The organism is Paracoccus sp. TOH (assembly GCF_030388245.1).
In the GTDB taxonomy this organism is placed as follows: Bacteria; Pseudomonadota; Alphaproteobacteria; order Rhodobacterales; family Rhodobacteraceae; genus Paracoccus; species Paracoccus simplex.
The window spans coordinates 57,672-112,512 of record NZ_CP098364.1 but is presented as its reverse complement, the minus strand read 5'-3'; the positions used below and the strand labels follow the sequence as shown (position 1 = coordinate 112,512).

At 68.0% G+C, this 54,841-nt stretch carries 55 protein-coding genes and 1 pseudogene (2 of these 56 only partly in view); 36 read left to right on the top strand and 20 right to left on the bottom strand.

Features of this window, described 5'->3' with window-relative positions:
- Both NBE95_RS22100 and NBE95_RS22095 read right to left on the bottom strand, forming a co-directional pair.
- Positions 1-34, bottom strand: partial view of a CobW family GTP-binding protein gene (locus NBE95_RS22100; protein ID WP_289896798.1) — the start only. It extends 887 nt beyond the left edge of the window; only the first 34 of its 921 coding nucleotides appear in the window; the start codon lies at positions 32-34; its stop codon lies beyond the left edge, outside the window.
- A 2-nt stretch (positions 35-36) separates the two neighbouring features.
- The gene (locus NBE95_RS22095) at positions 37-1,671 is read right to left on the bottom strand and encodes an amidohydrolase (RefSeq protein ID WP_289896797.1); all 1,635 of its coding nucleotides are present in this window, start codon (positions 1,669-1,671) and stop codon (positions 37-39) included.
- 105 nt (positions 1,672-1,776) lie between these two features.
- Between NBE95_RS22095 and NBE95_RS22090 the strand changes: the two genes are divergently transcribed.
- The 6 genes from NBE95_RS22090 (at position 1,777) to NBE95_RS22065 (ending at position 8,236) form a co-directional block, all read left to right on the top strand.
- Positions 1,777-2,721 carry a LysR family transcriptional regulator gene (locus NBE95_RS22090; RefSeq protein WP_289896796.1) on the top strand — a complete coding sequence of 315 codons (945 nt, stop codon included), beginning with the start codon at positions 1,777-1,779 and terminating at the stop codon, positions 2,719-2,721.
- 107 nt (positions 2,722-2,828) lie between these two features.
- A complete protein-coding gene (locus NBE95_RS22085; RefSeq protein ID WP_289896795.1) occupies positions 2,829-4,421 on the top strand; it encodes an ABC transporter substrate-binding protein in 1,593 nt (530 codons plus the stop codon).
- 18 nt (positions 4,422-4,439) lie between these two features.
- Complete coding sequence (locus tag NBE95_RS22080; RefSeq protein ID WP_289896794.1) at positions 4,440-5,411, top strand: ABC transporter permease; 972 nt, start codon at positions 4,440-4,442, stop codon at positions 5,409-5,411.
- Between the two features lie 48 nt (positions 5,412-5,459).
- Complete coding sequence (locus NBE95_RS22075; protein ID WP_289896921.1) at positions 5,460-6,293, top strand: ABC transporter permease; 834 nt, start codon at positions 5,460-5,462, stop codon at positions 6,291-6,293.
- Positions 6,294-6,296: 3 nt separating this feature from the next.
- Positions 6,297-7,289: an ABC transporter ATP-binding protein gene (locus tag NBE95_RS22070; RefSeq protein WP_289896793.1), complete on the top strand. Its 993-nt coding sequence runs from the start codon at positions 6,297-6,299 to the stop codon at positions 7,287-7,289.
- Positions 7,286-8,236 (top strand): oligopeptide/dipeptide ABC transporter ATP-binding protein, encoded by a 951-nt coding sequence (locus NBE95_RS22065; protein WP_289896792.1) that lies wholly within the window; start codon positions 7,286-7,288, stop codon positions 8,234-8,236. The genes NBE95_RS22070 and NBE95_RS22065 overlap by 4 nt, the downstream gene beginning before the upstream one ends.
- 75 nt (positions 8,237-8,311) lie before the next feature.
- Here NBE95_RS22065 and NBE95_RS22060 read toward each other — a convergent pair whose 3' ends face one another.
- Positions 8,312-9,196 (bottom strand): MurR/RpiR family transcriptional regulator, encoded by an 885-nt coding sequence (locus NBE95_RS22060; protein WP_289896791.1) that lies wholly within the window; start codon positions 9,194-9,196, stop codon positions 8,312-8,314.
- Between the two features lie 119 nt (positions 9,197-9,315).
- Between NBE95_RS22060 and NBE95_RS22055 the strand changes: the two genes are divergently transcribed.
- Genes NBE95_RS22055 through NBE95_RS22025 form a run of 7 tightly spaced genes read left to right on the top strand, consistent with a single transcriptional unit; the run spans position 9,316 to position 16,961 of the window.
- On the top strand, positions 9,316-10,056 hold the full coding sequence (locus NBE95_RS22055) for an N-formylglutamate amidohydrolase (protein WP_289896790.1): 741 nt from the start codon (positions 9,316-9,318) through the stop codon (positions 10,054-10,056).
- Positions 10,056-10,592 carry a TRAP transporter small permease subunit gene (locus tag NBE95_RS22050; RefSeq protein ID WP_019352634.1) on the top strand — a complete coding sequence of 179 codons (537 nt, stop codon included), beginning with the start codon at positions 10,056-10,058 and terminating at the stop codon, positions 10,590-10,592. Before NBE95_RS22055 ends, NBE95_RS22050 begins: the two co-directional genes overlap by 1 nt.
- Positions 10,589-11,914 (top strand): TRAP transporter large permease subunit, encoded by a 1,326-nt coding sequence (locus tag NBE95_RS22045; RefSeq protein ID WP_289896789.1) that lies wholly within the window; start codon positions 10,589-10,591, stop codon positions 11,912-11,914. Before NBE95_RS22050 ends, NBE95_RS22045 begins: the two co-directional genes overlap by 4 nt.
- An 18-nt stretch (positions 11,915-11,932) precedes the next feature.
- On the top strand, positions 11,933-12,970 hold the full coding sequence (locus NBE95_RS22040; protein WP_289896788.1) for a TRAP transporter substrate-binding protein: 1,038 nt from the start codon (positions 11,933-11,935) through the stop codon (positions 12,968-12,970).
- A gap of 59 nt (positions 12,971-13,029) precedes the next feature.
- Complete coding sequence (locus NBE95_RS22035) at positions 13,030-14,391, top strand: glutamine synthetase family protein (protein ID WP_289896787.1); 1,362 nt, start codon at positions 13,030-13,032, stop codon at positions 14,389-14,391.
- Between the two features lie 39 nt (positions 14,392-14,430).
- On the top strand, positions 14,431-15,819 hold the full coding sequence (locus NBE95_RS22030; RefSeq protein ID WP_289896786.1) for an aldehyde dehydrogenase family protein: 1,389 nt from the start codon (positions 14,431-14,433) through the stop codon (positions 15,817-15,819).
- The gene (locus NBE95_RS22025) at positions 15,816-16,961 is read left to right on the top strand and encodes an iron-containing alcohol dehydrogenase (protein WP_289896785.1); all 1,146 of its coding nucleotides are present in this window, start codon (positions 15,816-15,818) and stop codon (positions 16,959-16,961) included. Before NBE95_RS22030 ends, NBE95_RS22025 begins: the two co-directional genes overlap by 4 nt.
- Before the next feature lie 114 nt (positions 16,962-17,075).
- On the opposite strand, the gene NBE95_RS22020 is transcribed toward NBE95_RS22025, so the two are convergent.
- From NBE95_RS22020 to NBE95_RS22010, 3 genes are all read right to left on the bottom strand, one after another.
- Complete coding sequence (locus NBE95_RS22020; RefSeq protein WP_289896784.1) at positions 17,076-18,746, bottom strand: cytochrome c oxidase subunit 1; 1,671 nt, start codon at positions 18,744-18,746, stop codon at positions 17,076-17,078.
- A 204-nt stretch (positions 18,747-18,950) separates the two neighbouring features.
- Positions 18,951-19,289, bottom strand: a complete 339-nt coding sequence (locus tag NBE95_RS22015) for a carboxymuconolactone decarboxylase family protein (RefSeq protein WP_289896783.1) — start codon at positions 19,287-19,289, stop codon at positions 18,951-18,953.
- A gap of 31 nt (positions 19,290-19,320) precedes the next feature.
- Positions 19,321-19,632, bottom strand: a complete 312-nt coding sequence (locus NBE95_RS22010) for a hexameric tyrosine-coordinated heme protein (RefSeq protein WP_354670386.1) — start codon at positions 19,630-19,632, stop codon at positions 19,321-19,323.
- A gap of 368 nt (positions 19,633-20,000) precedes the next feature.
- Between NBE95_RS22010 and NBE95_RS22005 the strand changes: the two genes are divergently transcribed.
- From NBE95_RS22005 to NBE95_RS21995, 3 genes are all read left to right on the top strand, one after another.
- Positions 20,001-20,438, top strand: coding sequence for an Rrf2 family transcriptional regulator (locus NBE95_RS22005; protein ID WP_289896782.1), 438 nt, complete (start codon positions 20,001-20,003; stop codon positions 20,436-20,438).
- A gap of 20 nt (positions 20,439-20,458) precedes the next feature.
- Complete coding sequence (locus NBE95_RS22000) at positions 20,459-20,902, top strand: DUF6522 family protein (RefSeq protein ID WP_289896781.1); 444 nt, start codon at positions 20,459-20,461, stop codon at positions 20,900-20,902.
- An 81-nt stretch (positions 20,903-20,983) separates the two neighbouring features.
- The gene (locus NBE95_RS21995; protein ID WP_289896780.1) at positions 20,984-21,424 is read left to right on the top strand and encodes a CBS domain-containing protein; all 441 of its coding nucleotides are present in this window, start codon (positions 20,984-20,986) and stop codon (positions 21,422-21,424) included.
- Between the two features lie 49 nt (positions 21,425-21,473).
- On the opposite strand, the gene NBE95_RS21990 is transcribed toward NBE95_RS21995, so the two are convergent.
- Entirely contained in the window at positions 21,474-22,376 is a 903-nt protein-coding gene (locus tag NBE95_RS21990; RefSeq protein WP_289896779.1) for a LysR family transcriptional regulator, read from the bottom strand.
- Positions 22,377-22,486: 110 nt separating this feature from the next.
- Here NBE95_RS21990 and NBE95_RS21985 point away from each other — a divergent pair, with 110 nt between their 5' ends.
- The 7 genes from NBE95_RS21985 (at position 22,487) to NBE95_RS21955 (ending at position 28,489) form a co-directional block, all read left to right on the top strand.
- A complete protein-coding gene (locus NBE95_RS21985) occupies positions 22,487-23,482 on the top strand; it encodes a hydroxyacid dehydrogenase (RefSeq protein ID WP_289896778.1) in 996 nt (331 codons plus the stop codon).
- Positions 23,483-23,491: 9 nt separating this feature from the next.
- The gene (locus tag NBE95_RS21980; RefSeq protein ID WP_289896777.1) at positions 23,492-24,169 is read left to right on the top strand and encodes an RraA family protein; all 678 of its coding nucleotides are present in this window, start codon (positions 23,492-23,494) and stop codon (positions 24,167-24,169) included.
- A 60-nt stretch (positions 24,170-24,229) separates the two neighbouring features.
- Positions 24,230-25,186: a tripartite tricarboxylate transporter substrate binding protein gene (locus NBE95_RS21975; protein ID WP_289896776.1), complete on the top strand. Its 957-nt coding sequence runs from the start codon at positions 24,230-24,232 to the stop codon at positions 25,184-25,186.
- Positions 25,186-25,647, top strand: a complete 462-nt coding sequence (locus NBE95_RS21970) for a tripartite tricarboxylate transporter TctB family protein (RefSeq protein WP_289896775.1) — start codon at positions 25,186-25,188, stop codon at positions 25,645-25,647. Before NBE95_RS21975 ends, NBE95_RS21970 begins: the two co-directional genes overlap by 1 nt.
- Before the next feature lie 22 nt (positions 25,648-25,669).
- Entirely contained in the window at positions 25,670-27,178 is a 1,509-nt protein-coding gene (locus NBE95_RS21965) for a tripartite tricarboxylate transporter permease (RefSeq protein ID WP_289896774.1), read from the top strand.
- 144 nt (positions 27,179-27,322) lie between these two features.
- On the top strand, positions 27,323-28,054 hold the full coding sequence (locus NBE95_RS21960; RefSeq protein WP_289896773.1) for a hypothetical protein: 732 nt from the start codon (positions 27,323-27,325) through the stop codon (positions 28,052-28,054).
- A 141-nt stretch (positions 28,055-28,195) separates the two neighbouring features.
- The gene (locus NBE95_RS21955) at positions 28,196-28,489 is read left to right on the top strand and encodes a hypothetical protein (RefSeq protein WP_289896919.1); all 294 of its coding nucleotides are present in this window, start codon (positions 28,196-28,198) and stop codon (positions 28,487-28,489) included.
- Positions 28,490-28,768: 279 nt separating this feature from the next.
- Here the strand turns inward: NBE95_RS21955 and NBE95_RS21950 are convergent, their stop codons facing one another.
- Positions 28,769-28,987: a hypothetical protein gene (locus NBE95_RS21950; RefSeq protein WP_289896772.1), complete on the bottom strand. Its 219-nt coding sequence runs from the start codon at positions 28,985-28,987 to the stop codon at positions 28,769-28,771.
- 399 nt (positions 28,988-29,386) lie between these two features.
- The gene (locus tag NBE95_RS21945; protein WP_289896771.1) at positions 29,387-30,262 is read right to left on the bottom strand and encodes a LysR substrate-binding domain-containing protein; all 876 of its coding nucleotides are present in this window, start codon (positions 30,260-30,262) and stop codon (positions 29,387-29,389) included.
- 124 nt (positions 30,263-30,386) lie between these two features.
- Here NBE95_RS21945 and NBE95_RS21940 point away from each other — a divergent pair, with 124 nt between their 5' ends.
- The 3 genes and pseudogenes from NBE95_RS21940 to hpbD all read left to right on the top strand — a co-directional run bounded on the left by NBE95_RS21940 (position 30,387) and on the right by hpbD (position 33,011).
- Positions 30,387-31,625: an aromatic ring-hydroxylating dioxygenase subunit alpha gene (locus NBE95_RS21940; protein WP_289896917.1), complete on the top strand. Its 1,239-nt coding sequence runs from the start codon at positions 30,387-30,389 to the stop codon at positions 31,623-31,625.
- Positions 31,626-31,627: 2 nt separating this feature from the next.
- Positions 31,628-31,870 (top strand): annotated as a pseudogene (locus NBE95_RS21935) (hybrid-cluster NAD(P)-dependent oxidoreductase); the annotation flags it as partial.
- 31 nt (positions 31,871-31,901) lie between these two features.
- On the top strand, positions 31,902-33,011 hold the full coding sequence (gene hpbD / locus NBE95_RS21930) for a 4-hydroxyproline betaine 2-epimerase (RefSeq protein ID WP_289896916.1): 1,110 nt from the start codon (positions 31,902-31,904) through the stop codon (positions 33,009-33,011).
- A gap of 34 nt (positions 33,012-33,045) precedes the next feature.
- Here the strand turns inward: hpbD and NBE95_RS21925 are convergent, their stop codons facing one another.
- On the bottom strand, positions 33,046-34,032 hold the full coding sequence (locus NBE95_RS21925) for a 3-oxoacyl-[acyl-carrier-protein] synthase III C-terminal domain-containing protein (protein WP_289896915.1): 987 nt from the start codon (positions 34,030-34,032) through the stop codon (positions 33,046-33,048).
- A gap of 91 nt (positions 34,033-34,123) precedes the next feature.
- Between NBE95_RS21925 and NBE95_RS21920 the strand changes: the two genes are divergently transcribed.
- Entirely contained in the window at positions 34,124-34,714 is a 591-nt protein-coding gene (locus NBE95_RS21920; protein WP_289896914.1) for a TetR/AcrR family transcriptional regulator, read from the top strand.
- 244 nt (positions 34,715-34,958) lie between these two features.
- On the opposite strand, the gene oiaX is transcribed toward NBE95_RS21920, so the two are convergent.
- Positions 34,959-36,212, bottom strand: a complete 1,254-nt coding sequence (gene oiaX / locus NBE95_RS21915; protein ID WP_289896913.1) for a 3-oxo-isoapionate-4-phosphate decarboxylase OiaX — start codon at positions 36,210-36,212, stop codon at positions 34,959-34,961.
- Between the two features lie 5 nt (positions 36,213-36,217).
- A complete protein-coding gene (locus NBE95_RS21910) occupies positions 36,218-37,567 on the bottom strand; it encodes a four-carbon acid sugar kinase family protein (protein ID WP_289896912.1) in 1,350 nt (449 codons plus the stop codon).
- 86 nt (positions 37,568-37,653) lie between these two features.
- Here NBE95_RS21910 and NBE95_RS21905 point away from each other — a divergent pair, with 86 nt between their 5' ends.
- The 8 genes from NBE95_RS21905 (at position 37,654) to NBE95_RS21870 (ending at position 46,335) form a co-directional block, all read left to right on the top strand.
- Entirely contained in the window at positions 37,654-38,484 is an 831-nt protein-coding gene (locus NBE95_RS21905; RefSeq protein WP_289896911.1) for a phosphogluconate dehydrogenase C-terminal domain-containing protein, read from the top strand.
- A gap of 106 nt (positions 38,485-38,590) precedes the next feature.
- Entirely contained in the window at positions 38,591-39,532 is a 942-nt protein-coding gene (locus NBE95_RS21900) for a D-ribose ABC transporter substrate-binding protein (protein ID WP_289896910.1), read from the top strand.
- A 60-nt stretch (positions 39,533-39,592) separates the two neighbouring features.
- Complete coding sequence (locus tag NBE95_RS21895) at positions 39,593-40,234, top strand: DUF2291 domain-containing protein (protein ID WP_289896909.1); 642 nt, start codon at positions 39,593-39,595, stop codon at positions 40,232-40,234.
- On the top strand, positions 40,231-41,769 hold the full coding sequence (locus tag NBE95_RS21890) for a sugar ABC transporter ATP-binding protein (RefSeq protein WP_289896908.1): 1,539 nt from the start codon (positions 40,231-40,233) through the stop codon (positions 41,767-41,769). Before NBE95_RS21895 ends, NBE95_RS21890 begins: the two co-directional genes overlap by 4 nt.
- Positions 41,766-42,824 carry an ABC transporter permease gene (locus tag NBE95_RS21885; RefSeq protein ID WP_289896907.1) on the top strand — a complete coding sequence of 353 codons (1,059 nt, stop codon included), beginning with the start codon at positions 41,766-41,768 and terminating at the stop codon, positions 42,822-42,824. Before NBE95_RS21890 ends, NBE95_RS21885 begins: the two co-directional genes overlap by 4 nt.
- 1 nt (position 42,825) lies before the next feature.
- On the top strand, positions 42,826-43,848 hold the full coding sequence (locus NBE95_RS21880) for a Gfo/Idh/MocA family oxidoreductase (RefSeq protein WP_289896906.1): 1,023 nt from the start codon (positions 42,826-42,828) through the stop codon (positions 43,846-43,848).
- A complete protein-coding gene (locus NBE95_RS21875) occupies positions 43,839-45,575 on the top strand; it encodes a hypothetical protein (protein WP_289896905.1) in 1,737 nt (578 codons plus the stop codon). Before NBE95_RS21880 ends, NBE95_RS21875 begins: the two co-directional genes overlap by 10 nt.
- 28 nt (positions 45,576-45,603) lie before the next feature.
- On the top strand, positions 45,604-46,335 hold the full coding sequence (locus NBE95_RS21870; RefSeq protein WP_289896904.1) for a transcriptional regulator NanR: 732 nt from the start codon (positions 45,604-45,606) through the stop codon (positions 46,333-46,335).
- A gap of 21 nt (positions 46,336-46,356) precedes the next feature.
- Here the strand turns inward: NBE95_RS21870 and NBE95_RS21865 are convergent, their stop codons facing one another.
- Positions 46,357-47,505, bottom strand: coding sequence for an MFS transporter (locus NBE95_RS21865; RefSeq protein WP_289896903.1), 1,149 nt, complete (start codon positions 47,503-47,505; stop codon positions 46,357-46,359).
- A gap of 303 nt (positions 47,506-47,808) precedes the next feature.
- On the opposite strand from NBE95_RS21865, the gene NBE95_RS21860 reads away from it, so the two are divergent.
- Positions 47,809-48,504, top strand: coding sequence for a B12-binding domain-containing protein (locus NBE95_RS21860; protein WP_289894424.1), 696 nt, complete (start codon positions 47,809-47,811; stop codon positions 48,502-48,504).
- 113 nt (positions 48,505-48,617) lie between these two features.
- On the opposite strand, the gene NBE95_RS21855 is transcribed toward NBE95_RS21860, so the two are convergent.
- The 7 genes in view from NBE95_RS21855 to NBE95_RS21825 are tightly spaced (at most 60 nt apart) and all read right to left on the bottom strand, a layout consistent with a single transcriptional unit that may run on beyond the window.
- Complete coding sequence (locus NBE95_RS21855) at positions 48,618-49,532, bottom strand: hypothetical protein (protein ID WP_289896902.1); 915 nt, start codon at positions 49,530-49,532, stop codon at positions 48,618-48,620.
- A 28-nt stretch (positions 49,533-49,560) separates the two neighbouring features.
- Entirely contained in the window at positions 49,561-50,310 is a 750-nt protein-coding gene (locus NBE95_RS21850; protein WP_289896901.1) for an aldolase/citrate lyase family protein, read from the bottom strand.
- Complete coding sequence (locus NBE95_RS21845) at positions 50,307-51,206, bottom strand: DUF6282 family protein (RefSeq protein WP_289896900.1); 900 nt, start codon at positions 51,204-51,206, stop codon at positions 50,307-50,309. The genes NBE95_RS21850 and NBE95_RS21845 overlap by 4 nt, the downstream gene beginning before the upstream one ends.
- Positions 51,203-52,282, bottom strand: coding sequence for a dihydroorotate dehydrogenase (locus tag NBE95_RS21840; RefSeq protein ID WP_289896899.1), 1,080 nt, complete (start codon positions 52,280-52,282; stop codon positions 51,203-51,205). Before NBE95_RS21840 ends, NBE95_RS21845 begins: the two co-directional genes overlap by 4 nt.
- Positions 52,279-53,562 (bottom strand): TRAP transporter large permease, encoded by a 1,284-nt coding sequence (locus tag NBE95_RS21835; protein ID WP_289896898.1) that lies wholly within the window; start codon positions 53,560-53,562, stop codon positions 52,279-52,281. The genes NBE95_RS21840 and NBE95_RS21835 overlap by 4 nt, the downstream gene beginning before the upstream one ends.
- Positions 53,559-54,065 carry a TRAP transporter small permease gene (locus NBE95_RS21830; protein ID WP_289896897.1) on the bottom strand — a complete coding sequence of 169 codons (507 nt, stop codon included), beginning with the start codon at positions 54,063-54,065 and terminating at the stop codon, positions 53,559-53,561. The genes NBE95_RS21835 and NBE95_RS21830 overlap by 4 nt, the downstream gene beginning before the upstream one ends.
- 60 nt (positions 54,066-54,125) lie before the next feature.
- On the bottom strand, positions 54,126-54,841 hold the 3' portion of the coding sequence (locus NBE95_RS21825; RefSeq protein WP_289896896.1) for a TRAP transporter substrate-binding protein. 277 nt of this gene lie beyond the right edge of the window; 716 of the gene's 993 nt are visible here — the last part of the coding sequence; its start codon lies beyond the right edge, outside the window; the stop codon is at positions 54,126-54,128.

Genomic DNA, 54,841 nt, shown 5'->3' with positions numbered 1-54,841 from the left:
CGCAAAGCAGGTTGACCGGCAGCGGCGCGGCCATGGTCAGAACGATCCGGCCGCGACCGGGGTGCCGCCGAAGACGGTGCCCCAGACCCGGACCTCGCGCAGCCGCTCGGGGCCAAGGGCGTGCGGATCGTCCTCGAGCACGGCGAAATCCGCGCGCTTGCCGACCTCGACCGAGCCCAGCTCGGCGTCGAGCTTCAGCGTATGGGCCGCGCCCAGGGTGATGGCGTAAAGCGCCGCGTCCAGCGGGATGCGTTCCGAGGTGCCCAGCTGCCGGCCGCTGTCGGTCCGGCGATTGACCGCGCACCAGGCGGTGACCAGCGGCGCCAGCGGCGTGATCGGCGCGTCGGAGTGGATGGCCAGCGGAATGCCCATCTCCAGCGCGCTGGCGCAGGGGTTCATGCGGCAGGCGCGCTCGGGGCCGATGGTGACCTCGTAATGCTTGTCGCCGAAGTAATACAGATGGTTGGCGAACAGGTTCACGCAGCATTGCAGCGCGGCGATGCGGCGCAGTTGCGCCCGGTCGGCCATCTGGCAATGTTGCAGGACATGGCGATGGTCGGGGCGGAAATGCCCGGCAAGCGCCGCTTCCAGCGCCTCGATGGCGGCAAGGCTGGCGCCGTCGCCGTTGACATGGATATGCATCTGGATGCCCTGCCGGTTCAGGTCGTCCACCAGCAGGTTCAGCGCCTCGGGGGCGATGTTCCAGATGCCGTTGTCGATGCCGCGATGATAGCCCGGCGCGCTTAGCTGCGCGGTGAAGCCCTGGATCGAGCCGTCGGTGACGATCTTCACCCCGCCCAGCCGCACCCGGTCGGTGGACTGCGCCCGCAGCTCCTTGGCGCGCGCGCCCACCGCCTCGGGCGGCAGCGCCATGGCCGAGAGCATCGGCACCAGCCGCAGCGGATAGCCGGCCTCGGCCGTGGTGGCGAACAGGTCGGCCAGCACCTCGTCGCCCAGCTCGTTCAGCAGGTCGGTCGAGGTCGTCACCCCCGCCCGGCAGGCCGAGCGCGCGAAGTTCCAGATCGCCTCGGGGTCGCCGCCCATGGCGCGGAAGCTGGCCCCGACCCGGCGCGTGACCGGGAACATGGCGCCCATCTCGTGCAGCTCGCCATGCAGCCCGCCGTCCTCGGTGTGGATGACGCCGGGGACGTCGGTGTGCTCGTCATAGCCGGCCAGGTCCAGCGCCACGCTGTTGGCGGTCAGCAGGTGCATGTTGGAATGCAGCACCACCACCGGCCGGGTGGTCGAGACCCGGTCGAGATCCAGCCGCGACAGCCGGTCGCCCGGCACGAACAGCGGATCGAAACCCCAGCCGACGACAGGCCCGTCGCCCAGTTCCGCGGCGCGGTCGCGCAGGCGCTCGACCAGCGCATGGGTGCTGGTGACACCCTGCCACAGCCGGCCGTCCGGGGCTACGCGGTCGTAATGGCCCAGATAGGTGAAGCGCCAGACCGAACCCTCCATCATATGGGCGTGGCCCTCGACGAAGCCGGGCATCAGCACTTTGCCCGCGAAACGGTCGTCATGGTGCAGATCGCCCCGGCCCTGCATCTCCTCGGGGCCGCCGACGGCAAGGATGCGCCCATCGTGGGACACCATCACATGCGTCGCCTCGGGCCGCGACGGGTCCATGGTGATGATGCGGCGTGCTGAAAAAACGGTCGGGATCATGCAATTTCTCCGTCGGATGCGGCGTCGCGGGCAGATTAGCTGTGACAAACATCCTGCGTGAAATGCATAGTTGCGCGGGATTTCCGCTATTTTCCTGAGGGACGGATGCATTACACCCTGAAGCACCTGCGCTATATCGAGGCGGCCGAGCGCCACCAGTCGATCACCGCCGCGGCCGAGGGGTTGGCGGTCTCGCCCTCGTCCATCGCCGCGGCCATCGACCATATCGAGGCGCAGTTGGGCCAGCCGCTTTTTGCCCGCGTGCCGTCGCGCGGCATCGCGGCCACCAGCTTCGGGCGCAAGATCATCGACGAGATCCGGCTGCTGCTGGCGGCGCAGGCGCGCTTCGACGGCAAGATCGCCGATCTTGAGCAGCGCATCGACGGCACCGCCCGCATCGCCTGCTTCACGCCGCTGGCGCCGATCCTGCTGCCCACGATCCTGTGCGAGGTGCGCGAGCGCTATCCGAACCTGATGATCGAGGTGATGGAGGGCAACTGGGAGGAGGTGGTCCGCGCCGTCGATACGGGCGATGCCGATTTCGCCTTCTGCTACGGGCTGATCAATGAGCTGGTCTATCGCTTCCTTCCGCTTTTCGTCGGCCATCCCCATGCCGCGCTGCCGGCGACGCATCCGCTGGCCAGCGGCCGCTTCGTCACGCTGGAACAGCTGGCGCCCGAGCCGCTGGTGGTGCTGGATCTGGAACTGTCGCGGCGCTACCTGATGGACCTGTTCGCGACGCGCGGGCTCAAGCCGAACGTGGTCTATTCGGCGCGCTCGACCGACATGATGCGGGCGCTGATCGCCGCCGGCATGTGCTATGGCATCTTCAACATCCGCCCGATGAGCAAGCAGACCTATGCCCGCGGCGATCTGGTGCGACTGCCGCTGGCCGGCGAGCACGACGCGCCGCGCGCCGGGGTGCTGACCCGGCGCGACGTGAAGCTGACCCCGGTTTGCGAAGCGATCATCGCCACCTGCGAGATGCAGGCGATGCGCGGCGAATTCGACCGCGCCTTCGTGCGGCCCTATCTTCCACAGGATTTCTGAGGAATTCTGGCGCAAAAATGCATTTGCCGAAAAGCCCCCCCATGCCCGATCTCTAGGACGCAGCGTCAACGCCCAGAATTTGTCGCGCATCCAACACGGAGAACCAGATGACCCTTCCCCCCGCCTTCTCGCGTCGTTTCCTGCTGGCCGGTGCAGTCGCGCTGACCGCCTTGGCCACCGCTCCCGCGCTTTCCGCCCAAGAGGCGCAAAAGGGCGGGACACTGGTGCTGGCGTCCGTGCACAAGCCGCGCCACCTGAACTCGGCCGTGCAGTCGGGGGTCGCGACCGCCGTGCCGGCGGCGCAGATCTTCGCCACGCTGCTGCGCTATGGCGAGGATTTCACCCCGCAGCCCTACCTGGCCGAAAGCTGGGCGTTCAGCGACGACAGCAAGGTGCTGACCCTGAAGCTGCGCCAGGGCGCGACCTTCCACGACGGCTCGCCCATCACCGCCGAGGACGTGATCTGGTCGCTGGGCGTGGTCAAGGACAACCACCCGTTCTCCAGCATGCTCGCGCCGGTCGAGGCCTTCGAGGCGCCCGATCCGCAGACCGTGGTCATCCGCATGACGCAGCCGCATCCGGCGATCCTGCTGGTGCTGTCCGCCTCGTTGACGCCGATCCTGCCCAAGCACGTCTTCGACGACGGCCAGGACATCAAGTCGAACCCCAAGAACAACCTGCCCATCGGCTCGGGCCCGTTCAAGGTGACCGCCTTCGAACTGGGCCAGCACATCATCCTGGAACGCTATGACGGCTTCTTCCTGGAAGGAAAGCCCTATCTGGACCGCATCGTGATCCGGCAGTACCAGGACGCCAATTCGGGCGTGCTGGCGCTGGAATCGGGCGAGGCGCAGATGTTCCCGCTGCTCGACGGCACCCGCCTGATCCGGCGGCTGGAGAAATCCGGCAACCTGACCGTGACCGACAAGGGCTATGCCGGCATCGGCCCGCTGAACTGGCTGGCCTTCAACACCAAGCATCCGGCGCTGTCGGACCTGCGGGTCCGCCAGGCCATCGCCTATGCCATCGACCGCGATTTCGTCACCAAGGCGCTGCATTCCGGCCTGTCCAAGCCCGCGATCGAGCCGGTGGTGCAGGGCAGCCCCTTCTATACCGAGGATGTCGAGCGCTACGACTTCGATCTTGACAAGTCCAAGGCGCTGCTGGCCGAGGCGGGCTATGGCGAGGGCGGGAAAAAGCTGGAACTGCGCATCGACTACATGCCCGACATCGAGGAACAGCAGCGCGCCGTCGCCGAATATGTCAAGGCGGCGCTGGCCAAGGTCGGGATCGCGGTCACCGTGCGTTCCGCGCCCGACTTCCCGACCTGGTCGCAGCGCGTGTCGTCCTATGACTTCGACATGACCATGGACCAGGTCTTCAACTGGGGCGACCCGGTGATCGGGGTGAACCGGACCTATCTGTGCTCGAACATCCGTCAGGGGATCATCTGGTCCAACACCCAGCAATATTGCAACGAAGAGGTGGACAAGCTGATGAACGCCGCCGGGGTCGAGCCGGACCTGGCCAAGCGCCAGCAGCTTTACGCCCAGGCCTTCAAGCAGATCACCACCGACATCCCGATCCATTTCATCAACGAAGTGCCCTATCACACGGTCTATTCGCAGGCCGTGCAGAACCCGCCCGTCTCGATCTGGGGCACGATGGGGCCGATGGATGAGGTCTGGCTGAAGCAGTAACCGGCGGAGGCAATCCCGATGTTTCGACGTATCCTGCGGCAGCTGCTTTATGCGGCTGCCCTGATCCTCGCTGTCCTTGTCCTGAACTTCCTGCTGATCCAGCTTGCCCCCGGCGACCCGGCCGAGGTCATCGCCGGCGAGATGGGCGGCGCCAGCGCCGAGGTCATGGCCGCGATCCGCCAGCAATACGGCCTCGACAAGCCGCTGCTGACCCAGCTGGGGCTGTATCTGGGCCGCGCGCTGCAGGGCGACCTGGGCATGTCCTATTTCTACAACCGCCCGGTGGTCGATCTGATCCTGTCGCGGCTGGGGCCGACCATGCTGCTGGTGGCGACCGCGTTGGGTTTCGCGCTGGTCGTCGGCACGCGGCTGGGGATGCTCGCCTCGCGCAATCCGCGCGGCATCGCCTCGGCGGTGGTCACGGTGCTGTCGCTGGTCGGCTATTCGGCGCCGGTGTTCTGGACCGGGCTGATGCTGGTGATCCTGTTCGGCGCTACCATCCCGTTGTTCCCCATCGCCGGCATGATCGACGTGGTGAAACAGGGCGGCTTCCTGAGCCGGATCCTGGACATCGCCCACCATCTGGTGCTGCCGGCGCTGACGCTGGGGCTGGTCTATCTGGCGCAATACAGCCGGCTGACCCGCGCCTCGATGCTCGAGGTGCTGGGCGCCGACTACATCCGCACCGCCCGCGCCAAGGGCGTCAGCGAGCGGCAGGTTTTCGGCCGCCACGCCTTCCGCAACGCGCTCTTGCCGGTGGTGACCGTCGCGGGCATGCAGTTCGGCGCCATCATCTCGGGCGCGGTGCTGGTCGAGACGGTGTTCAGCTGGCCGGGCCTTGGCACGCTGGCCTTCCAGTCGATCCTGGCGCGCGACTATCCGACCGTGCTGGGCATCCTGTTCTTCTCCACCCTGATCGTCATCATCGCGAACCTGCTGACCGACTTCGTGTCGCGCCTGCTGGACCCGCGCCTTGCCGGAGGACGCTGAGACATGACCGCGCCCGCCAGAACCACGGTTCCAGCCGCCCGCGGTCCCATGGCCGAAGCCTGGGACATCTTCCGCCGCAGCCCCTCGGCCATGCTGGGCCTGGCGCTGCTGATCCTGGTCATGGCAATGACCTTCGCCGGACCCCATCTCTACCCGGTCGATCCGTTCGAGATCGTCTGGGCGCCGCTGACGCCGCCGGGCGAGGAGGCGACCATTCCGCTGGGCACCGACAACCTGGGCCGCGACATCCTGGCCGGGCTGATCGCGGGCGGCAGCGCCACGCTGGCCGTGGGCTTCGCCGCAGCGCTGATCACCATGCTGATCGGGGTGGTGATCGGCGCCTATGCCGGCTTCTACGGCGGCATCGTCGACGACATGCTGATGCGCGTCACCGAATTCTTCCAGGTGCTGCCGCCGCTGCTGTTCGCCATGGTCGTGGTGACGCTGTTCCAGCCGACGCTGGTCAACGTGGCGCTGGCCATCGGCATCGTCAGCTGGCCGCAGACCGCGCGCCTGACCCGGTCCGAGTTCCGCCGCATCCGCACGCTGGAATATGTCAGCGCCATGCGCGCCATCGGCGCCGGCGACGGCAACATCATCTGGCGCGTCATCCTGCCCAATGCCCTGCCGCCGCTGATCGTCTCGGCCACGCTGACCATCGGCATGGCCATCCTGTTCGAGGCCGGGCTCAGCTTCCTGGGCCTGTCGGACCCGAACGTCATGTCCTGGGGGCTGATGATCGGCTCGGGCCGGGAATACCTGCTGGATGCCTGGTGGGTGGTGACGCTGCCCGGGGCGATGATCTTCCTGACCGTGCTGGGCGTCAGCCTGGTCGGCGACGGGCTGAACGACGCCTTCAACCCCCGGATGAGGGAGCGCTGAGCCATGGTGACCGAACCCGTTCTGGACATCCGCAACCTCAAGGTCGATTTCACGACCCGGCGCGGCGTGGCCCATGTGCTGGACGACGTGTCCTTCAGCGTCGCCCCGGGCGAGCTTCTGGCCATCGTCGGCGAATCAGGCTGCGGCAAAAGCATGACGGCGCTGTCGGTGCTGGGCCTGATCCCCTCGCCCCCGGGCAAGGTGGTCGGCGGCAGCATCCTGTTCCAGGGCCGCGACCTGACCAAGCTGCGCCAATCCGAGATGCGCAAAATCCGCGGCGGCGACATCGCCATGATCTTCCAAGAGCCGATGACCTCGCTGAACCCGGTCTTTACCTGCGGCGAGCAGATCGCCGAGGCGGTGCGCCTGCACCAGAAGGTCAGCCCGAAGGCCGCCTTCGCCCGCGCCGTCGACATGCTGCGCGCCGTCGGCATCCCCGAGACGGAACTGCGCGCCCGCGCCTATCCGCACCAGCTTTCCGGCGGGATGCGCCAGCGGGTGATGATCGCCATGGCGCTGTCCTGCGAGCCGAAGCTGTTGATCGCGGACGAGCCGACGACGGCGCTGGACGTGACCGTGCAGGCGCAGATCTTCGGCCTGCTGGACGAGTTGCGGCAAAAGACCGGCACCGCCATCATCCTGATCACCCATGACATGGGCGCGGTGGCGGAAATGGCCGACAAGGTGGCGGTCATGTATGCCGGCCGCATCATCGAACGCGGCCCGGCCGATGCGGTGCTGGACAATCCCGGCCATCCCTATACCCGCGGCCTGCTGGCCAGCATCCCGCGCGTCGATGCCGACCCGGATGCCGATCTGCCGGAAATCCCCGGCATCGTGCCGGCGCTGACCGATTTGGGCCGCGGTTGCGCCTTCGCGCCGCGCTGCCCGCTGGCCGTCGAGGCCTGCCGCGCCGCCCAGCCCCGCCACGTCGCCCTGTCCGGCGCGCATTCGGCCGCCTGCATCCAGCTTGAACCCCGCGAGGTCCCGGCATGACCCAGCTTCTTTCCGTCCGCGACCTCAAGGTGCATTTCCCCACCGCGAACGGCGGCACCGTCCATGCGGTCGATGGCGTCGATTTCGGCATCCAGCGCGGCCAGACGCTGGGCATCGTCGGCGAATCCGGTTCGGGCAAGACCACCACGGCGCTGGCGGTGATGCGCCTTGCCCCGATCACCGGCGGCACGATCGACCTGGACGGCACGCCCATCAGCCGCATCGAGGGCGAGGAGCTGCGCCGCGCCCGGCCGCGCTTCCAGATGGTGTTCCAGGACCCGTTCTCGTCGCTGAACCCGCGTGAACGGGTGGGGCGGATCATCCGCCAGCCCATGGACCTGCTGGGCCTGGGCGAGCCCGGGGGCCGCGACGCGCGGGTCGAGGAATTGCTGACCCAGGTCGGCTTGCGCCCCGAGCTGAAGTCGCTTTACCCGCACCAGTTTTCCGGCGGGCAGCGGCAGCGCATCGGCTTGGCGCGGGCCTTGGCGACCAAGCCCGACCTGATCGTCTTCGACGAGCCGGTCTCGGCGCTGGACGTGGCGGTGCAGGCGCAGGTCCTGAACCTGATCCGCCGCCTGCAGCGCGAGACCGGGCTGACCTATCTGTTCATCAGCCACGACCTGGGCGTCGTGCGCCACATCTGCGACGAGATCGCGGTGATGTATCTGGGGCAGATCGTGGAAAAGGCGCCGGCGGCGCAGATCTTCGCCGCGCCGCGCCATCCCTATACCCAGGCGCTGATCGCCGCGGCGCCTTCGCTGGCGCCCGAACATCGGCGGCGCGGCGGCGGCGCGCGGCTGCAGGGCGACCCGCCCAGCCCGGTCAACCTGCCGAAAGGCTGCCGCTTCGCCTCGCGCTGCCCGATCGCGGTCGAGGATTGCCGCCAGCGGATGCCGGCCCTGCGCCAGCTTGGCCCCGGACAGGCGGTCGCCTGCCACCTGGCCTAGGCCGCAGGCAAAGCCGGCAGCGGCAACGCCCGGCGCGGCTGGCCGATCCCGGCTGCGCCGGCCGGGCGCGGCGCTTCACCCCTTTCCGCGCCGGAACAGGCTGGCGCGTTCATACAGCGCCTCAAGCCGCGTCATGCGCTCTTGCGCCTGCGGCCAGTTCAGTTCCTGCACCGCCGCCAGCAGGGTTTCGATCAGCACCAGCAGCGCCGTGGTGCTGTCCCAGGCCGAGGGCACCTCGATCTGCGCGGCGAAGCGGAACCGGGCATGGGCGGAAATCGGGCTGATCCAGGGATCGGTGATCAGCACCACCTCGGCGCCCTGTTCGGCGGCCATCTCGGCCAGTTGCAGCGTCGTGCTTTCATAGCGGCGGATGTCGAACGCCACCAGCACGTCGCCGGGCCGCAGCTCGAGCAGCGCCGAGGGCCAGGCCCGGGACTGGCTGGGCAGCGCAACCACCCCGGGCCGCACGATGCCCAGCTGCGTCACCAGGTAATCCGCCAGCGCCTGGGTGATCCGCCCGCCGGTCACCAGCACCCGGCGCTGCGGATCGGCCAGCATTGCCGCGCAGGCGTCGAAATCGGCATGGTCGATGCGGCCAAGCGTCCTTGTCAGATTGTCCAGCACCGCATCGGCGAACCGGTTCAGGATATGGGTCTGGGGCACGCCGCCGGCCCAGCGGGCATGTTTGGACAGCGGCGATTCCAGCCGCGCCTCCAGCTCGCCGCGCAGCTGGGTCTGAAAATCGGGATAGCCGCGGAAGCCCAGCTTCTGCACCAGGCGCAGCACCGTGGGGGTGGAGACCCCGGCCTCCTTGGCCAGATGCGTCATCGAGGCCAGCCCCGCCACCGGGAAATTCCGCATCAGGTGACCGGCCAGCAGGCGCTCGGCCGGGGTCAGGGCGTCAAATCGCTGCGTCAGGCGGTCCTCGATGGTGCCCGCGGCTTCCGGTTCCTGTGACATCGGCCCTTCCTTTCGGTGACGCCGCGTTCGTAACGATCTTAACAGCAAAAACATATCCTGAAAAATAATTGACAGACTTGGCCTTGCCGTTCCAACCTGATCGCGACGGGAGTGAGCGTATGTCTGGTTCAGCATCTTTCTTCCAGATCGAGAACGCGGAAGGCGGCGGCGCAGCGGTCATCGTCTGCGAACACGCCTCGAACGACCTGGGGACGATGCCCGGGGCGCTGGGGCTGAGCGCCGAACAATGCCTGGCCCATATCGCCTGGGATCCCGGCGCGCTGGGGGTGGCAAAGGGGCTGTCGGCGCTGCTGGACGCCACGCTGATCCACGCCACGGCGTCGCGGCTGATCTATGACCTGAACCGGCCCCCCGATGCCGCCGGCGCCATGGCGGCGCGCAGCGAGCTGCATGACATCCCCGGCAACTGCGACCTGCCGGTCGCGCAGCGGCTGGCCCGGACCGAGACGCATTACATCCCGTTCCACGCGGCGCTGTTCGCGCTGCTGTCGCGCCGGCTGGCCAGGGGCAGGCCGACGGCGCTCATCACCGTCCACAGCTTCAGCCCGCTTTATTTCGGCGTCCGGCGCGAGGTCGAGTTCGGCATCATCCACGATGCCGACGACCGGCTGGCGCGGGCGATCCTGGCGCGCAGGACCGGGCTGGTCACCCGGCTGAACGATCCCTACAGCGCCGCCGACGGCGTGGCCCATACCCTGGCGCTGCATGCGACGCCGCTGGGCCTGGCCCATGCCATGCTGGAGATCCGCAACGACCTGATCGCGACGCCGCGGGCGCAGCAGGCGATGGCCGACCGGCTGGCGCCGACGATCCGCGACGCCCTGAGGGAGGCCCTGTGATGCCGAACTGGACCATCGCCTATGTCCGCCGGGTCGAGGCGCTGAACTACCGCATCGGCCGGGCCAGCATGTATCTGCTGTTCGTCATCATGGGCATCCTGCTGTGGTCCTCGGTCACGAAGGTGCTGAAGGTGCCCTCGCTCTGGACGCTGGAAATGGCGCAGTTCACCCTGGTCGCCTATTACCTTCTGGGGGCGCCCTATTCGATCCAGCTTGGCGCGAATGTGCGCATGGACCTGATCTATGCGCGGCTGCCGATCCGCCAGCAGGCGGGCTGGGACATCTTCACCGTGTTCTGCCTGCTGTTCTATCTGGGGGTGATGCTGTGGGGCGCGGTGGATTCCACCCTCTACAGCTTCCAGATCGGGGAACGCGCGCCAAGCGCCTGGCGCCCGGTGCTGTGGCCGATCAAGGTGATCATCACCCTGGCCTTCCTGCTGATGATCCTGCAGGCGCTGGCGCATCTGATCCGCGACATCGCCATCCTGCGCGGGGTCGAGATCGCGCGGCCCTTCGCCGGAGAGGCCGACCGATGAGCTACGAATGGATCGCGGCCCTGATGTTCTCGACCATGCTGCTGATGATGATCACCGGGCAGCGGGTCTTCGGCGCCATCGGCTTCGTCGCCGTGGTGGCGGCGCTGGCGCTGTGGGGTCCGGGCGGCACCGACATGGGCTTTTCATCGGTGATGAAGCTGATGAAGTGGAACGCGCTGCTGACCCTGCCGATGTTCGTCTTCATGGGCTATGTCATGTCGGAATCCCGGCTGGCCGAGGATCTCTACCGCATGTTCCATGTCTGGTTCGGGCCGATGCCGGGCGGGCTGGCGATCGGCACGGTGCTGCTGATGGTGCTGATCTCGGCGATGAACGGGCTGTCGGTCGCCGGCATGGCCATCGGCGCCACCATCGCGCTGCCGGAACTGGTCAAGCACCGCTATGACAAGCGGATGATCTCGGGGGTGATCCAGGCCGGGTCCAGCCTGGGCATCCTGATCCCGCCCTCGGTGGTGCTGGTGCTGTATTCGCTGATCGCGCGCCAGCCGGTCAGCCAGCTTTGGCTGGCCGGGATCGGGCCGGGCCTGCTGATGGCGGCGCTGTTCATCGCCTATATCCTGATCCGCACCTGGCTGAACCCGGCGCTGGCCCCGCCCATGCCGGCCGAGGAGCGCGCCCGGATCACCTGGGCCGAGCGGCTGCGGCTGCTGCGGGCGGGCATCCTGCCGCTGGTGATCTTCGCGGCGATGATGATCCCCTTCGTCCGGGGCTGGACCTCGCTGACGGAAAGCAGCGTGATCGGGGCCTTGGCCTCGGTCGCGGCGGCGGTGGTCAAGGGGCGCTTCACCCGGCAGGTGTTCGAGGTGGCGACCCGCCAGACCCTGGCCATCACCTGCATGTTCATGCTGATCATCATGGCGGCGCTGAGCTTCGGCGCGGTTTTCGACGGGCTGGGCGCCGGCCGCGCCATCGAGGATCTGTTTCTGGGCCAGCTGCATCTGACGCCCCTGCAGGTGCTGCTGATGATGCAGGCCAGCTTCATCCTCATGGGCATGTTCCTGGACGACACCGCGATGCTGGTCATCGTGGCGCCGATCTATGTCGGGCTGGCCCGCAGCCTGGGCTTCGATCTGGTCTGGTACGGCATCCTTTACACGATCACCTGCCAGATCGCCTATCTGACGCCGCCCTTCGGCTACAACCTGTTCCTGATGCGCGCCATGGCGCCGCGGGATTTCACGCTGGGCCTGATCTACCGCTCGGCCCTGCCTTTCGTGCTGATCATGATTCTGACGCTGTCGCTGGTGATCGCCTTTCCCCAGATCGCCATGTGGCTGCCGCATTCGATCTATGGACAATAACCAACAGGGAGAATGAAGATGACCACCAGACGCAAGTTCCTGACCCAGGGCGCCCTTGCCGCCGGCGCCTCGGCGCTGGCCGCGCCGGCCATCGCCCAGGGCGCGGCGCTGAAATGGCGCATGCAGACCTATGCCGGCGCCGCCCTTGGCGAGCATGTCTGCAAGCCCGCCGTCGAGGCCTTCAACAAGATCGCCAACGGCCAGATGGAGATCGAGCTGTTCTTCGCCGACCAGCTGGTGCCCACGGCGGAACTGTTCCGCGCCATGCAGAACGGCACCATCGACGCGGTGCAATCCGACGACGACAGCATGGCCAGCCCGACCGAGGTCACCGTCTTCGGCGGCTATTTCCCCTTCGCGCTGCGCTATTCGCTGGATGTGCCGGCGCTGTTCAACCACTACGGCCTGGATGAGATCTGGAAGGAGGAATACGCCAAGCAGGGCATCCAGCACATCTCGGCCGGGTCCTGGGATCCCTGCAACTTCGCCACCAAGCAACCGATCAACAGCCTTGCGGATCTGAAGGGCAAGCGCGTCTTCACCTTCCCCACGGCCGGCCGGTTCCTGGCGAAATTCGGCGTCGTCCCCGTCACCCTGCCCTGGGAGGATATCGAGGTCGCCCTGCAGACCGGCGAGCTGGACGGGGTCGCCTGGTCGGGCATCACCGAGGATTACACCGTCGGTTGGGCCGGGGCGACCGGGCATTTCCTGACCAACAGCATCTCGGGCGCCTGGATCGGGCATTTCTTCGCCAACCAGAAACGCTGGGACGAGGTGCCCGAGCACCTGAAGGAATTGATGAAGGCGGTCTTCGACCAGTCGCATTACTATCGCCAGCACTGGTATTGGTCGGGCGAAGCCAAGCTGCGCGTCACCGGCGACAAGATGAAGCTGACCACCATCCCGGCCGAGGAATGGGCGACCGTCGAGACCGCCGCCAAGGAATTCTGGGACGAGATCGCCGCCGAATCCGAGGTCAAGGCCAAGGTCGTCGCCAAGATCAAGGAATATAACGAGGCGATGGAAAAGGCCGGCCCGCCCTATCGCTATTCCTGATCCGCCGCGCCCCCGGGGCGCGCCAGTCCCGGCGCGTCCCCTTTCATCCGGAGTCCGCGATGCCCGCCAACCTGAGTTTCGAGGCCCTGCCAGCCGCCGTGGATGCCGGCGAGATCGACACCGTCATGGTCGCCCTTGTCGACATGCAGGGCCGCCTGATGGGCAAGCGCTTCCACGCCGCGCATTTCCTGGACAACCCCGACGAGACGCATTGCTGCAATTACCTTCTGGCCACGGATATCGAGATGGTGACCGTGCCCGGCTATCAGGCGACGGGCTGGGCGGCCGGCTATGGCGATTACGTGATGAAGCCCGACCTGACCACGCTGCGCCGGCTGCCCTGGGCGCCGGGCACCGCCTTCTGCATGGTCGATCTTTACGACCACCACACGCATGAGCTTGTCCCCCATGCCCCGCGCAGCGTGCTGCGCCGCCAGATCGAGCGCGCCCGCGCCCTGGGCCATGAGCCGATGATGGCGACCGAGCTGGAATTCTACCTGTTCGCACAGGGCTACAAAGAGCTTTTCGATGCCGGCTATCGCGGCCTGACGCCCACGGCGCGGCACAATGTCGATTACGCCCTGACCGGCACCTTCGCCGACGAGCCGGTGATGCGCGCCCTGCGCAACGGGCTTTACGGCGCCGGCATCCCGGTCGAGAACTCCAAGGGCGAGGCCGAGGCCGGCCAGCACGAGATCAACGTGAGATATTCCGACGCGCTGGACACCGCCGACATGCATGTGCTGGTCAAGGCGGCGACCAAGGAGATCGCCCAGGCGCATGGCCAGTCCGCGACCTTCATGGCGAAATACCGCCATGGCCGCGCGGGATCGTCCAGCCATGTCCACCAGTCGCTGTTCCGGGACGGCGCGAACGCGTTCCACGACCCGAATGCCGAACATGGCATGTCGGACCTGATGCGGCATTATCTGGCCGGGCAGCTGGCCCATGCCGAGGCGCTGACCTATTTCCTTGCGCCCTATGTCAACAGCTACAAGCGTTTCGTGACCGGGCTTTTCGCACCGACCAAGTCGATCTGGTCGATCGACAACCGCACTGCCGGCTTTCGCGTCTGTGGCGACGGCACGCGGGGCGTGCGTGTCGAATGCCGCATCGGCGGCGCCGACCTGAACCCCTATCTGGCCTGCGCGGCGCTTCTGGCCGCCGGCCTCGACGGGGTGGAACGCAAGCTGGAGCTTGAGCCGCAATTCTCGGGCGATGCCTATGCAGCCGAGGCCGCGCGCCAGATCCCGAAAACGCTGGGCGATGCGGCGCGGGCGCTGGACGCATCCGCCATGCTGCGCGCCGCTTTCGGGGATGCGGTGATCGACCACTATGTCCGCGCCGCCGAATGGGAACTCGAGGAACAGAACCGCGTCGTCACCGACTGGGAACTTGCCCGCGGCTATGAACGCGCCTGAACGGATTTCGCCGGCTAGGCCCGGCCAGATGAGGATGAAATGACCAAGACGATCAAGCTGATTTCCCCGGTCGATGGCTCGGTCTACGCCGAGCGCACCCCCCTGACCGGTACTGAGGCGCGCGCCGCCGTCGCCCGCGCCCGCGCGGCGCAAGGTGCATGGGCCGCGCTGCCGCTTGCGGAACGCATCGCCCGGGTTCGGGCCGGCATCGCGGCGTTGAACGCGATGAAGGACGAGGTGGTGCAGGAACTTGCCGGCCAGATGGGCCGCCCGACCCGCTATGGCGGCGAATTCGGCGGCGTGAACGAGCGCACGGCCTATATGTCCGACATCGCCGCCGAGGCTTTGGCCCCCATGGTGGCCGAGGACAGCGACCGTTTCCGCCGCGAGATCCGGCGCGAGCCGGTCGGCGTGGTCTTTGTCATCGCGCCCTGGAACTATCCGTTCCTGACCGCCGTCAACACCATCGTGCCGGCGCTGATCGCCGGCAATGCCGTGGTGTTGAAACATGCAAGTCAGACGCTTGTGGCTGGCGAACGCCTGGCCCAGGCCATGGCGCAGGGTGGCGTGCCGGCGGATGTGTTCCAGAACGTCGTTCTTGACCATCAGACCACCGAGGACCTGATCGCCGAGCGCAGTTTCGGCTTCGTGAACTTCACCGGCTCGGTCCGGGGCGGACAGGCGATCGAGCGCGCGGCGGCGGGCACCTTCACCGCAACCGGGCTGGAACTGGGCGGCAAGGACCCGGGCTATGTGCGCGCGGATGCCGATCTGGATGCCGCCGTCGACGGGCTGATGGATGGGGCGATGTTCAATTCCGGCCAGTGCTGCTGTGGGATCGAACGGATCTATGTCCATGAAAGCCTGTATGACGCCTTTGTCGAAAAGGCGGTGGCATGGGTGATGGGCCAGCGTCTGGGCAATCCCTATGACCCCGAGACCACCATGGGGCCGATGGCCAATACCCGCTTTGCCGAGGTGGTGCGCGGCCAGATCGCGGATGCGGTGGCCCAGGGCGCACGCGCGCTGATCGACCCGGCCGCCTTCCCGGCCGATGACGGCGGTGCCTATCTGGCGCCGCAGATTCTTGTCGATGTCAATCACGACATGCGGGTGATGCGCGAGGAAAGCTTTGGCCCGGTCGTCGGCATCATGCCGGTCAAGGACGACGACGAGGCCGTCGCGCTGATGAATGATTGCGATTACGGGCTGACGGTTTCGGTCTGGACGGCGGATGCGGATGCGGCGGCGGAACTGGGTGCGCGGCTGGAAACCGGCACGGTGTTTCTGAACCGCTGCGACTATCTGGACCCGGCTTTGTGCTGGACCGGCTGCAAGGATACCGGGCGGGGGGCGGCGCTTTCCAGCCTTGGCTATATGGCCGTGACCCGGCCCAAATCCTACCATCTCAAGAAGGTGACGAAATGAACCTGCGCGCAAACTGGTCCTATCCGACCGCGATCAAGTTTGGGGCCGGCCGCATCGCCGAACTGGCCGAGCATTGCCGCGCCGTGGGCATCGACCGCCCGCTTCTGGTGACCGACAAGGCGCTTGCCGCCTTGCCGATCACCGCGCAGGCGCTGGATATTCTGGAGGCCGCGGGCCTTGGTCGCGCGGTGTTTTCCGATGTCGATCCGAACCCGAACGAACACAATATGGCGACCGGCATCGCCGTCTATAAGGCCGGCGGCCATGACGGGGTGGTGTGTTTCGGCGGCGGCTCGGCGCTGGATCTGGGCAAGATGATCGCGCTGATGGCGGATCAGACCGTCTCGGTCTGGGATCTTGAGGATATCGGCGACTGGTGGACCCGCGCCGATGCAAGCCGGATCGCCCCGATCATCGCCGTGCCCACCACCGCCGGCACCGGGTCCGAGGTCGGGCGCGCCGGCGTTCTGACCAATTCCGAAACCCACAAGAAGAAGATCATCTTCCACCCCCGGCTGATGCCGGCCGTGACCATCTGCGACCCCGAGCTGACGGTGGGAATGCCGAAATTCATCACCGCCGGCACCGGCATGGACGCCTTTGCCCATTGCCTGGAGGCCTATTGCAGCCCGTTCTTTCACCCGATGAGCCAGGGCATCGCGCTGGAGGGGCTGCGGCTGGTCAACGAATACCTGCCGCGCGCCTATGCCAGCCCCGACGACATCGAGGCGCGGGCGCAGATGATGGCCGCCGCCGCCATGGGCGCGGTGGCGTTTCAGAAAGGGCTGGGCGCGATCCATTCGCTGTCCCACCCGGTCGGCGCGGTCTACGGCACCCATCACGGCACCACCAATGCGGTGGTGATGCCGATGGTGCTGGACTTCAACCGCTCCGCCATCCAGGACCACCTGGCCCGCGCCGCCGATTATCTGGGCATCGCCGGCGGCTTCGACGGCTTCCGCGCCCGGGTGATGGAGCTGCGCAGCATCTTCGCCATCCCCGAGACCCTGACCCGGCTTGGCGTTCAGCCCGAGCGCCTGGACGAGCTGACCGAGATGGCGCTGGAAGACCCGAGCTGCGGCGGCAATCCCGTCCAGATGACCCGCGAAAACACCCGCGCCCTGTTCGAAAGCTGCATGTAAGGGCTGGCCCGACCGGCGCGGCGCCGCGGATCGCCGCCGCTGCCGGCGCGGCGCGCAAGACCATCGGCGCGCGCCGCCGCAATCCATCGCTGGTCCTGCGCCGGAGGCTGACCGCTAGCGATGCGCGTGGCTGCGGTCCCAGTCCTCGCGCTTGGGCAGCTGCTCGAACGTGTGCTCGGGCGGGGGCGAGGGCAGGGTCCATTCCAGGGTGTCGGCGTGCTCGTTCCAGTAGTTCGGCACGTTGACGCGCTTGCCGGCGAAAAGCGTGTAGAACACGATGCCGATGAACAGCAGGAAGGACGCGAAGCTGATATAGGCGCCGATCGACGAGATGTTGTTCCAATAGGCGAACTCGACCGGATAGTCGATATAGCGGCGCGGCATGCCCTGGCGGCCCAGGAAGTTCTGCGGGAAGAAGATCATGTTCGAGCCGAGGAACATCATCCAGAAATGCAGCTTGCCGGCCCATTCCGGATATTGCCGGCCCGACATCTTGCCGATCCAGTAATAACTGCCCGCAAAGATCGCGAAGACGGCGCCCAGGCTCATGACATAGTGGAAATGCGCCACGATGTAATAGGTGTCGTGATAGACCCGGTCCAGCGGCGCCTGCGCGATGACCACCCCGGTCACGCCGCCGATGGTGAACAGGAACAGGAAGCCGAAGGCCCAGAGCATCGGCGTCTTGAACTCGATCGAGCCGCCCCACATGGTCGCGATCCACGAGAACACCTTGATGCCGGTCGGCACGGCGATGGTCATGGTCGCCATCTGGAAATAGGTCTGCTGGGTCAGCGACATGCCGGCCGTGTACATGTGATGCGCCCAGACGATGAAGCCCAGGAAAGCGATGGCCGCCATGGCCAGGACCATTGGCAGATAGCCGAAGATCGGCTTCTTGGCGAAAGTGGCGATGACATGGCTGATGATGCCGAATCCCGGCAGGATCAGCATATAGACCTCGGGATGGCCGAAGAACCACAGGATGTGCTGGTAAAGCACCGGGTCGCCGCCGCCGGCCGGGTCGAAGAAATGCGTGCCGAAATTGCGGTCCATCAGCAGCATGGTGATGCCGCCCGCCAGCACCGGCAGCGACAGCAGGATCATCCAGGCGGTGATGAAGACCGCCCAGGCGAACAGCGGCACCCTGAACAGCGTCATGCCGGGGGCGCGCATGTTCAGGAAGGTGGTGATGATGTTGATCGCGCCCAGGATCGAGCTGGCGCCCGAGACGTGGACGGAAAAGATCGCCAGGTCCATCGCGTAACCGCCCTCGGTCGTGGACAAGGGCGGGTAAAGCACCCAGCCCACGCCGGCCCCGCGCTGATCCGCCCCGCCCGGCGACAAGAGCGAGGCGATGGCCAGCGAAACCCCGCAGACATAAAGCCAATAGCTCAGGTTGTTCAGCCGCGGAAAGGCCATGTCCGGGGCGCCGATATGCAGCGGCATGAAATAGTTGCCGAAACCGCCGAACAGCGCCGGAATCACCACGAAGAACATCATCAGCACGCCATGATAGGTCACCACCACGTTCCACAGATGGCCGTTCGGCGTGCATTCGGCCGCGGCGTCGGCGATGAGGCGCATCCCTTCCAGGCACATGTATTGCACGCCGGGATGCTGCAGCTCCATCCGCATGTAGACGGTGAAGCAGACCGAGATCAGCCCGGCCAAACCCGCCGTGAACAGGTAGAGAATGCCGATATCCTTGTGGTTCGTCGACATGAACCAGCGGGTGAAGACGCCCCGCCGCGCTTCGATGCTGTCGCTGATCTGGGCTGCCATGGTCCTATCCTTTATCCGCGCTGGCTTGGGTCTCGGGTCGGGCCGCCGGTTCGGCGCGGCGGCACGGCGATGCGGCGGGCCCCGCGGCGATCGGCAAGGCGAAGCGGGGCGCCGGGCGCCGCCGCGATGCGCCGGACCGCCGCCGCAAGGGCCCGGGCCCGCCGCCATGGTTTCCGGGGAACGGCGGCAAGGCGCGGGCCGGTCTCACGCGCCATCAATTTCGTCCAGCACCGCCAGCGCCTTGTTCGCATGGCCATAGGCCGCGCCGGCGCGCATCTCGGCCGCGACCCAGATCGCCTCCATGATCTGCTCGTTGCTGGCGCCGGCGCGCTTCGCGCCCCGCACATGGCCCTCGATGCACCAGGGGCATTGCGTCACATGCGCCACCGCGACCGCGATCAACTGCTTGGTGCGCTTGTCCAGCGCCCCCTCGGCGAAGACCGCCTTCGACAGCGCCAGAAAGGCATCGTCGATGGCGGGGGCCAGCGCGTGGCGTTTCGCGCCCAGTTCGGGGCTGGCCTTGGGCATGGTGATATCGGTCATGGGCTTCCCCTTCCCCTTTCCCCGGGCGCGGTCAGTCGCGCCAATAGCCGTTCGCCGCGGCGATGGTGGCGAACCAGGCCGCCGCCACGCCCGAGACGTCGATCAGGCGGGCCGCATCCCCGGCATAGTGCGGCCGCTGCGCCTTCAGCACCGCCACATCGGGCTGGGTCGTCTTGACCGCCCGCCGGGCCATGACGATGGCCAGGTCGAAGCCCTGCTGCGGCGTATCGACCTGCAGGGTCGGCAGCCAGGTCTCTGCCGGCGCCGGCGTGGCGGCGGTCTGGGCAAGACCCCCGGTCGGCGGCAGCGCCAGCGCGGCCAGAATGCAGATCTGTCTAAGCATCGGATCACCCTCTTGAACTGGTCACGAAAGGGGTTGCAGCCCCTTGGTCAGACGCGCGCCCCCGCCGCAAAGCGCGGAGACAGCAGGTTATTTTCCAGATGGATGCCCCATCGGGTCCGCGCCCGCGGCGCATCCCCGCGACGGCAGGAACCGATGCCGAGCCGCCGGGCAGACCTGCCGCGATCTCGCCAGCCGTGCGGTCGGGCAAGGGATGCGTCCTTGGGACATGGCCGTCTCCGTAAGCGGTTGTCTTTGACGGTGGGTCGGGCCGCGGGGCAGGAGAATGCGCGAAGCCCTTTTATTCGGTACTTGCAATGCCGAATATCCTCACACATAATCGGCATTGTCAATACCAATTAGGAGGGTCGATGCGGCTTGCCACCTTCACGGATTACGGGTTGCGGGTGCTGATGCGCCTGGCGGGGGCGCAGGGAGAGGCGGTCTCGACCGGGCGGATCGCCCGGGAATTCGGGATCTCGCAACATCATCTGGCCAAGGTGGTCAGCGATCTTGGAACGGGCGGCTTCGTGCGGTCCGAGCGCGGCAGGTCCGGCGGGCTGCGGCTGATGCGGCCGGCGGACGAGATCACGCTGGGACAGGTGGTGCGCCATCTGGAACGCAAATTCGCCATCGTCGAATGTTTCCGCGCCGATGGCGGCGAATGCGTCCTGCGGCCGGGTTGTCGCCTGCGGCCCCAGCTTTCCGCGGCGCGCGAGGCGTTCATGACCGAGCTTGACCGCACGACGATCAAGGATTGCGCCTGGCCCGGGGCAGGCCCGGGCGGGCGGATGGTGGCGGCCGAATAGGCCGGGAAAGAGAGGCAGCGATGGGTGCGGTCGAATTCGGCAAGGACGGCGTCAGGGTCGAGGCGGCGCTGCTGGCCCGCGCCTTCGGGATCAGCGCCGACGATCTGAAACGGGACATGCGCGACGGCACGATCACCAGCCGGTTCGAGCGCGGCGAGGGCAAGGACGCCGGAACCGTGCGGCTGATCTTCTTCTCCGCCAGCCGGCGCGTCAGGATAACGGCCGATGCCGGCGGCCATGTGCTGAGCTGCGGCGCGGCGGATTTCGCCGGCCCGCCCGGTTCCGCAAGCCGGCCGGCGGCGACCGGCACCGGCCGGGGCTTCGCGGACCCGGATGGTCAACAGGCGCATATCGAAACGCTTCTCGACCTGGCGCTGCAGGGAACCTTCCCCGCCAGCGATCCCGTCGCCATCGGCATCGACGCCCCTGCCCCGCCCGTCTTGCCGCGGGAAACGAGACCATGACCGCCGCACGTCCGGGCCGGGATTGCGGGGGCCTGGCCGGGACATCGGCGCGCATTCCCTGATCGCACAAAGGGGGGTCACATGCTGATCCGCAAACTTCTGCCCGTCGCGCGCCGCCGCCTGCAGACCATCGACCTGGGCGCCGCGCTGCTGCAGGCCGCCCGGCGGCTTGGCACGGATTGCGACATGCTGGTGGTCTGCGACGCCGCCGGCCGGCTGGAGGGCGTGCTGACCAAGACCGACGTGGTGCGCCAGACCGGCCGTTGCGCCGGCGCCGGTTGCACCGCACCCGTGGTCGAGGCGATGACGCGCGACGTCACCACCGTGACCGCCGACGGCTGGCTGCAGGATGTCTGGGACATCATGAAGGCGCGCGGCTTCAGGAACATCCCGCTGGTCGATGCGGCCGGCCTGCCGCTGGGGGTGCTGAACGCCCGCGACGTCCTGCAGATGCTGCTGCAGGAGGTCCGGGAGGAGGAGAACCTGCTGCACGATTATGTCATGAACATCGGCTATCGCTGAGAAAGACTGCCGACCGCCCGGCCCGCCCGGCGCCAGAGAGGGGCGGCCGTCAGGGCGCCGCGGCCTGGGCGTCCCGCGCGATGCCGTATTCGCCGCTGACCTCGGCCAGTTTCCCGTGCAGTTTGGCGATCAGGCTGGCGCGCGGGCTGTTCTGGATCTGGATCAGTCCGATGGACCGATGGATCACCGGCTCGCCGAAGGGGATCGCCACCACCGCCTCGCGCGTGTCCAGAAGCGCCACCCGCGGCACCACCGACACCCCCAGGCCATGCGCCACGCAGGCGGTGATCGAGGAGATGGCATCCATCTCGGCGATATCGACCAGCGGCAGGTTCAGCCGGCCCAGCTCGGCCTCGATCAGCCGGGCCAGCGGCACGGCAGAGCGGAAGCGGACATAGGGATGCGACACCAGCATCGTCCGCAGGTCGCTGACCGGCGTGCCGGGCGGGGCGATCAGGAACAGCGGCTCGCGGATGAACGGGCTCCAGCGCAATTCCCGCGCGATGACGCTGTGTTCGGCGATCATCGCCGTGTCCAGCCGCCCGGCGCTGACGTCCTGCATCAGGGAGTCCGAGCTGCCGACATGCAGCTTGATCCGCAGCCCCGGGTGATTCGCCACCAGCCGCGAGATCGCCTGCGGCAACAGCCCGATGGCGCTGGTTCGGACCGATCCGATCGAGAAGGTGCCGATGATCCGCCGCCCCGACACCGCGTCTATGGCGTTTTCGGCCGCCCGGACCAGATCGGCGGCGGCCCTGACCATCTGCTGCCCGGCCGAGGTCAGCATCGGCGGGCGGCTTTGCCGGTTGAACAGGCTGACGCCGATTTCCGATTCAAGGGCTTGAATCTGCTGGCTGACCGCCGAGGGCGTCAGCGCAACCTGCTGCGCCGCCCGCGCGAAGCTGCCGGTTTCGGCGATGGCCAGCAGGGTCTTGAGCTGTCGCGTATCCATATGATTAAGTTTTTCTGAATTTATAAGACAGAATTATCCGCTTTCATTTAGCAAAACAATCCTTATTCGGAAGATCAGTCATCTGACCCATGTCGGATCCGAGGGGGGATATGTCGAAAAACGTTCTGATCACCGGCCCGAGCCTGGCCCCGGCCGCCGAAGCCGTCCTGACCGGCGCCGGCTACCGGCCCGTCTATGTGCCGCCCTATACCGAGGGCGAGGCGCTGCGGCGCTTCTCGGCCGAGAACGACCCGGTCGGGGTGCTGGTGCGGATGGGCCGGCTGGACGAGGCGTTTCTTGCCGCCTCGCCGCGGGTGCGGGTGCTGTCCAAGCACGGGGCCGGCGTCGACAATATCGACATCGCCGCCGCCAGCGCGCGCCGCATCCCGGTCCTGGTCGCCGCGGGCGCCAACGCCGTCTCGGTCGCGGAACATGCCATGGCGCTGTTGTTCGCGGTGGCCAAGAAGATCGTGCCGCTGGACCGCGGCCTGCGCGAGGGGCGCTGGGAAAAGCCGGGTTTCCAGGGCCGGGAACTGGCCGGTTCGACCATGGGGCTGGTGGCCTTCGGCGCCATCGCCCGGCAGACGGCACGCTTCGCCCGCGCCTTCGGCATCGCGGTCTCGGCCTATGATCCCTTCTGCCCGGCCGAGGTCTTCGAGGCCGAGGGCGTCACCCTCATCGACGACCTGGACAGGCTGGTCGCCGGCAGCGACATCGTCAGCCTGCACAGCCCGCTGACGCCCCGGACGCGCCACCTGATCAATGCCGAGCGGCTGGCGCTGATGCGCCCGGACGCGATCATCGTCAACACCGCGCGCGGCGGGCTGATCGACGAGACCGCGCTGCTGGCCGCGCTGCGGGAAAACCGCATCGGCGGCGCCGGCCTGGACACCTTCGCCACCGAGCCGCCGGCGGCGGACCATCCGTTCTGGGCCGACATGCGGCTGGTCCTGACCCCGCATATCGGCGGCGTGACCGCGGCCGCCAACACCCGCGTCGGCATCGAGGCCGCGCAGGGCATCGTCGATTGCCTGGCCGGCCGCGACATCCCGCCCGGCCGCATCGTCAATCATCAGGAACTCGTCCCGGCCGGGGCGAAAGTCTAAGGAGCGCCCATGAGCGTTGGTTTCCGCATTCTCAACCGCGACCGTGCCGTTCCGGCGGATCTGGTCGCCCGCTTCGCCCGGCTTCCGGTCGCCAATGTCAGCGACAGCATGCACCGCATGACCGCGGGCGGCGACCGGCTGCGCAAGATGCACCGCGACGGCGTGCTGGCGGGCGTGGCGGTGACGGTCAAGACCCGGCCCGGCGACAACCTGATGCTGCACAAGGCCATCGACCTGGCGCAGCCGGGCGACGTGATCGTGGTCGATGCCGGGGGCGAGCTGACCAATGCGCTGATGGGCGAGCTGATGCTGGCCTATGCGATCCGGCGCGGCGTGGCGGGCTTCGTGCTGAACGGCGCGATCCGCGACGCGGACCAGTTCCTTGCCATGAACCTGCCGGTCTTTGCCGCCGGCATCACCCATCGCGGCCCCTACAAGGACGGCCCGGGCGAGATCAACGTGCCCATCGCCATCGACGGCATGGTGATCCATCCGGGCGATCTGGTGCTGGGCGACAGCGACGGCGTGCTGGCGGTGCCCCGCGCGGTGGCGCAGGAGGTCTATGAGAAGACCGTCGCCAAGCAGGATGCCGAGGTGAAGCAGATGGCCGCCATCGAGGCGGGCACGAACGATCGCTCCTGGGTCGATGCGGCCCTGAAGCGGCTTGGATGCGAGTTTCCGGCCTGAGTCCGGCATGACTTGGGCCACGGATGGGACCGTGGCCCGCTTTCTGGGAGGATAGATCAGATGAAAGCCCTTATTTCGCTGCCCCTGGCGGCGGCCCTGACCGCAGGCATGGCCAGCGCCGCGCTGGCGGACTGGCCGACCGACCGCCCGATCGAGATGATCGTGGCCTTCGCCCCCGGCGGCGGCACCGACATCATGCTGCGCACCCTGGCGCCCTTTCTCGAGACCGAGCTGGACACCCAGTTCCCGGTGCTGAACCGCCCCGGCGCCTCGGGCGAGATCGCCTATACCGCGCTGTCGCAGGCCCGGCCGGACGGCCATACCGTGTCGTCGCTGAACACGCCGGGCTTCCTGACCATGCGCATCGACCGCAAGCTGCGTTTCGACCCGGCCGAGATCTGCCCGATCGCCCGCATCGTCGAGGATCCGGGCACCTTCATCGTCCAGCCGGATTCGAAATTCCAGTCGCTGGAGGATGTCGTGGCCTTCGCCAAGGAACATCCCGGCGCCGTCTCGGTGGCGACCACCGGCATGGGCACGGACGAGCATCTGGCGATGCTGCAACTGGAACAGGCGGCCGGCATCGACCTGACCGCGGTGCCCTTCGGCGGCGCGAACGAGGCCAAGACCGCGCTGCTGGGCGGCCATGTCACCATGATCGGCCTGAATGTCGGCGAATATGCCACCAGCGACCAGGATTCCTTCCGGGCGCTGGCGCAGTTCTCGGAAGAACGCTCGACCCTGGCGCCCGACCTGCCGACGGCGAAAGAGCTGGGCTATGACGTGATCATGTCCTCGGAACGCGGCCTTGCCGCCCGCTGCGATGTCCCCGAGGAGATCCGCGCCCGCCTGTCCGAAGCCGTCGATGCCGCCATCGCCGATCCCGCATTCCAGGAAAAGGCCAAGCAGCAGGGCATCCCGCTGTCCTATCAGTCGGGCGCCGACTGGTCCGCGGCCATGCCGGCGCGGCTGGAGCGCTACACCCAGATCTTCCAACTGATCAAGCAGGAGCAGTGATGGCTGGCCCGAGCGTGCCCGACAAGGGCGACAAGCCCGACCTGCTGACGGCGGCGATCTTCGTCGGTCTCGGCGCGCTCGGGCTGGTCATGGGCTGGGGGCTCGACCCCGGCTCGCTGGCGCAGATGGGGCCGGGCTTCCTGCCCCGCGTCGTCTGTATCCTGCTGATCGCCGTGGGGCTTGGGGTGGGCATCCCGGCGCTGCGCCGCCCGGCCCAGGCCATCGAATCCGTCAGGCTGCGCCCGGTGCTGGTCATCACCTTGGCCATCGTCGTCTTCGCCTATGCGGCGACGCATCTGGGCTTCGTGCTGGCCTCGCTGTGGCTGATCGTCGCCGGCTCGCTGGCCGATCCGGGCGGCAAGTGGACCCACACGCTGCTGCTTGCGGTGGGGCTGACCGTTTTCGGCGCGCTGGTCTTCGTCTATGGCCTGGGCGTCCAGGTGCCGCTGTGGCCCGTCTGACGGGCGTCCTGGGGAGGATCCAATGAGCTTTATCGACCTGCTTATGCTGGGCTTCAGCGAGGCGATGACCCTGCAGAACCTCAGCTTCTGCCTGCTGGGGGCGCTGCTGGGCACGCTGATCGGCGTGCTGCCGGGCATCGGCCCGACCGCGACCATCGCCGTCTTGCTGCCCATCACCTTCTTCCTGCCGCCGCTGGCCGGGATCATCATGCTGGCCGGCATCTATTACGGCGCGCAATATGGCGGCACGACCACCGCGGTGCTGGTGAACCTGCCGGGCGAGGCGTCAAGCGTCGTCACCACGCTGGACGGCTATCAGATGGCCCAGCAGGGCCGCGCCGGGGCGGCGCTGGCGGTCGCGGCGCTGGGGTCGTTCTTCGCCGGCACGGTGGCGACCTTTGCCATCGCCGTGGCCGGGCCGACGCTCTCCAGCTTCGCGCTGTCCTTCGGGCCGGCGGAATATGTCTCGCTGATGGTCTTCGGCCTGCTGGCGGCGACGATCCTGGCCAGCGGCCCGGTCCTGAAGGCGATCGGCATGATCCTGATCGGGCTGCTCTTGGGCATGGTCGGCACCGACCAGTCCACCGGCCAGGACCGGCTGACCTTCGGCGCCATCGAACTGTTCGACGGCATCGACTTCATCGTCATCGCCATCGGCCTGTTCGGCTTTTCCGAGATCATCGCCAACCTCGAACGCTCGGGGTCCGAGGGCGTGACCCTGGCGCCGATCAGCCGGCTGTGGCCCACGCGCGAGGATTTCCGCCGATCCTGGGCCGCGGTGCTGCGCGGCACCGGCGTCGGCACCTTCCTGGGCCTGCTGCCGGGCGGCGGCGCGACGCTGGCGTCCTTCAGCGCCTATTCCTTCGAAAAGAAGATGTCGAAGCGCCCGCAGGATTTCGGCACCGGCGTGGTCGAGGGCGTGGCCGCCCCCGAGGCCGCCAACAACGCCGCCGCGCAAAGCTCGTTCATTCCGCTGCTGACGCTGGGCATCCCGTCGAACAACATGATGGCGATGATGCTGTCGGCCTTCATGATCCACGGCATCACCCCGGGGCCCACCGTGCTGGCCAACCAGCCCGAGATCTTCTGGGGCCTGGTCGCCAGCATGTGGATCGGCAATGCGCTGCTGGTCATCATCAACCTGCCGATGATCGGGCTGTGGGTGAAGCTGCTGACCGTGCCCTATCGGCTGCTCTATCCGGCGATCCTGCTGTTTTGCTGCATCGGCGTCTATTCGATTAACAACCGCATCTTCGACGTGATGCTGGCGGGGGGCTTCGGTCTGGTGGGCTACATCTTCCGCAAGGCGAAATGCGAACCGGGGCCGCTGCTGCTGGGCTTCGTGCTGGGTCCGCTGCTGGAATCGAACCTGCGCCGGACGCTGCTGATCGAGCAGGGCGACCCGTCGATCTTCGTCGAACGCCCGATCAGCCTGACCATGCTGATCGCCACGGTGGTGCTGCTGGCGCTGATGATCTTCCCCGCCTTCCGCAAGTCCCGCGAAGAGGCGTTCCAGGAAGAGGAGGGCTGAGCGACGCCGTGACCAAGTGCCCCGGCACATCGTCCGGCCGCGCGTCATGGCCGACCTGACCCGTCATTGACGTTCCCGTGACAGTCCAGAACCAGTGTTCCGACCGGAGCGTTAGCCTGTCAGACAGTTGATGGAGATGACGAGATGTTTGCGAAACGGATGATGACCGCGGCGCTTCTGACCGCGGGGATAAGCGGCCATGTTCTGGCCCAGACCACGGAAATGGTGACCGGCAACGGTCAGACCGCCGTGGTGCCCGAGGCGGCGACGGAATCGAAAGGCGTCTCCCCGGTCGCCACGCAGGTGGAGTCGGCATATCCGGCCTTCAACCAGCAAATGAACAACGACACCATCGCGAGCACGCTGCTGGCGCAGGGCTTCAAGGATATCCACATCCTACGCGAGGGTTCGTTGATGACGATCACCGCGACCCGGGACAACAACGACGTCAATCTGGTCTACAATCTTGTCGAAGGCCGGCTGATCGAGCTTAACGGCGAGCGTGTGCTGAGCGAGGCGGAACGGGCGCTGGACAGCTCCAACGGCGGGGCTTCGCCCGCCGCGACCGAGGACGGGACGGGCGACGACGGGGCCACCGGCGGTGATACCGGCAGCGGTGATACCGGCAGCGGCGATACGGGCGGCGATACCGGCAGCGACCCCGGCTCGGACAGCGGCGATGACGGAAGCACGGATGGCGGAACGACCGGCGGCGATACCGATGGGGGAACGACCGGCGGCGATACCGGCAGCGGCGATACGGGAAGCGGCGACGCTGGCAGCGATTCCGGCAGCTCGGGTTCCGATAGCGGTTCTGATTCCGGCAGCGGTTCTGATTCCGGCGGCGGTTCGGAGAGCGACGGCAGCAACGGCTGATTGCGCTGTTCGGACCGCGACGACAGGCCAAGGCAGGCCGGCGCGGGGCCAAGCGGCGCTCGGCCCTGCGCCGGCCCCGGGGTTGATTTTGTTCTCGTTATGTTCTAGATTCGAGGCATGGACAGCTACCGGAGGCCCGATATGGAATCCACCAGCTTCGCGCTGCCTGCCACGCCGCGCCAGATCGCCTATGCCCGTTCCCTGGCAGTCAGGAACCACGCGCTTCTGCCATGGGAAGCGTTGCAGGACAGGCGGGCGCTCAGCGCCTGGATCGACGCCCAGGCCAGGATGACGCCGTCGATGTCGGACAGCCTGCCGACCTCGAAACAGGTGGCTTTCGCCGAGCGGTTGGCCCGCATCAAGCGCCGCGCGGTTCCGGACGAGTGTTTCCGGGACCGGCAATTGCTCTCGCGCTGGATCGACTGCAACCGGTAAGGCCGCGCGGGATGCGCCCCGCCGCGCAGCGGTTCGGCCAGCAGAGCGAAACACGGAATGCCTGACACGGGTTTGCGACGGCGCTGGGGCCGCTCGCCGGCGGCGGGAACGCCGTTCCTGCGGCCGGCGCCAGGCTTGACCGGGGCGGCCGCCGACCATTTTCAGAATCCCAGGCGGTCTGTCGGGGTCGCGCGGACTGCGGCCAGGGGAAGAAACAAGGCCCCGGCAAGCGCCGGGGCCTTGGAATGCGGCGTCGGAAGATCCGGCGGGCCGCTCAGTTCAGCGGCAGTTGCCGGTGACCGCGCAAGAGCCGCCGCCTGCCAGGGCGCCGATCAGCGCACCCTTGGTTTTCGAGCCGCCGGTCGCGTCGGCGACGACAGCACCCGCCGCCGCACCGCCCACGGTCCGAACCGCGGCGCTGTTCATCGATTGCTCATAGCCGGCGCAACCGGCCAGGGTGACGGTCGCAAAGAGGAGTGCTGCAGTGAACTTGCGCATGATCTGTGCCTCATGTTCGTTTCGATTGTGCCGGTGCTCTTACACGCGAGACCCGGAAAGGGCCATGCGCAAAGCGCCATGGTCCGGAGCGGGTCGCCCCATCGACGCAGTCGTGGAAAGAAACCGCCGACATGACGCAGCCTGCGGCGACGGACCCCACCGTGGCGGGGCCCACCGGGACGGCCCCACCGTGGCGGGTCCGGCGCCGGATGAGCGCGCGACCGGCTTCCAGAAACGCCGCGGCACGCGCCGCCGCCGGACCCCTTCCGGCGCCAGAAAGCCGCGGCGCAGGCATTGGCGGCGCCGGACCATGCTGCGCCTTGCGGAGCTGATCGCCGGCGCCTGCCGACGGGGCCGGGAAGCCGTCGCGCTGCCCCGGCCCCGGCTGGCCCGGCCGGCTCAGCCGCCCACCAGCCAGTCCGCGAACAGCCGGGCCTTTGCAGAGGCGCGGGGATGGGTGGTCAGATAGAAGCCGGCGGGGGAAGGGATGCTTTCCGGCACCAGCCGGACCAGCCCGCCCTGGTCCAGCAGATGGCCAAGAAGCCCGCCCCAACCCAGCACCGCGCCGACATCGTCCTGGGCCGCCTGCAGCGCGATCATGTGGTTGTTCACATGCAGGCTGCGCCCCCTGGGCACCGGAAGCTCCAGCGCGGCGAACCATTCCGTCCAGCCGGTCCAGTCGTTGTCCTCGCTGCGCATATGGATCAGCGGCGCCGACAGCAGATCGGCGGCGCTGCGAATGCCATGCTCCTGCCGGAAACGTTCGGTCCCCAAGGCCAGGATGCGGTCGTGAAACAGCGGCCGCCATTCCTCGCCATTGTCCTGGGGAATGGCATAGCGGATGCACAGATCGTGCCGTCCGGCCGAGCCCGGCACATCGCTGACGATCTGCGAGACGGTGACGCCGGGATGGTGTCTCCAGAACGCGCCGATCTTGGGGGTCAGCCACAGCGCGCTGACCGCGGTCGAGGCGCGGATGGTGACATCGACCGTCTCGGGGCGTTCGCGCAGCTGGCCGACCGTGTCCGAGATCGTCTCGAAGCCGCGCTGCAGGGCGACCAGCAGGAAGGCGCCCTTCTCGGTCAGCTCCACCCCGCGATGCCGGCGGATGAACAGCGCGCAGCCCAGATCCCGCTCCAGCGCCTTGATCTGGTGGCTGATCGCGGCGGGGGTCACGTTCATCTCGCGCGCGGCCGTCTTGAAGCCGCCGGTGCGGGCCGCGGCCTCGAAGCAGATCAGCGCGGTCATCGACGAGAAATCATAGCGATTGCGCATCAGATGCCCCAGCCGTTCTTCAGATTAGCTGATCTAAGCCAGGGTGAATTTTTATGCCGTTGTCAAGATGCCGCATGCTGCCGATTGTCGCAGACAGGATTCACCCCATCGCATGGAAGCCCGCATGTCCGCCACCCACCCGAATCTGCATGACCTGCTTGCGCGCCGCGTCCCCGGACAGGCGCTGGAGCAGCCCTTCTACACCGCGCCCGAGATCTACCAGCAAGACCTGGAGCAGATCTTTTACCGGGAATGGCTCTATGCCATCCCGGCCTGCCAGCTGGCGAAGGCCGGCAGCTATGCGACGCTGCGGGTCGGCGCCTACAACATCGTCATCGTCAAGGGCCGCGACGGCGAGATCCGCGCCTTTCACAATTCCTGCCGGCATCGCGGCTCGATCGTCTGCAAGGCGCGCGAGGGCCAGGTGGCCAAGCTGGTCTGTCCCTATCACCAATGGACCTACGACCTGGACGGCAAGCTGATCTGGGCCAACAGCATGGGCCCGGATTTCGACCCGACGCAGCACGGGCTGCGCGGCGTGGCGCTGCGCAATCTCAACGGGTTGATCTATGTCTGCCTGGCCGACAACCCGCCGGATTTCGAGGATTTCGCCCGCCAGGCCGAGCCCTATCTGGCGGTCCATGACCTGAGCGACGCCAAGGTCGCCCATACCTCCTCGATCATCGAGAAGGGCAATTGGAAGCTGGTCTGGGAAAACAACCGCGAATGCTATCATTGCAGCGGCAACCACCCGGCGCTGTGCCGCTCGTTCCCGCTGGACCCCGAGGTGGCGGGCGTGTCGGCCGACGGCTCGATCTCGGCCCGGCTGCAGGCGCATTTCGACGCCTGCGCGGCGGCCGGCGCCCCGGCGCAGTTCCGGCTGGGCGGCGATGGCCAGTTCCGGCTGGCGCGGATGCCGCTGCAGGAAACCGCGGTCAGCTATACGATGGACGGCAAGGCGGCGGTGGCGCGGCCCCTGGGTCGCGTCGCCAAGCCCGATGCCGGCTCGCTGCTGGTGTTCCATTATCCCTCGACCTGGAACCATTTCCTGCCCGACCATGCGCTGACCTTCCGCGTCACCCCGATCAGCCCGACCGAGACCGAGGTGACGACCACCTGGCTGGTGCACAAGGATGCGGTCGAGGGCGTGGATTACGACCTGAAGCGGCTGACCGAGGTCTGGATCGCCACCAATGACGAGGATCGCGAGATCGTCGAGACCAACCAGGAAGGCATCTTCTCGCCCGCCTATGTGCCCGGCCCCTATTCGCCGGACTGGGAAAGCGGCGTGATCCAGTTCATCGACTGGTATGCCGCATGGATGGAGCGCGCCACCGCCCCCGCCCGCATGGCGGCCGAGTGACGATGAACCCGCCTGCCAGGCCCCGGCTGGCCTTCCGGACCGATGCCGAGGCGCTGGAATGCGCCTCGTGCCTGCCGGAGGCGCCGGATGTGAAGACCTTCTGCTTCCGCAGCCGGTCCGGCGCGCTGTTCAGCCATGAGCCGGGGCAGATCCTGACGCTGGAGCTGCCCCGGCCCGGCGGGACGGCGCATCGCACCTCTGCGATCTCGTCCTCGCCGTCGCGGCCGACCGCGCTGACGGTGACGCCGATCGCCAATCACAAGACAGGGACAGCCCATGAAGATCGCCGAAATCCACATCCACGCCCAAGACCTGCCGGTCAAAGACGGTCCCTATACCATCGCCAGCTCGACGGTCTGGTCGCTGTCGAGCACGCTGGTCAAGATCGTCGCCGATAACGGTCTGGTCGGCTGGGGCGAGACCTGCCCGGTCGGCCCGACCTATGCGCCCAGCCACGCGGCCGGCGCCCGCGCCGCGCTGGCCGAGATGGCGCCGGGCCTGATCGGCGCGAACCCGCTGCAACCGCTGCTGCTGCGCCGCCGGATGGACGGGCTGCTTTGCGGCCACAACTACGCCAAGGCGGCCGTCGACATCGCCGCCCATGACCTGATGGGCAAGCATTACGGCATCCGCGTCGCCGAGCTGCTGGGCGGCGTCGCGGCCGAGCGCGTGCCCTCCTATTACGCCACCGGCATCGGCGAGCCGGACGAGATCGCCCGCATCGCCGCCGAGAAGGTGGCCGAGGGCTTTCCGCGCCTGCAGATCAAGATCGGCGGCCGCCCGGTCGAACGCGACATCGAAACCGTGCGCAAGGTCTGGGAGCGCATCCGCGGCACCGGCACCCGGCTGGCGGTGGACGGCAACCGCAGCCTGCCCACCCGCGATGTGCTGCGGCTCAGCCGCGAATGTCCCGAGATCCCCTTCGTGCTGGAACAGCCCTGCAACACGCTGGAGGAGATCGCCGCCATCCGGGGCCGGGTGCAGCACGGCATCTATCTGGACGAGAACGGCGAGGACCTGTCCACGGTGATCCGCGCCGCCGGCCAGGGGCTTTGCGAGGGGTTCGGCATGAAGCTGACCCGCATCGGCGGCTTGCCGGCCATGGCGACGTTCCGCGACATCTGCGAGGCGCGCGCCCTGCCCCATACCTGCGACGATGCCTGGGGCGGCGACATCATCGCCGCCGCCTGCACCCATATCGGCGCCACCATCCAGCCGCGGCTGAACGAGGGCGTCTGGGTGGCCCAGCCCTATATCGCGCAGAATTACGACGAGGAGAACGGCATCCGCATCACGGGCGGCCATATCGACCTGCCCAAGGGCCCGGGCCTTGGCATCGTCCCCGACGAAAGCCGCATCGGCCCGGCCGTGGCCTCGTATTCCTAGCGGGTTCGCTTCAGAAAGACGCTGCAGCCCCGCATCAGAACCGCACCAGCGTGCCGCCAAGCGAGATCCCGGCGGAAGTCCCCATCAGCAGCGCGGTGTCCCCGCGCCCCAGCCGCCGGGTGCGCACCGCATGATCCAGCGCCGTGGGGATCGAGGCGGCAAGCTGGTTGCCGGCACGAGAAAAGATGTCCACCACCCGCTCGGGTGGCAGCCACAGGTTGCGGGTCGCGTGCTGCAGGGCCTGCGCGCTGGCCTGATGCGGAATGACGCAGCCGATGCCGTTCAGCCCGACATCGGCCTTTTTCAGCAGCCTTTGCAGAAAGCGCGGCAGGTAGCGCGAGGCGAGCTTGAAGGCCTTGCATCCTTCCATGTGGAAACGGCCCTCGCCCGGCGCGATGCCGCGGATCGGATCGTTCCGCGCGTCTCCGGCCGCCCGCATGCCGGTTTCATGGCCATGGGCATAGGTCTGGAAATCATGCGCCAGCACCGCGCCCCGTCCCCCCGCCTCGACCACCACCGCCGCGGCGCCGTCGCCGTAGATCGCCGCCGCCTCGGGCCGGTTCCAGTCCAGCCCGACCGAGGCCGTGTCCGAGGAAAACACCAGAACCCGCCGCACCCGGCCGCATTGGACATGCGTCGCCGCAAGGTCCAGCGCCTGCAGGAAGCCCAGGCAGGTGGCATTCACGTCGAAGGCCGGAATGCCGGACCCGGCCAGCCCCAGCCGTTCCTGCACCAGCGCCGCGGTCGGGGGCCCCGGCTGGCCCGACACCCCGCAGGCGCCCAGGATCATGTCCAGATCCGCCGGCTTGCAGCCCGCCATCTCCATCGCCCGCCGCGCCGCCTCGGCGCCCATGAACGCGGTCGTCTCGTCCGGCATGGCGACATGGCGGGCGGCGATGCCGCAACGGGCTTCGCATTCGCCCCGCTCCCAGCCCATGCGGTCGTCGATATCGGTCGAAAGCAGGACCGTCGCGGGCAGGTAACTGCCGGTCCCGGTAATCGTGAGGTTGATCTGAGGCATCTTCGGGCACCATTAATGAACAATGTTCACTAACGTTGACAACCGCGCCGATTTCTGTCAAGTCTATTTTTGAACACAGTTCAGGAACATCATGGCCAGACCCAGGCAATACGATCATGACGCCCTGCGCAGCCGTACGATCGAAGCGGCCAAGCTGCTTCTGGAGGAGGGCGGGCCGACGGCGCTGACCGCCCGCGCCCTGGCAAGCGCGGTCAAGACCACCCCCGGCACCATCTACAACCTGTTCGACAGCATGAGCGCCGTGCTGCAGGAGGTGAACCGGCAGGCGCTGGTCGATCTGGCCATTGCCGTGGATGCGGTGCACGAGACCGATCCGCGCGCGCGGCTGCTGGCGCTGGCCGAGGTCTATGTGACCTTCATGCTGGATCGCCGCGCGGTCTGGCGCGCGCTGTTCGAGGGGCCGCGCCTGTCGAACAGTTTTCCCGACTGGTATCTGGCGCAGATCGACGGGCTGATCGGCCGCATCACCCAGCCGGTGGCGGCGCTGCGGCCCAAGGGCGACCCGCGCCTGCTGGCCGAACAACTGCTGCTTTCGGTGCATGGCATCGTGGCGCTGGCGGCCATCGACCGGCTGGACCTGATCACCCGGCAAAAGCCCATGGTCCTGGCGCATGCGGCGGTCGAGCGCATGATCGCCGCCATCCGCGCCGGGGCCGAGTGACGCCCCGGGGCCGCGGCACCGGCGATGCCGGGCTCGGCCCGCTGCGGACGGGCATTGGCGGTCTGGCAGGCCGGCCTTTGGCCGGCGGTCCCGCCTCAGCCCAACCCGGCCGAAGCGGGCCGGGCGGCGGCGGCGGCGGCGGCGGCGGCGGCGGTGAAAATCCCGCGCGGCTTCCCGCGCCTGCAACGGCTCCAAGCCGGGCAGCGACGCGCCAGCGGCGACGAAAGCCCGCCGTCCTTCTGCCCTACAGCTCTTGCCCGGACCATTTCGCCAGCGACGCCGCCAGGTCGGGATGGTCGCGGGCGGCGTCCTGCAGCGACTCGCCCGCCGCCGCCGCCGCCCAGGCGCGCCGGATCGCCCGCACGCCGGCCGCCGGGCCGTTCGGATGGCCGTGGATGCCGCCGCCGCCCAGATACATCAGGTCCAGCGTGCGCCCCGTGCGCTGATAGGTCTCGACCGCCTGCCCGCCCCATTGCCCGGAACAGACCACCGGCAGCGGCCGGTCGGCCTCGGAGAAGATCGGCGTCATCACGTCGCCGAAGGACCGCACGAAACTGTCGTCCGGTTCCCAGTATTTGGCGCCTATCCCGTTGATCTGGAACTGATCGACGCCCAGTAGGCGCCAGATCTTCTGATAGGCGCGGAATTCCATCCCCAGGGCCGGGTGGCGGGTCAGGATGTCCCAGCCGTTCCGATGCGCGTGCAGGCACAGTTGCGAGCGCTTGCGCAGGAAGGCCATGCCACCATGGCCGACAGAGTTGATATTGACCACCGCCGCATTGCCACCCCACGCCGCCACATGGTCGTGGTTGCGCATCATCTGGTCCGGATCGGCCGAGGAGATGCCAAAGGCATACATCACCCTTTTGCCGGTCCTGTCGGCATGGCGTTCGATCTCCGGCATGATCGCCTCGACGCGGGCGGCCAGCGGCGAATAGCCGGGCGACATCAGCTTTTCATCGTCCTTGATGAAATCGACGCCCGCCTCGCACAGGGTCCGGACGACCCGGGCGGTATCCTCGGGCGAGAGGCCCAGCGAAGGCTTGATGATCGAGGCGATCATCGGCCCCTCGGCCACGCCCATCAGCCGGCGCGACCCGGCGATGCCGAATTGCGGGCCGGGATGGCAGGCAAAGGCGGGCGGCAGGTCGAAATCCATCACCCGCACGCCGGTCAGCCCGCGCGCGGCATAGACCCCGCCCACGGCGATGGTCATCAGCGCGGCGATATCGGTGCCGACGGCGTCCAGCGGCCAGGCGATCGTCACATCGGCGCGGTGGAACGGGCCGGGCGCCTCGGACGGGAAGCCGGGGCGGTCCGCGTCGGGCAGCGGCACGATCCGCTCGACGCGGGCGGCATGACGGGCTTTCAGCGCCTCGGTCTCGCCCGGCAGCTCGGTGAAGGTGCCGGTGGACTGGTCGGCGGCAATCCTGGCGGCCATCGCCTCGATGCTGCCCGGCGTCTCGATGCGATAGGTGACGCGGATAGGGTCGGTCATGGCTCTCACTCTCTCCTGTCGCCGCCGGCGCGGATCCAGCCGAAATAATCCTCGGACCCCATCTGCCCGCCCTTCAGGGCGATCTCCAACCCGTCATGCGGGCCGTCGCCGAAGGCCTGACACAGCGCCGCGCCGGGAATGGTCGGCGCGCGGGCGACAAGCGCCGACAGGCCAAGCTGCCGCATCCCGTGCCCCGAAGTATCGCCGCCCGAGATCACCGCGCGGCGGATGCCGGTGGCGCGCAGCGTCGCGTCCAGGATGCGGCCCAGCGATTCGCCGATGCGGCGGTTGGCGGCGGCCGGGTCCATGCCGCTGCGCGAAAGCGCATCGCGAAAGGCGTCGACCTGCGGGCCTTCGCCGGATGCGGAATGGACCAGCGGGCTTTGGCCGGCCTGCGCGGCGGCGATGGCGGCCTGGGTCAGGCGCGTTTCCTCGGCCGTCCGGTCGGCATCGCCGCCGGTCACGGCCCGGGCGTCGAAGGGCAGCAGCGCGAATCCGTTCCGCCCCGCCCAGCCCAGTTGCCGCGCCGTAATGGGCGAGACCGAGCCCGACACCGCCACGATCCGGTCGGCAGGCGGCAGGGCTCCGGGGGCCCGCACGCGCGGGATGGCGCCGCTGGCCTGCCAATGCCGGACCAGCGCATATTCGACGCCCTGGCTGCCGGCGACGAAACCCAGAGCGGCGCGGTTCTCCCAGATCAGCCGCCCGGCGGCGGTTTCGCTGACCGGCCCCATGCTGTCGAGGGACAGGATGCGGGCGCCCGAGGCCAGGGCGGTTTCCACGGCCTGCGGATCGGCCAGGCCCTCCAGGTCGATCAGCGCCGAGCGCAGCCCGGTCTGCGCCGCCAGATGCCGCAGCAGGTCGGATTCGGCCATCGGCGTCACCGGATGGCGGGACATGACCGGATGGCGGTCCAGCCGGAACACGCCGTCCAGCGTGCCCGCGAACAGATGCCCGAAGGCCTGATAGCGGCGCATCTGCGGGGCCGCGGTCAGCAGCGGCACCGCCCTGGCCGGGCGGATGCGCAAGCCGATCTCGATCGCCGCACCGATCGACCCCGACAAGGCCGAGGAATCGAAGGTCGAGCAGATCTTGTAATGCAGGATCGGCGCCTTCAGCCCGTCAAGCCAGCGAAGCGGCGCCGGCAGGCTCTGCGCCATCCAGGCCGGGTCGTGGCTGCGCGCGGTGGTGGCGATGCCCACGCCCCGGCAATCCGCAAAGCGCGCGGCCAGGCCGGGCGACGGGATGCCGGTGAACAGGACCGCGGGCAGGCCGGCGAATTCCAGCACCTCCATCACCGCCGCCGATCCGGTGAAGTCGTCGCCCAGCCATGTCACCCACGGCGCCTCGGTCATCGAATCCTCCCCTTGACAGCCTTTCTTTGTTATTATCTCATCATACCAGTTTGGCAAGGATGATTCCTGCAAGAGGGGAAACCGGAATGACGAAAGTTGCCTTGTTCGGGGCAGGTGGAAAGATGGGCGTGCGCCTGTCCACGAACCTTGCCAGGACCGATTTCGACGTGGCCCATGTCGAGGTCAGCGCAGAGGGCCGCGTTCGGCTGAAGGCGGAACTGGGCCTTGACTGCGTGGATTCCGCCGCCGCGCTCTCGGGCGCCGAGGTGGTGATCCTGGCGGTGCCCGACACGGTGATCCGCAAGGTCGCGGCGGCGGTGGTGCCGCAGGTGGCGCCGGGCACGATGATCGTGGTGCTGGACGCCGCCGCGCCTTTCGCGGGCCACCTGCCGGAACGCGCCGACGTGACCTATTTCGTCAGCCATCCCTGCCACCCGCCGATCTTCAATGACGAGGACACGCCGGAAGGCCGGGCCGACCATTTCGGCGGCGTCGCCGCCAAGCAGGGCGTGGTCAACGCGCTGATGCAGGGCCCGCGCGCGCATTACGAGCTGGGCGACCGCATCGCCCGCGCCATCTATGCCCCCGTCGCCCGCAGCTATGAAGTCACCGTCAAACAGATGGCCATGCTGGAACCGGGCCTGTCGGAAACCGTCTGCGCCTCGCTGCTGATGGTCATGCGCGAGGCGATGGACGAGGTCGTGGCGCGCAGCGGCGTCAGCAAGGAATGCGCCCGCGACTTCCTGCTGGGCCACATGAACATCCTGGGCGCGGTGATCTTCGAGGAACGCCAGGGCCAGTTCTCGGACGCCTGCAACAAGGCGATCGAATTCGGCAAGCCCATGCTGATGCGCGACGACTGGAAGAAGGTGCTGGAATGGGACGAGGTCGCCGCCAGCATCGAGCGGATTACCTAAGGGATCATTATCTTATCATACCTGTTGACAAGATAATGATTCGCCAGCAGCTTGAAACGGTCAGAGAGGAACCGGCATCCGTCCGGCTGACCCAAGGGAGGAAAACATGAAACTGACCCGCCGGCTGATGATCTCGGCCTTTGGCCTTGCCATGACCGTGGCCGTGCCGTCTTTTGCCGCGGCCGAGGGGCTGATCGCGATCATCACCCCCAGCCACGACACCCCCTTCTTCAAGGCCGAGGCGGTGGGCGCCGAAGCCAAGGCCAAGGCGCTTGGCTACGAGACGGTGGTGATGGTCCATGACGACGACCCGAACAAGCAGCTGGAACTGTTCAACACCGCCATCGCCCAGGGCGCGAAAGCCATCATCCTGGACAATGCCGGGGCCGACGCCACCGTCGCCGCCGTGCAGGCCGCCAAGGATGCGGGCATCCCGTCCTTCCTGATCGACCGCGAGATCAAGGAATCCGGCATCGCCGTCAGCCAGATCGTGTCGAACAACTATCAGGGCGCGCAGCTCGGGGCCGAGGAATTCGTCCGGCTGATGGGCGAGACAGGCAAATATGCCGAGCTGCTGGGCCGCGAGGCGGACACCAACGCAGGCATCCGCTCCTCGGGCTATCACGACATCATCGACCAGTATCCCGACATGGCGATGGTCGCCCAGCAGACCGCCAACTGGTCGCAGACCGAAGCCTATACGGTGATGGAGACGATGCTGCAGGCCAATCCCGACATCAAGGGCGTGATCTCGGGCAACGATACCATGGCGATGGGGGCCTGGGCGGCGCTGGAGGCGGCGGGGCGGACCGACGTGATCGTGGTCGGCTTCGACGGCTCGAACGACGTGCGCGATTCCATCAAGGCGGGGGGCATCAAGGCGACCGTGCTGCAGCCGGCCTATCGCCAGGCGCAGCTGGCGGTGGAACAGGCCGACCAGTATCTGAAAACCGGCTCGACCGGGGTGGATGAAAAGCAGCTGATGGACTGCATCCTGATCAGCGCCGAGAATGCCGACAAGCTGGAAACCTTCGCCCTGGCCGAGTGATCCACCACCGGCCCGGCGCATGGCCGCCGGGCCGCATCCCCGATAGACCCGGAGTCCCGCATGATGCGCGCGATGACCGCGATCCTTGGCCTGTCTCTGGCCATGACGGCGCTTGGCGCCTGCAAGATCGTCCCCAATCCCGAACCCGGCAGCCAAGGCGCCGCGGCCCAGACCGACGACGCGCGCATGGCCGCCAAGGCAGGCGAGATCTATGCCGCGCAACTGGTCCCCCATGTCGCCCGGAAGGCCATCGACCTGCCCGTGCTGACTGCCGCCCTGCAAGGCGGGCTCGACGCCGCGGGCCGGGCGCATGGCATCCGCCCGCAGGCCGAGGGCAGTCCCTGGAACTTCCTGGTCAAGGGCCAGGGCACCGTGGTCGGGGCCGATCGCCAGTCCCGCGCCGCCACCATGGCGCTGGACACGACCGGCGACGGGCAGGCCGACGTGACCATCCAGCTTGGCCCGGTCGTCAAGGGCACCGCGCTGCGCGATGCCGCGGACTTCATCGTCTTCACCGACTACCGCGACCAGATCGAATTCGCGAAGCTAGCCCGCGCGTTGAACGACCGCGCCCATCAGGCAATCCAACTGCCCGAGGGCGACCTGACCGGCCAGAGCTTCCGCTTCGAGGGCGCGACCACCCTGCGCAGCGCCTCGGACCCCCTGCTGGTGGTGCCGACCGTCCTGGTAGCCGCGCCATGACGCATGGCATCGGCCTGCAGATCCGCGGCGGCACCAAGGTCTATCCCGGCACCCGGGCGCTGAAGGGCGTCGATTTCGACCTGCGCATGGGCGCCGTCAACGTGCTGGTGGGCGAAAACGGTGCCGGCAAGTCCACGATGATGAAGGTCATCGCCGGGGTCGAGCAATTGACCGAGGGCCGGATCCTGATGGACGGAAAGCCCGTGCATTTCAGCGATACCGACGATGCCCGCCGCCACGGCATCGGCATCGTGTTCCAGGAACTGAACCTGTTCCCGAACATGACGGTCGCGGAAAACATCTTCATCAACCGCGAGATCACCCGCGGCCGCATCGACATCGACAGGGCCGCGCAGCGCCAGGCCACGCGCGCCCTGATGCGGCGGCTGGAACATGACATCGACCCCGACGCGATGGTCGGCGACCTGCGCGTCGGCCAGCAGCAGATCATCGAGATCGCAAAAAGCCTGGCCCAGGATGCCCGCATCCTGATCCTGGACGAGCCGACCTCGGCGCTTTCCGCCGCCGAGGTCGAGATCCTGTTCCGCGTCATTGCCGACCTGAAGAAGCAGGGCGTCGGCATCGTCTATATCTCGCACCGGCTGGAGGAGCTGATCCGCATCGGCGACTACATCACCGTGTTGCGCGACGGCACGATCACCGGGGCGCGGTCGATGCAGGGCGTCGATGTGGACTGGATCGTCCGCGCCATGATCGGCGAGGCGTCCAGGGATTTCGCCAAGGACATCGACCACCCCTATGGGCCCGAGATCTTCCGGGCCGAGGAGGTGACCCTGCCCCGCCCCGGCGGCGGCATGGCGGTGGACCATGTCGGCATGAGCCTGCGCGCCGGCGAGATCCTGGGCGTCTATGGCCTGATGGGCGCCGGCCGCAGCGAGTTCCTGGAATGCGTGATCGGCCGCCACCCCCATGCCGGCGGGCGCATCTGCGTGGACGGCAAGCCGCTGAAGGCGAAAACCGTCGCCGGCCGCATCCGGTCGGGCATCGCCCTGATCCCCGAGGATCGCAAGAACGACGGGTTGGTGCAGATCCTGTCGATCCGCGAGAACATGACGCTGTCGTCGCTGGGCGAATTCACCACCGGCTTCCACATGGACCTGGCCGCCGAACGCGGCACGGTGCGCGATTTCGTGCGTCGCCTGACGGTCAAGATCGCCTCGATGGAAAACCCGGTCTCCAGCCTGTCGGGCGGCAACCAGCAGAAGGTGGTGATCGGCAAGGCGCTGATGACCAAACCCAAGGTGCTGCTGATGGACGAGCCGTCGCGCGGCATCGACATCGGCGCCAAGGCCGAGGTCTTCCGCACCATGCGCAAGCTGGCGGCCGAGGGGCTGGGCATCGTCTTCGTCACCTCGGACATCGAGGAGCTGATGGCGCTGTCCGACCGCATCGTGGTCATGTCGAACGGCCGCGTCACCGGCGAATTCGACCGCAAGGACGCCACCGAAACCCTTGTCATCGCCGCCTCGGCCAAGGGCCACGCGCCCACCCCATCCAAGGAGCATGCCGCATGACCCATGCCGCCACCGACACCGCGCCGCAAGCGGGGTCCGCCAGCCTGCTGCTTCTGCTGCTGAAGGCCCGGACCTTCATCGCCCTGATCCTGGTCTTCGCCTTCTTCGCCTTTGCCGCGCCGAACTTCCTGTCCACCGCGAACATGGTCATCATGTCGAAGCATGTCGCGCTGAACGCCTTCCTGGCGATCGGCATGACCTTCGTCATCATCTCGGGCGGGATCGACCTGTCGGTCGGCTCCATCGTCGGGCTGTGCGGCATGGTCGCGGGCTGGCTGGTGCTTTACGGCATCGACCCCGGCCTTGGCTGGTCGATCCAGTTCAACACCATCGAGATCTGCCTGATCGTGATGGCGGTCGGCGTGCTGATCGGCGCGGTGAACGCCTTCCTGATCACCAGGCTGAACGTGGCGCCCTTCATCGCCACGCTGGGCACGCTTTATGTCTGCCGGGGCGCGGCGATGCTGTTTTCCGACGGGCGGACCTTTCCGAACCTGAACGGCAATGCCGAATACGGCTCGGACAGCTTCCGGCTGATCGGCGCGGGGACCGTCCTGGGGCTGCCGGTCTCGATCTGGATGCTGATCGCGGTGGCGGTGATCGCCGCCTATATCGCGCGGCGCACGCCCTTGGGCCGCTATGTCTATGCGGTCGGCGGCAACGAGCGCGGCGCGGCGCTGTCGGGGGTCAGGGTCAACCGCATCAAGTTCTTCGTCTACATGTTCAGCGGGCTTTGCGCGGCGATCGTCGGCCTGATCATCTCGTCGCAACTGGTCGCCTCGCATCCCGCCACCGGCCAGGCCTTCGAGCTGAACGCCATCGCCGCGGCGGTGCTGGGCGGCACCTCGATGTCGGGCGGGCGCGGGCGGATCGGCGGCACCATCGTCGGCGCCTTCGTGATCGGCGTCCTGTCGGACGGGCTGGTGATGATGGGGGTGTCGTCCTTCTGGCAGACGGTCATCAAGGGGCTTGTCATCATCGCCGCCGTCGTGGTCGATCAGGCACAACAGAAGCTGCAGGCGCGGGTGGCGCTGCAGGCCGAGGCGGGGAAGTGACATGAAGGGTGCCTTGATCGGCTGCGGGTTCTTCGCGCAGAACCAGATGCATGGCTGGGCCGGGATCGAGGGCGTCCGGATCGTGGCCGTCTGCGACCGCGACCCCGCCCGGCGCGAGCAGACCGCGGCCCGCTTCGGCGCCCGCCCCTATGCCGATGCCGCCGCGATGCTGGCGGCGGAAGCGCTGGATTTCGTGGATATCGCCACCACCGTCGCCGCGCACCGGTCCCTGGTGGACCTGGCCGCCCGGGCGGGACTGCATGTCATCTGCCAGAAGCCTTTCGCCGAGACGATGGCGGATGCCCGCGCCATGGTCGCCGCCGTCGATGCGGCGGGAAAGATCCTGATGGTGCACGAGAATTTCCGCTGGCAATCGGCCGTCCGCGCCGCCATCGGCGCCGTGCGGGCCGGCGCCATCGGCACGCCGTTCTTCGGCCGCGTCAGCTTCCGGTCGGGCTATGACGTGTTCTCGGGCCAGCCCTATCTGGCGACCGATCCGCGCTTCATCATCCAGGATCTGGGCATCCATATCCTGGACGTGGCCCGCGCCCTGTTCGGCGACGTGGCGACGCTTTCGGCCACCACGCGGCGGATGAACCCGGCCATCCGCGGCGAGGACGTGGCGACCATGCTGCTGGAGCATGAGAGCGGCGCGACCAGCGTCGTCGATTGCTCCTATGCCACCCGGCGGATGCCCGAGACCTTCCCGGAAACGCTGCTGGAGATCGACGGCGACACGGGCACGCTGCGGCTGGATGCCGGCTATCGGCTGCTGATCCAGACGAAGGCCGAGGAGGTCCGCGATGTGGCGCCCCCGGTCCTGCCCTGGGCGGAACGGCCCTGGCACAACATCCAGGAAAGCGTGCAGATCATCCAGCAGCATTTCGTCGATTGCCTGCGGGCGGGGGTGCAGCCGGAAACCTCGGGGCATGACAACCTGAAGACGCTGGCCTTGGTGGAAGCCGCCTATCGGTCGGCGGCGGACCGCTCGCGCATCGACATGCGGGCGCCGCAATGGACCTGACCCTGCTCTACGGCACCGACAAGCCGCCGCACCGGGGCGAGGTGCTGCGCGCGGGCGACGCCGCGGTGACGCTGGAGGCCGGGCGGTTGCGCCACCTGCGCGTCGGCGGGGTCGAGGCCATTCGCGGCCTGTCCTTCCTGGTCCGCGACCGCGACTGGGGCACGGTCGCGCCGGCGATCACCGAACTGGCCATGGCCGGCGGGCGTGTCAGCTATGCCGCCCGCTATGACATGGGCGGCGGCAGCCTCGTTGCGCGGATCGCGCTGAGCCTGACACCGGACAGCCTGACCGCCGAGGTGGTGGCGACGGCCCACGGCACCGTGGAAACCAACCGCGCGGGCTTCACCGTGCTGCATCCCATCCAGGGCGTGGCCGGCGCCCCGGTCCGGGTCGGCCATTCCGACGGCAGCACCGAGGAGACGCGCTTTCCCGCGCTGATCGCGCCCTGGCAACCCTTCACGGACATCGCCTCGCTGACCCATCAGGCGGGCGGATTGCGCATCGCCTGCCGGTTCGAGGGCGACGTCTTCGAGATGGAGGACCAGCGCCAATGGGGCGATGCGTCCTTCAAGACCTACAACCGCCCGCTGGCCCTGCCCTGGCCCTATGCGATCCGCGACGGCGAGACGCTGCGCCAGGCGGTGCGGATTTCCTGGACCCCCGCCCCCGCCGCCGATGCCGCGCCGCCGATCCGGGCCGAGGTGGCGGGCGCCCGGTTCCCGCAAACCGCGCTTGTCCTGACCGCCGCCGACGCGCGCCGCGCCGCGGCCCGTCCCGAGGCGCTGCGCCGCATCGGCCCCCAGCGCCTGCTCTGCCATCTGGACATCGCCGCAGGCCACGGGTTGTCCGAACTGCGCGGCTTCGCGGCGCTGCAGGCCGCCCTGCCCGATCTGGCCTATGACCTGGAACTGATCGCCGCCTGCCCGCCCGACGGCGACCTGGCGGCGGAATTTGCCGGCTATGCCGCCGATCTGGCAGCCTCCGGGTTCCGCCCCGCCTCCATCATGACCTGCCCCTCGGTCGACCGGCAATCGACGCCGCCGGGATCGGACTGGCCGCCCTGCCCGCCGCTGGAAAGCGTCCATGCCGCCGCCCGTGCCGCCTTTCCGGGCACGACCCTGGGCGGCGGCATGGCGAGCTTTTTCCCCGAGCTCAACCGCAAGCGCCCGCCCGCCGATGCCTGGGATTTCGTGACCCACGGCCTGTGCCCCATCGTCCATGCCGCCGACGACCTGTCGGTGGTCGAGACGCTGGAGGCGGTGCCGCATATCCTCGCCTCGGCCCGCGCCATCATCGGCGGCCGCGACTATCGGCTGGGACCGTCCACCCTTGCCATGCGGCAGAACCCCTATGGCAGCCGCACCATCCCGAATCCCGGCCGCGACCGGGTCTGCATGGCCGATGACGACCCCCGCCAGGACGGCGCCTTCGCCGCCGCCTGGACCCTGGGACTGGCGGCCAGCATCGCGCCCGCGGGCGTGACGGTCTGGACGCCCGCCGCGCTTTACGGCCCGCGCGGGCTGGTGCGCGCGGATGGCGCGCTGCGCCCGGTCGCGGCGGTGGTGCAGGCCCTGGCGGCGCAGGCGGGCCAGCCCCTGCGCGGCGCCGCGCTGGCGGACGGCCGGGCCGAGCTGGCCTTCGACGGCGTCACGCTGACCGCCCGCCTGACGCCGGACGGTCCCGAGCCCTTCGGCTGGCAAAGCCGCCCGCCTTCGCCTAAATCTTGACGAAAGACCGCAGCCAAGAGCCAGGACCATGAAACACGACCAGCTTGCCAGCCCCGACCGGATCACCCGTCGCAAGCTGTCCGACCAGGTCTTCGACCGGCTGCGCGAGATGATCGCCGGCGGCGAACTGCCCCCCGGCGCCCCCATGCCGTCCGAACGCGACCTGATGGAGCGCTTCGGCGTCGGCCGCCCCGCCGTGCGCGAGGCGCTGCAGCACATGCACACCATGGGCCTGATCACCATCAGCCATGGCGAACGCAGCCGCGTGAACGAGCTTTCGGCCGGCAGCGTGCTGGCGCGCGTCGACGACGTGGCGCGGATGCTGCTGTCCTCGGAACCCGAGCAGCTTGAGCATCTGAAGCAGGCGCGGCGCATGTTCGAATGCGGGCTGGTGCGGGTGGCGGCGGAAAACGCCACCGCGCAGGACGTGCGCGACCTGCGCGAACTGGTGGGCGAGCAGCGCGCCCGCATCGGCGATGCCGAGGCTTTCGTGACCGCCGACATGGCCTTTCACAGCCGGATCGCGCAGATCTCGGCGAATCCGATCCTGGTCGCGACCAGCCAGGCGATGCTGCGCTGGCTGCTGCAATATCACGGCGTCTTGCTGCACTGGTCGGGCAAGGAAAAGGTCACGCTGCAGGAACACGACCAGATCGTGGACCTGATCGCCGCCCGCGATGCCGACGGCGCGGTGGCGGCGATGCAGGCGCATCTGGACCGCTCGAACCCGCTTTACCGCCATGCGAATGCGGCGCAGTGATCCGCCCGGGACCGGGGGGCCCTAACCCTCCAGCGCGCGGCCGAAGAACGCCACCGCCACGAGACCCGCCAGAACCAGCGCAAGGCTCGCCGTCAGGGAAACCGCCTGGGCCAGGAAGCCGATCAGCGCCGGGCCCAGCAGGATCCCGGCATAGCCCATCGAGATCACCCGGGACAGCGAACGCCCGCCGTCCCGGGCCCCCAGCGCGCCCGCGGCCGAGAAGATCAGCGGGATGACATTCGCCATCGCCAGCCCGCTGCAGGCAAGCGCCGCAAAGGCCAGATCGACCGAGCCCGACAGCAGGAACGCCGCCATGGAGACCGCCACCGCGATCACCGAGATCCGGAACAAGCGCGGCGGCCCCAGGGCACGGTTGGCCCGGTCCCCCAGCAGCCGGCCCACCAGCATCATGCCCGCAAAGATCGCATATCCGGCCGCGCCGATGCTTTCCGAGGTGCCGATCACCCGCACCAGATAGACGGCCGCCCAGTCCATGATCGCGCCCTCCGCCAGGAAGATCACGAAGGCCAGCGCGCCCAGCGCCAGCGCCGCCGCGCCCGGCCTGGCCCGGCTTCTGGCGCTCGGGGCGGCTTCTGCCGGCCCGGCCGGGGCGGCGGTGGTGCGGGGAAACATCGCCGCCGCGATCACCAGGATCACGCCGCCCGACAGCGACAGGATGGCGCCGTTCCCGACGCCGCCCTGCGCCAGCGCCGCATAGGCCAGCGCACCGATCAGCGTGCCGGCGCTGAACATGGCGTGAAACGAGGACATGACCGGCCGCCTGGCGCGGCGTTCAAGGCTGGATGCCTGGCTGTTCATCGCCACATCCAGCGCCCCGAAGACCAGCCCGGCAAGGCTTGCCAGCACCATCGCCGCGGCCATCTGCGTCACCCAGCCGATGCCGACGATGCCCAGCCCGAACAACCCGGCCGCGATCACCGAAAGCCGCTCGGCCCCGATGCGGGCGATCACCGCCGGCGCGTTGGTCATCGCCAGGATGGCGCCGGCGGCAAAGGACAGCAGAACCAACCCCAGCGCGCCCTCGTCCAGCCCCGCCCGCCGCCCCAGCGCCGGCAGGTTGGCGCCCCAGCCGCCGATGCCGAGGCCGCCGGCCAGAAAGCACGCCGACAGGGTGATCCGCTCGCGCCGGGGGAAATCTGTTTCGGTCAATGAGCGCCCCCTTGGCCTGGACATCCTGAAGCGCCAGGCGCTGCAGAAATGCCCTGATCCCGGCAGCGGCCTTGAACGGCCATGCTGATTCTGCCGGCGATCGCGCGCCGCTTCACCGGCCGACATAGCCCGTCGCCCCGATCGCATCCAGCCCTTCGTGAAGGCCGCTGTTTTTTGACCTTTCCATGTGCGTCCTGATGTGTCGCAACGGGGACAGCGCGCCGGTGTTTCTGCGGGTTATGGAGGGGCATGACCCCTGGGCGCGGTGCGGGCGGCCGCGCGCCCCCTTTCTGGAGCATGACGATGTCCGACGCAGAAATCAGCCTTTCCGAGCTTGCCGACGAGGATCTCGTGCAGCAGATGCATGACGACCTCTATGACGGGCTGGCCGAGGAGATCGGCCAAGGCACCCGCATCCTGCTGGCCCGCGGCTGGACGCCCTATGCGGTGCTGACCCGGGCGCTGGTCGAGGGCATGCGCATCGTCGGCGAGGATTTCCGCGACGGCATCCTGTTCGTGCCCGAGGTGCTGCTCTCGGCCAATGCCATGAAGGCCGGCATGACCATCCTGCGCCCGCTGCTCGCCGCCACCGACGCGCCCCGGCAGGGCAAGCTGCTGATCGGCACCGTCAAGGGCGACATCCACGACATCGGCAAGAACCTGGTCGGCATGATGATGGAAGGCGCCGGCTTCGAGGTGGTCGACATCGGCATCAACAACCCGGTCGAGACCTACCTGGCCGCCATCGAGGAACACAGGCCCGACATCCTGGGCCTGTCGGCGCTGCTGACCACCACCATGCCCTACATGAAGGTGGTCATCGACGCGATGCGGGAAAAGGGCATCCGCGACGATTGCGTGGTGCTGGTCGGCGGCGCGCCGTTGAACGAGGATTTCGGCCGGGCGGTCGGCGCCGACGCCTATTGCCGCGACGCCGCCGTCACCGTCGAGATGGCCAGGGACTTCATGAAGCGCAAGCACAACATCCACCCGGCCTGAGCGCCGGCACGCAGCCACGCACAAGAGCCGAGGCAGAACATGGCAAAGGACATGGAACGCGCAGGACGGCGACCAGCCCGCTGTTCGGGCATCGGCCGGTCGCTTCCGCCTGTTCAGCGCTGCGGGATCTGCTGCGGGATCTCCGGATAATCGGCATCGTTCAGCACCCAGCCCGGCTGCATCGAAAAGTCCAGCCGCGGCGGGCAGAAGATGTCCACCAACGCATTGCCGCCCGCGCCGCTGGCTTCGGTGGTGTGGATGACCGGCGGCGGGATCACCAGCGACGAAGGCGCGCCGACGGCGATGTGGCGATCCTCGCGCCAGTCGCTGCGGTCGACGGTCCAGGGCCAGCGCAAGTGGTGGGTGAAGCTGCCGGCCAGCGCCAGCGAACATTGCTCGAAATCGTCATGGTGATGGGGCGACAGCTTCCCGGGGTCGCGCGGGCCTTGCTGCAGGTCGAGGAAATTCACCATGAAGGTGGTGCAGCGGAAGATGCGGCCGAACCGCCCCTCCTGCGGCGGCACGTCCAGATCATAGGCGCGGATCCTGAACCCGCCGGCCGGCTCGGCCCAGGGCTCGAAGGGCGGGATATGGCTGCGCCCGGCCGCATAGGCATCGGCATTGGGACACAGGGCGACCAGATCCGCGGCGGCGGCGGTGAACAGCCGGACCACCCTGCCCCCTTCCGGCAGCGTCACCCGGCTGTCGCCCGGCGGCACGAAGGCGATGGAATTGCCGGCGACCTCGCGGCTGTCGCCATTCGCCTCGATCAGCGCCGGCTGGTCGGGCAGCAGCACGACATATTCGTCCGGCTGGCCGGCGCGGGCGAAGCCGGCGCCCGGCTGCGCCTCGGCATAGGCCAGCACGAAATTGCAGCCGCGCTGATACCAGACCTTGCGGCCATGGGCGTCTTCCTGCGGCGGGGTCTTGTCGAACTCGGCCAGCTGCTCCTTGGCGATCAGGCCGGTGCGGGCCGGGGCCGAGGCGGCGGCGAACAGGGCCGCGCGGGGATCCTTGTCCTTGTACATGGGGAAATCCTTTCCTGTCAGCGCGGGCTCAGGCGCGGCCCGCCGCGATGATCCGGCGCGCGCCCTTCATCAGCAGCGCCTGGTCCGAGCCGCAGACGAAGACGCTGACGCCGCGGTCGCGCCAGGGGGCGATCTGGCTTTCGTCGCCGACGAACAGGCCCGCGGCGACGCCGGCCCGCCGGGCGGCGGCGATCACCCGGATGATCGCCGCGTCAAGCTCGGCCGAGGGGAAGCCGCAGCCCAGCGATTGCGACAGATCGGCGGGACCGACGAACAGCACATCGGCATCCGGCACGCCGGCGATGTCGTCCAGCCGGTCCAGCGCCGCCTTGTCCTCGATCTGCAGCATCACCACGGTTTCGGCGTCGCTTTTCGCGGTATAGGCCGGGACGGCAAGGGTGCCGTAATGCCCCGCGCGCGGCGAAGACGACAGGCCGCGCGACCCCCGCCCGAACTTGACCGCGGCCATGACGGCCTCTGCCGTGTCGCGATCCGCGACATGGGGCACCATCACCCCCGCGCAGCCCAGGTCCAGCAGCGGCGAGATCCGCGCCGGCGACTGGCCCCAGCAGCGCGCGACCAGGGGCAGCCCGACCGCGCGCGAGGCCAGCGCAAGCTGGTCCATCACCCCCAGGTCCAGCGGCGCATGTTCCTGATCCGGCACCGCGAAATCCAGCCCGGCAAGACCCAGGATCTCGACCACATGCGGCGAGGGCGTCTTGACGAAGCTGCCGATGACGGTCTCGCCGGCGTTGATCCGTGCCTTCAGCCCGCTCATGCTTCCAGCCCGACCAGCTCGGCCCCGACGGTCGTGGTCATCTTGCGGATGTCGGCATCGCCATAGCCCAGCCCGATCAGCATGGCGATCATCTGCCGCATGCCCTCGACCGGGTTCGGATTGCCGGTCTGGCCCAGATCGGTGCCGAAGAAGGTGTTGTCGACCCCCGCCGCCTCGATCACCGCGCGCAGGTGATCCTGGTCGAACAGCTGGAAGGTCGAGGGGATGAACATGCAGACCGAATGCTCCATCCTGACCCCCATGCCGACCAGATGCGCGACATCCTGAAGGCTGCAATCGTTCACATAGGTCGGATGGTTCAGGAACAGCCGCTTCACCCCGCGCGCCTTCGCCTCCTCATAGAACGGCAGCAGTTCGCGGGCGTGATGGTGGCCGCCCGAGACCACGGCATCGGCCTCGGCGATCAGGTCGAGGATATGCTTGACCTCGTCGCGCACCGCGCCCTTTTCGTCGGTCAGGGTCAGCGGGACGGGGGCGACCGTCTTCTTGCTGTTCTGCGGGAACTTGAAACCGGGCTTCTGGGCCTCGTGCTCCATGTGGTTCCGGGCATGGGCGGTCGCCATCCAGACCACGCGGGCACCCTGCTTCAGCGCATAATCCACCGCCGAGGGGTTCAGCCCGCCCAGCGGATTGTTCAGCACGATCGAGCCGATGGCCCGGGTCCGCAAACCCATGTTCTGATTGATCAGCGTCGCCAGCGGCATGGTCGGATAGTAGTGATCCTTGAGCAGCACGGCGGCCATGCCGGCCTGATCCGCCTCGCGCAGGGCGGCGATATGATCCAGCTTGCGCGGATGCAGCGAGGGGCCGGAATGGACGTGCAGATCGACCGCGCCCTTCATCAGGTCGTCAATGCGGCTTTGTTCGGCAGTCATCTGTTTCTCCTGACTGTTTCGCCCGGCGCCAGCGGCGCGGGAATGTGGTTGCGCCAGACCTGTTCGAGGACCGGCATCTCGGCAAAGCTGCGGCGGGCATCGGCCGCGCGCCCGATCAGATCGCGGGCGCTTGCGCCCTTGCCGGCGCAATAGGCTTCCAGATCGGCGACGGCATCGCGGATGACGTCCCAGCCGCGCAGCATCACGGCCGAGGACAGCCCCACCGCCGAGGCGCCCGCCAGCATCATCCGCGCCACGTCATGGCCCGAACAGGCGCCGTTGATGCCGATCAGCGCCCGGTCGGGGCCCAGCGTCGCCCGGCTCATCGCCAGCCAGTGGCAGGTCAGCGGCAGGTTCCAGTAGCCGCCGATGCCGCAGCTGGTGCCCAGCATCGGCTGCATGGTCTCAAGATCGGGGACCAGCCCCAGCGCCCGCCCGGCGATCACCGCGCTGTCCGCCCCGGCGCCGAGGGCGGCGGCGACAAGGTCGGGAACCCGCTCGCTCTGGCCCGACAGCTTGACCCAGACCGGAATCGACACCGCCGACGTCACCGTCCCGACCAGCTCTGCCACGCGAGCCGGCGAAAGCTCGGTGCTGACCGCCCCCTTGGCGGACTGGCTGGCATAGGGCGTGCCGATGTTGAACTCGAAGACCCGCAGGCCGGCATCCTCGACGGCGCGGGCGCGGCGGACGGCATCCTCGATCCCCGCCATCACCACCGAGGCGACCAGCACGCAATCCGCCTGACGGGCCGCCGCATCCATCCGCCGCGCCTGATCCAGCCATTCCCCGAGCGACAGCGGAGTCAGGCCCGAGCGCGTCAGCAGCGTCGCGGCGCGCGGCGCCCCGGCGCCCCAGTCCAGCCGGTTCCAATGCGCATCCAGCGCGACATATTCGGCCTGCAAAAGCTGTCGCTGCGCCGCGGCCGAGTCGTTGCCGGACTTCATCACCACCGCCCCTGCCCCGGCGGCGATGGCCGACAGGATCCCGGCATCGTCGATCAGATGTTCGCCCGATGCGGCGATGACCGGATTCTTCAGCCGGGTCCGGCCGATCTGCACCGAAAGATCGGTCATCCCGCCACCCCCAGCACGCGCGGCAGGAACAACGAGATTTCGGGGAAGACGGTGATCAGCGCCAGAACGAACAGCGCGATCCCGATCATCGGCAGGGCGCTGTAGGCGATCCGCTCCATCGGGCGGCCGGTCACGCCGGCGATGACGAACAGGCACAGCCCGACCGGCGGGGTGACGAAACCGACCAGCACGTTGAAGACCACCATGACCCCCAGATGCACCGGCTCCAGCCCCAGAAGATTGCCGATGGCCATCAGCGCCGGCACCGTCAGGATCAGCACCCCGATGGTGTCGAGGAACATGCCCAGAAACAGCAGGATCACGTTCACCATCAGCAGGATCACGTATCTGTTGTCCGAGACCCCGGTCAGCAGCGCCACGGTCTTTTGCGGCAGCTGCTCGATGGCGAAGATGAAGCCGGCGACATTGGCGACCGCGACCAAGAAATAGATCGCCGAGCTGATGATCGCCGTGGCGACGAAGGCCTCCTTGAGGAACTTCCAGCTCATCGCGCGATAGACGACGGTGGCGATGACCAGCGCATAGATGGCGGCCACCGCCGCCGCCTCGGTCGCGGTGAAGATGCCGCCCCGGATGCCGACCACGATGATGACCGGCAGCAGCAGCACCGGAATCGACTGCCAGCTGCCCCGAAGGATCGCGACCAGCGATTGCTTCGCCGCCTTGGGATAGCCGCGGCGATGCGCGATCCAGACCGCATAGGCCGACAGGAACACCGCCAGCATGAAGCCCGGCGCCAGCCCGGCAACCAGCAGCTGCGAGATCGAGGTGCCCGACAGCGCGCCATAGATGATCATGGCGATCGAGGGCGGCACCAGCGGCGCCATCAGCGACGAGACCGCGATCAGCGCCGCCGAATAGTCCACGTCATAGCCCTGCCGCTTCATGTCCGGCACCATCACCGTGCCGATGGCCGCCGCGTCGGCCGCCGCCGAGCCGCTGACGCCGCCGAACAGGAAGCAGCCCCAGACCGCCGTCAGCGACAAGCCGCCCCGGAACCGGCCGACGATCGAGTTCGCGAAGCCGATCAGGCGGCGCGTCAGCCCGCCCACGTCCATGATCGCGCCCGCCAGCACGAAAAGCGGGATCGCCAGCAGCACGAACATGTCCATCCCCGCCAGCATCCGCTGCGGCAGCACGATCAGGAATTGCGTTTGGCCGGTGAAGTAGAAATATCCCAGCGCGCTGATGCCAAGCACGAAGGCGATCGGCATGCCGATGGCCAGCGTCAGAAAGAAAATCGAGCCGAGCCAGATCACAACGCTTCCTCCGCGCCCATCGGATGCTCTTCGGATTTCTCCTGCCGCGCGATGCCGAAAAATTCGTTCAGCGCCACATGCAGCGCCAGAAGCAGCGCGCCCACGGTGATCGCGACATGGACCCAGAACATCGAGAACCCGAGCGCGGTCGCGGTCTGCAACCGCGTCATCCAGGCGAATTTTGTGCCGAACCACAGGATCGCCGCCAGAAAGACCAGCATGAGCAGACCCGAGAGCAGATCCGCGGCCCGCCGCAGGCCCGCCGGCAGACGGTCCACCGCCAGCCGCATGCCCAGGAACTGGCCGCGGGAATAGCTGAGGCCGGCGCCGATCATCACGATCCAGATCATCAGATAGCGCATCGCCTCTTCCGACCAGAACAGCGAGCTGTTGAAGACATAGCGCCAGACGACCTGCATGCTGCCGATCACCAGGATCGCGGCGATCCCGGCGAAACAGAATGCTTCCACGGCCGCGACATAGGCGCGCCAGAGCTTGGACATGGGTTTCTCCGTTGAGAGCGCGGATGGAAGGCGCGCGGGACTAGCCCGCGCGCGCCGGCGCTATTGTGCGGCCGGGGCCAGCTTTTCCGCCGCCGCCGCGAAATCGGCGATCAGCGGATCGGCGGCCTTGTATTTCTCGACCACCGGGGCGAAGGCGGCCTGCAGCTCGGCCCTGAACGCATCCGACGGGGTCACGACCGGGATATCCAGCTCGGCCAGATGCACCTTGATCTGCTCGTCCAACGCCTTGACCGCCATCACCTGCGGCTCGACGATCTCGTCGGCGGCCTGGCGCATGATCTGCTGCTGTTCGGGCGTCAGCGAATTGAACTTCATCTGGTTGACCAGCAGGAAACTCGGCCAGAAGTAATGGCCGGTCAGCGTCACGCCCTTGGCGATTTCGTAGTATTTCTCACTCTCGATCGAGGTCAGGTTGATCTCGACCGCGTCCAGCGTGCCGGTTTCCAGCGCCGAATAGACCTCGCCATAGGCCATCGGCGTCGGGTTCACGCCCACGGCCTGCCAGGCATCCAGAAACATCCGGTTGGGGGCGACGCGGGTCTTCTTGTGATGCATGTCGGCCAGGCTTTCGACCGGCGCGCCGACGGTCAGGAAATGGCGTTGCCCGCCGTCATAGACCCCCAGGGCGACCATCATGTGGTTTTCCAGCCGATCCATGATCGCCCGCGCCTCGGGGGTTTTCGCCATGGCGGCGAAGCCTTCGTAATCGGGGATCAGCCCCGGCAGCTGAAAGGCGTCGATCGACGGTTCCAGCG

What these genes read in the sequence shown, in the direction of transcription:
- NBE95_RS22095 (WP_289896797.1), bottom strand. Translation starts at nt 1,671, where the DNA reads ATGATCCCGACCGTTTTTTCAGCACGCCGCATCATCACCATGGACCCG.
- NBE95_RS22090 (WP_289896796.1), top strand. Translation starts at nt 1,777, where the DNA reads ATGCATTACACCCTGAAGCACCTGCGCTATATCGAGGCGGCCGAGCGC.
- NBE95_RS22085 (WP_289896795.1), top strand. Translation starts at nt 2,829, where the DNA reads ATGACCCTTCCCCCCGCCTTCTCGCGTCGTTTCCTGCTGGCCGGTGCA.
- NBE95_RS22080 (WP_289896794.1), top strand. Translation starts at nt 4,440, where the DNA reads ATGTTTCGACGTATCCTGCGGCAGCTGCTTTATGCGGCTGCCCTGATC.
- NBE95_RS22075 (WP_289896921.1), top strand. Translation starts at nt 5,460, where the DNA reads ATGGCCGAAGCCTGGGACATCTTCCGCCGCAGCCCCTCGGCCATGCTG.
- NBE95_RS22070 (WP_289896793.1), top strand. Translation starts at nt 6,297, where the DNA reads ATGGTGACCGAACCCGTTCTGGACATCCGCAACCTCAAGGTCGATTTC.
- NBE95_RS22065 (WP_289896792.1), top strand. Translation starts at nt 7,286, where the DNA reads ATGACCCAGCTTCTTTCCGTCCGCGACCTCAAGGTGCATTTCCCCACC.
- NBE95_RS22060 (WP_289896791.1), bottom strand. Translation starts at nt 9,196, where the DNA reads ATGTCACAGGAACCGGAAGCCGCGGGCACCATCGAGGACCGCCTGACG.
- NBE95_RS22055 (WP_289896790.1), top strand. Translation starts at nt 9,316, where the DNA reads ATGTCTGGTTCAGCATCTTTCTTCCAGATCGAGAACGCGGAAGGCGGC.
- NBE95_RS22050 (WP_019352634.1), top strand. Translation starts at nt 10,056, where the DNA reads ATGCCGAACTGGACCATCGCCTATGTCCGCCGGGTCGAGGCGCTGAAC.
- NBE95_RS22045 (WP_289896789.1), top strand. Translation starts at nt 10,589, where the DNA reads ATGAGCTACGAATGGATCGCGGCCCTGATGTTCTCGACCATGCTGCTG.
- NBE95_RS22040 (WP_289896788.1), top strand. Translation starts at nt 11,933, where the DNA reads ATGACCACCAGACGCAAGTTCCTGACCCAGGGCGCCCTTGCCGCCGGC.
- NBE95_RS22035 (WP_289896787.1), top strand. Translation starts at nt 13,030, where the DNA reads ATGCCCGCCAACCTGAGTTTCGAGGCCCTGCCAGCCGCCGTGGATGCC.
- NBE95_RS22030 (WP_289896786.1), top strand. Translation starts at nt 14,431, where the DNA reads ATGACCAAGACGATCAAGCTGATTTCCCCGGTCGATGGCTCGGTCTAC.
- NBE95_RS22025 (WP_289896785.1), top strand. Translation starts at nt 15,816, where the DNA reads ATGAACCTGCGCGCAAACTGGTCCTATCCGACCGCGATCAAGTTTGGG.
- NBE95_RS22020 (WP_289896784.1), bottom strand. Translation starts at nt 18,746, where the DNA reads ATGGCAGCCCAGATCAGCGACAGCATCGAAGCGCGGCGGGGCGTCTTC.
- NBE95_RS22015 (WP_289896783.1), bottom strand. Translation starts at nt 19,289, where the DNA reads ATGACCGATATCACCATGCCCAAGGCCAGCCCCGAACTGGGCGCGAAA.
- NBE95_RS22010 (WP_354670386.1), bottom strand. Translation starts at nt 19,632, where the DNA reads ATGCTTAGACAGATCTGCATTCTGGCCGCGCTGGCGCTGCCGCCGACC.
- NBE95_RS22005 (WP_289896782.1), top strand. Translation starts at nt 20,001, where the DNA reads ATGCGGCTTGCCACCTTCACGGATTACGGGTTGCGGGTGCTGATGCGC.
- NBE95_RS22000 (WP_289896781.1), top strand. Translation starts at nt 20,459, where the DNA reads ATGGGTGCGGTCGAATTCGGCAAGGACGGCGTCAGGGTCGAGGCGGCG.
- NBE95_RS21995 (WP_289896780.1), top strand. Translation starts at nt 20,984, where the DNA reads ATGCTGATCCGCAAACTTCTGCCCGTCGCGCGCCGCCGCCTGCAGACC.
- NBE95_RS21990 (WP_289896779.1), bottom strand. Translation starts at nt 22,376, where the DNA reads ATGGATACGCGACAGCTCAAGACCCTGCTGGCCATCGCCGAAACCGGC.
- NBE95_RS21985 (WP_289896778.1), top strand. Translation starts at nt 22,487, where the DNA reads ATGTCGAAAAACGTTCTGATCACCGGCCCGAGCCTGGCCCCGGCCGCC.
- NBE95_RS21980 (WP_289896777.1), top strand. Translation starts at nt 23,492, where the DNA reads ATGAGCGTTGGTTTCCGCATTCTCAACCGCGACCGTGCCGTTCCGGCG.
- NBE95_RS21975 (WP_289896776.1), top strand. Translation starts at nt 24,230, where the DNA reads ATGAAAGCCCTTATTTCGCTGCCCCTGGCGGCGGCCCTGACCGCAGGC.
- NBE95_RS21970 (WP_289896775.1), top strand. Translation starts at nt 25,186, where the DNA reads ATGGCTGGCCCGAGCGTGCCCGACAAGGGCGACAAGCCCGACCTGCTG.
- NBE95_RS21965 (WP_289896774.1), top strand. Translation starts at nt 25,670, where the DNA reads ATGAGCTTTATCGACCTGCTTATGCTGGGCTTCAGCGAGGCGATGACC.
- NBE95_RS21960 (WP_289896773.1), top strand. Translation starts at nt 27,323, where the DNA reads ATGTTTGCGAAACGGATGATGACCGCGGCGCTTCTGACCGCGGGGATA.
- NBE95_RS21955 (WP_289896919.1), top strand. Translation starts at nt 28,196, where the DNA reads ATGGAATCCACCAGCTTCGCGCTGCCTGCCACGCCGCGCCAGATCGCC.
- NBE95_RS21950 (WP_289896772.1), bottom strand. Translation starts at nt 28,987, where the DNA reads ATGCGCAAGTTCACTGCAGCACTCCTCTTTGCGACCGTCACCCTGGCC.
- NBE95_RS21945 (WP_289896771.1), bottom strand. Translation starts at nt 30,262, where the DNA reads ATGCGCAATCGCTATGATTTCTCGTCGATGACCGCGCTGATCTGCTTC.
- NBE95_RS21940 (WP_289896917.1), top strand. Translation starts at nt 30,387, where the DNA reads ATGTCCGCCACCCACCCGAATCTGCATGACCTGCTTGCGCGCCGCGTC.
- hpbD (WP_289896916.1), top strand. Translation starts at nt 31,902, where the DNA reads ATGAAGATCGCCGAAATCCACATCCACGCCCAAGACCTGCCGGTCAAA.
- NBE95_RS21925 (WP_289896915.1), bottom strand. Translation starts at nt 34,032, where the DNA reads ATGCCTCAGATCAACCTCACGATTACCGGGACCGGCAGTTACCTGCCC.
- NBE95_RS21920 (WP_289896914.1), top strand. Translation starts at nt 34,124, where the DNA reads ATGGCCAGACCCAGGCAATACGATCATGACGCCCTGCGCAGCCGTACG.
- oiaX (WP_289896913.1), bottom strand. Translation starts at nt 36,212, where the DNA reads ATGACCGACCCTATCCGCGTCACCTATCGCATCGAGACGCCGGGCAGC.
- NBE95_RS21910 (WP_289896912.1), bottom strand. Translation starts at nt 37,567, where the DNA reads ATGACCGAGGCGCCGTGGGTGACATGGCTGGGCGACGACTTCACCGGA.
- NBE95_RS21905 (WP_289896911.1), top strand. Translation starts at nt 37,654, where the DNA reads ATGACGAAAGTTGCCTTGTTCGGGGCAGGTGGAAAGATGGGCGTGCGC.
- NBE95_RS21900 (WP_289896910.1), top strand. Translation starts at nt 38,591, where the DNA reads ATGAAACTGACCCGCCGGCTGATGATCTCGGCCTTTGGCCTTGCCATG.
- NBE95_RS21895 (WP_289896909.1), top strand. Translation starts at nt 39,593, where the DNA reads ATGATGCGCGCGATGACCGCGATCCTTGGCCTGTCTCTGGCCATGACG.
- NBE95_RS21890 (WP_289896908.1), top strand. Translation starts at nt 40,231, where the DNA reads ATGACGCATGGCATCGGCCTGCAGATCCGCGGCGGCACCAAGGTCTAT.
- NBE95_RS21885 (WP_289896907.1), top strand. Translation starts at nt 41,766, where the DNA reads ATGACCCATGCCGCCACCGACACCGCGCCGCAAGCGGGGTCCGCCAGC.
- NBE95_RS21880 (WP_289896906.1), top strand. Translation starts at nt 42,826, where the DNA reads ATGAAGGGTGCCTTGATCGGCTGCGGGTTCTTCGCGCAGAACCAGATG.
- NBE95_RS21875 (WP_289896905.1), top strand. Translation starts at nt 43,839, where the DNA reads ATGGACCTGACCCTGCTCTACGGCACCGACAAGCCGCCGCACCGGGGC.
- NBE95_RS21870 (WP_289896904.1), top strand. Translation starts at nt 45,604, where the DNA reads ATGAAACACGACCAGCTTGCCAGCCCCGACCGGATCACCCGTCGCAAG.
- NBE95_RS21860 (WP_289894424.1), top strand. Translation starts at nt 47,809, where the DNA reads ATGTCCGACGCAGAAATCAGCCTTTCCGAGCTTGCCGACGAGGATCTC.
- NBE95_RS21855 (WP_289896902.1), bottom strand. Translation starts at nt 49,532, where the DNA reads ATGTACAAGGACAAGGATCCCCGCGCGGCCCTGTTCGCCGCCGCCTCG.
- NBE95_RS21850 (WP_289896901.1), bottom strand. Translation starts at nt 50,310, where the DNA reads ATGAGCGGGCTGAAGGCACGGATCAACGCCGGCGAGACCGTCATCGGC.
- NBE95_RS21845 (WP_289896900.1), bottom strand. Translation starts at nt 51,206, where the DNA reads ATGACTGCCGAACAAAGCCGCATTGACGACCTGATGAAGGGCGCGGTC.
- NBE95_RS21840 (WP_289896899.1), bottom strand. Translation starts at nt 52,282, where the DNA reads ATGACCGATCTTTCGGTGCAGATCGGCCGGACCCGGCTGAAGAATCCG.
- NBE95_RS21830 (WP_289896897.1), bottom strand. Translation starts at nt 54,065, where the DNA reads ATGTCCAAGCTCTGGCGCGCCTATGTCGCGGCCGTGGAAGCATTCTGT.